This is a genomic window from Streptomyces javensis, assembly GCF_039525925.1.
Lineage (GTDB): Bacteria > Actinomycetota > Actinomycetes > Streptomycetales > Streptomycetaceae > Streptomyces > Streptomyces asiaticus.
Map to the genome: position 1 here is coordinate 113,644 of NZ_BAAAIF010000007.1, position 57,671 is coordinate 171,314.

Annotated in this window: 45 protein-coding genes (2 of these 45 only partly in view); 23 read left to right on the plus strand and 22 right to left on the minus strand. The window is 72.4% G+C overall.

The window, feature by feature from the left end; translation table 11 throughout:
* The 5 genes from ABD329_RS09550 to ABD329_RS09570 all read right to left on the minus strand — a co-directional run.
* A protein-coding gene (locus tag ABD329_RS09550; RefSeq protein ID WP_198276749.1) for a carbohydrate ABC transporter permease crosses the window boundary here: on the minus strand, positions 1-710 show its 5' portion. The gene continues 151 nt to the left of window position 1, outside the view; the window shows 710 of its 861 coding nt (coding positions 1-710); it begins with the start codon at positions 708-710; its stop codon lies off the left edge, out of view.
* Positions 700-1,653, minus strand: coding sequence for an ABC transporter permease subunit (locus ABD329_RS09555; protein WP_198276751.1), 954 nt, complete (start codon positions 1,651-1,653; stop codon positions 700-702). The genes ABD329_RS09550 and ABD329_RS09555 overlap by 11 nt, the downstream gene beginning before the upstream one ends.
* Positions 1,654-1,854: 201 nt before the next feature.
* A complete protein-coding gene (locus ABD329_RS09560; protein ID WP_198280589.1) occupies positions 1,855-3,168 on the minus strand; it encodes an ABC transporter substrate-binding protein in 1,314 nt (437 codons plus the stop codon).
* Between the two features lie 38 nt (positions 3,169-3,206).
* On the minus strand, positions 3,207-4,337 hold the full coding sequence (locus ABD329_RS09565; RefSeq protein ID WP_198280588.1) for a mandelate racemase/muconate lactonizing enzyme family protein: 1,131 nt from the start codon (positions 4,335-4,337) through the stop codon (positions 3,207-3,209).
* A 64-nt stretch (positions 4,338-4,401) separates the two neighbouring features.
* Positions 4,402-5,388 carry a hydroxyacid dehydrogenase gene (locus tag ABD329_RS09570; protein WP_198280587.1) on the minus strand — a complete coding sequence of 329 codons (987 nt, stop codon included), beginning with the start codon at positions 5,386-5,388 and terminating at the stop codon, positions 4,402-4,404.
* Between the two features lie 116 nt (positions 5,389-5,504).
* On the opposite strand from ABD329_RS09570, the gene ABD329_RS09575 reads away from it, so the two are divergent.
* The 6 genes from ABD329_RS09575 (at position 5,505) to ABD329_RS09600 (ending at position 10,062) form a co-directional block, all read left to right on the plus strand.
* Positions 5,505-6,425, plus strand: a complete 921-nt coding sequence (locus ABD329_RS09575) for a LysR substrate-binding domain-containing protein (protein WP_246618954.1) — start codon at positions 5,505-5,507, stop codon at positions 6,423-6,425.
* A 130-nt stretch (positions 6,426-6,555) separates the two neighbouring features.
* Positions 6,556-7,374, plus strand: a complete 819-nt coding sequence (locus ABD329_RS09580; protein ID WP_198280585.1) for a DUF4142 domain-containing protein — start codon at positions 6,556-6,558, stop codon at positions 7,372-7,374.
* A gap of 500 nt (positions 7,375-7,874) precedes the next feature.
* Complete coding sequence (locus ABD329_RS09585) at positions 7,875-8,297, plus strand: hypothetical protein (RefSeq protein WP_198280584.1); 423 nt, start codon at positions 7,875-7,877, stop codon at positions 8,295-8,297.
* The gene (locus tag ABD329_RS09590) at positions 8,294-9,130 is read left to right on the plus strand and encodes a transcriptional regulator (protein WP_344316224.1); all 837 of its coding nucleotides are present in this window, start codon (positions 8,294-8,296) and stop codon (positions 9,128-9,130) included. The genes ABD329_RS09585 and ABD329_RS09590 overlap by 4 nt, the downstream gene beginning before the upstream one ends.
* A 37-nt stretch (positions 9,131-9,167) precedes the next feature.
* Positions 9,168-9,602 carry a roadblock/LC7 domain-containing protein gene (locus ABD329_RS09595; protein ID WP_344316225.1) on the plus strand — a complete coding sequence of 145 codons (435 nt, stop codon included), beginning with the start codon at positions 9,168-9,170 and terminating at the stop codon, positions 9,600-9,602.
* Positions 9,603-9,687: 85 nt separating this feature from the next.
* Positions 9,688-10,062, plus strand: a complete 375-nt coding sequence (locus ABD329_RS09600) for a hypothetical protein (RefSeq protein ID WP_198277609.1) — start codon at positions 9,688-9,690, stop codon at positions 10,060-10,062.
* A 67-nt stretch (positions 10,063-10,129) separates the two neighbouring features.
* Here ABD329_RS09600 and ABD329_RS09605 read toward each other — a convergent pair whose 3' ends face one another.
* The 3 genes from ABD329_RS09605 to ABD329_RS09615 all read right to left on the minus strand — a co-directional run bounded on the left by ABD329_RS09605 (position 10,130) and on the right by ABD329_RS09615 (position 14,208).
* Positions 10,130-11,458 carry an enolase C-terminal domain-like protein gene (locus tag ABD329_RS09605; RefSeq protein WP_198277608.1) on the minus strand — a complete coding sequence of 443 codons (1,329 nt, stop codon included), beginning with the start codon at positions 11,456-11,458 and terminating at the stop codon, positions 10,130-10,132.
* A gap of 53 nt (positions 11,459-11,511) precedes the next feature.
* Entirely contained in the window at positions 11,512-12,849 is a 1,338-nt protein-coding gene (locus ABD329_RS09610; RefSeq protein WP_198277607.1) for a gluconate:H+ symporter, read from the minus strand.
* A gap of 180 nt (positions 12,850-13,029) precedes the next feature.
* Positions 13,030-14,208, minus strand: coding sequence for an L-talarate/galactarate dehydratase (locus ABD329_RS09615; protein WP_198277606.1), 1,179 nt, complete (start codon positions 14,206-14,208; stop codon positions 13,030-13,032).
* A 151-nt stretch (positions 14,209-14,359) separates the two neighbouring features.
* Between ABD329_RS09615 and ABD329_RS09620 the strand changes: the two genes are divergently transcribed.
* From ABD329_RS09620 to ABD329_RS09635, 4 genes are all read left to right on the plus strand, one after another.
* Positions 14,360-15,262, plus strand: a complete 903-nt coding sequence (locus tag ABD329_RS09620) for a LysR substrate-binding domain-containing protein (RefSeq protein ID WP_198277605.1) — start codon at positions 14,360-14,362, stop codon at positions 15,260-15,262.
* Between the two features lie 5 nt (positions 15,263-15,267).
* Positions 15,268-16,554, plus strand: coding sequence for an MFS transporter (locus tag ABD329_RS09625; protein WP_198277604.1), 1,287 nt, complete (start codon positions 15,268-15,270; stop codon positions 16,552-16,554).
* 320 nt (positions 16,555-16,874) lie between these two features.
* Complete coding sequence (locus ABD329_RS09630; protein ID WP_306420123.1) at positions 16,875-17,078, plus strand: hypothetical protein; 204 nt, start codon at positions 16,875-16,877, stop codon at positions 17,076-17,078.
* 83 nt (positions 17,079-17,161) lie between these two features.
* Complete coding sequence (locus ABD329_RS09635) at positions 17,162-18,418, plus strand: cytochrome P450 (RefSeq protein ID WP_198277603.1); 1,257 nt, start codon at positions 17,162-17,164, stop codon at positions 18,416-18,418.
* Here ABD329_RS09635 and ABD329_RS09640 read toward each other — a convergent pair.
* Entirely contained in the window at positions 18,415-19,041 is a 627-nt protein-coding gene (locus ABD329_RS09640) for an ATP-binding protein (protein ID WP_309142739.1), read from the minus strand. The genes ABD329_RS09635 and ABD329_RS09640 overlap by 4 nt on opposite strands.
* Positions 19,042-19,233: 192 nt before the next feature.
* Here ABD329_RS09640 and ABD329_RS09645 point away from each other — a divergent pair, with 192 nt between their 5' ends.
* From ABD329_RS09645 to ABD329_RS09660, 4 genes are all read left to right on the plus strand, one after another.
* Entirely contained in the window at positions 19,234-20,001 is a 768-nt protein-coding gene (locus ABD329_RS09645; RefSeq protein WP_198277602.1) for an IclR family transcriptional regulator, read from the plus strand.
* A 46-nt stretch (positions 20,002-20,047) separates the two neighbouring features.
* Positions 20,048-21,553, plus strand: coding sequence for a glycerol kinase GlpK (gene glpK / locus ABD329_RS09650; RefSeq protein WP_198277601.1), 1,506 nt, complete (start codon positions 20,048-20,050; stop codon positions 21,551-21,553).
* 160 nt (positions 21,554-21,713) lie between these two features.
* Positions 21,714-22,115, plus strand: a complete 402-nt coding sequence (locus tag ABD329_RS09655; protein ID WP_037964666.1) for an SseB family protein — start codon at positions 21,714-21,716, stop codon at positions 22,113-22,115.
* Positions 22,116-22,288: 173 nt separating this feature from the next.
* Entirely contained in the window at positions 22,289-23,125 is an 837-nt protein-coding gene (locus ABD329_RS09660; protein ID WP_198277600.1) for an undecaprenyl-diphosphate phosphatase, read from the plus strand.
* Here the strand turns inward: ABD329_RS09660 and ABD329_RS09665 are convergent.
* Positions 23,115-24,242 (minus strand): alkene reductase, encoded by a 1,128-nt coding sequence (locus ABD329_RS09665; RefSeq protein ID WP_198277599.1) that lies wholly within the window; start codon positions 24,240-24,242, stop codon positions 23,115-23,117. The two genes, ABD329_RS09660 and ABD329_RS09665, sit on opposite strands and share 11 nt — an antisense overlap.
* Positions 24,243-24,329: 87 nt before the next feature.
* Here ABD329_RS09665 and ABD329_RS09670 point away from each other — a divergent pair, with 87 nt between their 5' ends.
* Together ABD329_RS09670 and ABD329_RS09675 are read left to right on the plus strand one after the other, a co-directional pair.
* On the plus strand, positions 24,330-25,277 hold the full coding sequence (locus ABD329_RS09670; RefSeq protein WP_198277598.1) for a sigma-70 family RNA polymerase sigma factor: 948 nt from the start codon (positions 24,330-24,332) through the stop codon (positions 25,275-25,277).
* Positions 25,270-25,608, plus strand: a complete 339-nt coding sequence (locus ABD329_RS09675; RefSeq protein ID WP_198277597.1) for a hypothetical protein — start codon at positions 25,270-25,272, stop codon at positions 25,606-25,608. The genes ABD329_RS09670 and ABD329_RS09675 overlap by 8 nt, the downstream gene beginning before the upstream one ends.
* Before the next feature lie 4 nt (positions 25,609-25,612).
* On the opposite strand, the gene ABD329_RS09680 is transcribed toward ABD329_RS09675, so the two are convergent.
* A complete protein-coding gene (locus ABD329_RS09680) occupies positions 25,613-26,473 on the minus strand; it encodes an oxidoreductase (RefSeq protein ID WP_198277610.1) in 861 nt (286 codons plus the stop codon).
* A gap of 5 nt (positions 26,474-26,478) precedes the next feature.
* Positions 26,479-27,354, minus strand: coding sequence for a helix-turn-helix transcriptional regulator (locus ABD329_RS09685; protein ID WP_198277596.1), 876 nt, complete (start codon positions 27,352-27,354; stop codon positions 26,479-26,481).
* 86 nt (positions 27,355-27,440) lie between these two features.
* On the opposite strand from ABD329_RS09685, the gene ABD329_RS09690 reads away from it, so the two are divergent.
* Positions 27,441-28,643, plus strand: a complete 1,203-nt coding sequence (locus ABD329_RS09690; protein WP_344316226.1) for a cytochrome P450 — start codon at positions 27,441-27,443, stop codon at positions 28,641-28,643.
* A 21-nt stretch (positions 28,644-28,664) separates the two neighbouring features.
* Here the strand turns inward: ABD329_RS09690 and menC are convergent, their stop codons facing one another.
* Positions 28,665-29,774 (minus strand): o-succinylbenzoate synthase, encoded by a 1,110-nt coding sequence (menC, locus tag ABD329_RS09695; RefSeq protein ID WP_198279439.1) that lies wholly within the window; start codon positions 29,772-29,774, stop codon positions 28,665-28,667.
* Complete coding sequence (locus ABD329_RS09700) at positions 29,771-30,634, minus strand: chorismate synthase (protein WP_246618772.1); 864 nt, start codon at positions 30,632-30,634, stop codon at positions 29,771-29,773. The genes menC and ABD329_RS09700 overlap by 4 nt, the downstream gene beginning before the upstream one ends.
* 124 nt (positions 30,635-30,758) lie before the next feature.
* Between ABD329_RS09700 and ABD329_RS09705 the strand changes: the two genes are divergently transcribed.
* A complete protein-coding gene (locus ABD329_RS09705; protein WP_198279440.1) occupies positions 30,759-32,402 on the plus strand; it encodes a PucR family transcriptional regulator in 1,644 nt (547 codons plus the stop codon).
* Between the two features lie 167 nt (positions 32,403-32,569).
* Here the strand turns inward: ABD329_RS09705 and dapE are convergent, their stop codons facing one another.
* The 6 genes from dapE to ABD329_RS09735 all read right to left on the minus strand — a co-directional run bounded on the left by dapE (position 32,570) and on the right by ABD329_RS09735 (position 39,273).
* Entirely contained in the window at positions 32,570-33,628 is a 1,059-nt protein-coding gene (gene dapE / locus ABD329_RS09710) for a succinyl-diaminopimelate desuccinylase (RefSeq protein WP_198279441.1), read from the minus strand.
* Positions 33,625-35,109, minus strand: a complete 1,485-nt coding sequence (locus ABD329_RS09715) for an amino acid permease (RefSeq protein ID WP_425574306.1) — start codon at positions 35,107-35,109, stop codon at positions 33,625-33,627. Before ABD329_RS09715 ends, dapE begins: the two co-directional genes overlap by 4 nt.
* 130 nt (positions 35,110-35,239) lie before the next feature.
* On the minus strand, positions 35,240-36,556 hold the full coding sequence (locus ABD329_RS09720; protein WP_198279443.1) for an MFS transporter: 1,317 nt from the start codon (positions 36,554-36,556) through the stop codon (positions 35,240-35,242).
* A 2-nt stretch (positions 36,557-36,558) separates the two neighbouring features.
* Positions 36,559-37,926 carry an NAD(P)/FAD-dependent oxidoreductase gene (locus tag ABD329_RS09725; RefSeq protein WP_309142828.1) on the minus strand — a complete coding sequence of 456 codons (1,368 nt, stop codon included), beginning with the start codon at positions 37,924-37,926 and terminating at the stop codon, positions 36,559-36,561.
* A gap of 110 nt (positions 37,927-38,036) precedes the next feature.
* Complete coding sequence (locus ABD329_RS09730; protein WP_198281211.1) at positions 38,037-38,627, minus strand: helix-turn-helix domain-containing protein; 591 nt, start codon at positions 38,625-38,627, stop codon at positions 38,037-38,039.
* Between the two features lie 64 nt (positions 38,628-38,691).
* Positions 38,692-39,273: a TetR/AcrR family transcriptional regulator gene (locus ABD329_RS09735; protein WP_198281210.1), complete on the minus strand. Its 582-nt coding sequence runs from the start codon at positions 39,271-39,273 to the stop codon at positions 38,692-38,694.
* 149 nt (positions 39,274-39,422) lie between these two features.
* On the opposite strand from ABD329_RS09735, the gene ABD329_RS09740 reads away from it, so the two are divergent.
* Positions 39,423-40,163 carry an SDR family oxidoreductase gene (locus tag ABD329_RS09740; protein WP_198281209.1) on the plus strand — a complete coding sequence of 247 codons (741 nt, stop codon included), beginning with the start codon at positions 39,423-39,425 and terminating at the stop codon, positions 40,161-40,163.
* Between the two features lie 16 nt (positions 40,164-40,179).
* Here the strand turns inward: ABD329_RS09740 and ABD329_RS09745 are convergent, their stop codons facing one another.
* Both ABD329_RS09745 and ABD329_RS09750 read right to left on the minus strand, forming a co-directional pair.
* Complete coding sequence (locus ABD329_RS09745; RefSeq protein WP_198281208.1) at positions 40,180-40,494, minus strand: hypothetical protein; 315 nt, start codon at positions 40,492-40,494, stop codon at positions 40,180-40,182.
* Positions 40,491-40,904 (minus strand): helix-hairpin-helix domain-containing protein, encoded by a 414-nt coding sequence (locus ABD329_RS09750; RefSeq protein WP_198281207.1) that lies wholly within the window; start codon positions 40,902-40,904, stop codon positions 40,491-40,493. Before ABD329_RS09750 ends, ABD329_RS09745 begins: the two co-directional genes overlap by 4 nt.
* A 314-nt stretch (positions 40,905-41,218) precedes the next feature.
* Between ABD329_RS09750 and ABD329_RS09755 the strand changes: the two genes are divergently transcribed.
* The 4 genes from ABD329_RS09755 to ABD329_RS09770 all read left to right on the plus strand — a co-directional run.
* Positions 41,219-42,028, plus strand: a complete 810-nt coding sequence (locus ABD329_RS09755; protein ID WP_198281206.1) for a hypothetical protein — start codon at positions 41,219-41,221, stop codon at positions 42,026-42,028.
* Positions 42,029-42,042: 14 nt separating this feature from the next.
* A complete protein-coding gene (locus tag ABD329_RS09760; protein ID WP_344316227.1) occupies positions 42,043-43,296 on the plus strand; it encodes a copper amine oxidase in 1,254 nt (417 codons plus the stop codon).
* Positions 43,297-43,345: 49 nt separating this feature from the next.
* Positions 43,346-44,707: a serine hydrolase domain-containing protein gene (locus ABD329_RS09765; RefSeq protein WP_344316228.1), complete on the plus strand. Its 1,362-nt coding sequence runs from the start codon at positions 43,346-43,348 to the stop codon at positions 44,705-44,707.
* 137 nt (positions 44,708-44,844) lie between these two features.
* Positions 44,845-57,671, plus strand: the 5' portion of a protein-coding gene (locus ABD329_RS09770; protein WP_344316229.1) for a non-ribosomal peptide synthetase. 5,815 nt of this gene lie beyond the right edge of the window; the window shows 12,827 of its 18,642 coding nt (coding positions 1-12,827); it begins with the start codon at positions 44,845-44,847; the stop codon falls past the right edge of the window.

Below are 57,671 nucleotides of genomic sequence, written 5' to 3' on the forward strand. Positions count from 1 at the left end.
CCGACGGCCGCGGTCCTGGTGGAGTCGCTGTTGGAGATCACCAGCGGCCAGAGCAGGTTGTTCCACTGGCTGATGAACTTGAACACCGCCAGGGTGGCGATGGCCGGGACGGCGAGCGGGACGATCACCCGGATGAACGTCTGCCAGCGGTTCGCCCCGTCGAGCCGGGCGGCCTCCTCGTAGTCGCGGGGCACGCCCAGGAAGAACTGGCGGAGCAGGAACACCCCGAGCGCGGTGAAGGCGTGCGGCAGGATCATCCCCGGCCAGGTGTCCACCCCGTGCAACTTCGCCACCAGGATGAACTGCGGGATCAGCGTGACCTGCGTGGGGATCATCAAAGTGGTCAGATAGACGCCGAACAGCACGCTGCGGCCCCGGAAGCGCAGCCGGGCGAAGGCGTACGCGGCCAGCGCCGCCGTGACCGTCTCCAGCAGCGCCGTACCCCCGGCGAAGAAGACGGTGTTCAGCAGATAGCGGCCCAGCGGAACGAGGTCGAAGGCGCGGCCGATGTTCTCCGGATGCCAGCTGCCGGGCCAGAAAGACGGCCGCGCCGCCATCGACTCGGCGTCGGACTGGAAGGCCACCAGCACCATCATCACGATGGGGGTGAGGGTGACCGCGGTGACCAGGAAACAGGTGAACACCAGCAGCCGCCGGGCCGCCACGGGCGAGCGGCGGAGGGCCGCGAGCGCGGGCACGTCAGATGTCATAGTGCACCAGCCTCCGCTGGAGCAGGAACTGCGCGGCGGTGATGACGACGATGAAGGCGAACAGCACCATCGATTGCGCGGCCGCGTAGCCCTGCTCGTAGTTCTGGAATCCGGTCCGGTAGATGTACATCACGAGCGTGGTGGTGGTGGATCCCGGCCCGCCGTCCGTCATCACCAGCGCCTGGTCGAAGACCTGGAAGGAGCCGATGATCGAGGTGACCACGGTGAAGAACACCGAGGGCGACAGCAGGGGGAGCGTCACCGCGCGGAAGGTCCGCCAGGGCGAGGCGCCGTCCACCCTGGCCGCCTCGTAGAGCTGCTGTGGAATGGCCTGTAGCCCGGCGAGGAAGATCACCATGCCGAAGCCGAAGCTCTTCCAGACGCTCATCAGGATCAGGGCGGGCATGGCCCAGTCGTCCGAGATCAGCCAGGCCGGGCCGTCGATCCCGAAGGCGCCGAGCACGGCGTTGATCAGCCCGTCGTGCGGGATGTAGAGCCAGACCCAGACGAAGGCCACCGCCACGGTGATCGTCGCGTAGGGCAGCAGGAGCAGCGACCGGAACACCGCCATGCGCCGCAGCCCCTGGTTGAGCAGCAGCGCCAGGCCCAGGCTGACCAGCAGCGTGAGCGGCACACTGACGAAGGTGAAGTACGCGGTGTTGCCGAGCGCCGACCAGAAGGTGGTGTCCGGGCCGAGCCGGGCGAAGTTGTCCAGCCCGATGAAGTGGGGCGGGCTGAACAGGTTCCAGTCCAGCAGCGAGATCACCCCGGCCGCGACCACGGGACCGGCGGTGAAGACCAGGAATCCGGCCAGGCTCGGCAGCAGGAACAGCCAGGCGGCCAGCGTCTCCGAGCCGTTCCGCCAGAACCGGGGGCGGCGCAGCGGGCCACGCGGGGGGCGCCGTGGGGCCGCGGTCGCCGCGGCGGGGGTTTCGACAGCCATCGTGATCCTCCAAGGGCCTGTCTGGGGTTGTGATCTGGATCAGGGAGCGGGGCGTGGTGCGTGCGATCGCAAGGCGCCGGAAGGCCCTCGTAGCGGAGCTACCAGGGCGTTTCGGCAACGCGGCGAGAGGGGGTACCTCCCAGCGGTAGCTGGGGGAGCGTGCCACGCCCCGCGAGCCCAGATCACAACCCCAGACAGGCCCTAGGTGGCCTGGCGGACGGCGTCCCGGTGCTGGCGCATCAGGGCGTTCAGCCGTGGCATCACACCGTCGATCGCGTCGCGGACGCTCACCTGGCCGAGGAAGGCCCGGGGCAGGTCCTGGCCCAGCAGCAGCCGGACGCGGTTCCAGTTGGTGGTGACGTTGAAGGGGTGGCCGCCGGCGACCTCGCCCTTCAGGATCCGCTGGACGATGCCGAGGTTGGCGGGCGGCGGTTCGAAGGCGCTCGCGGCGGAGAGCCGCGCGGGGTTGTTGCGCCCGGCCCGTGCGTAGATGTCGAGCGCGCCCGTGCTGGTGAGGGTCTTCAGCAGCCGCCACGCCAGGTCGAGGTCGTCGTTCTTGACGCCGGAGGGTATGGCGAAGCTGGAGCCCGACACCCGTGGTGTGGATCCGGCCGGTCCCGCGGGGAAGGGCACGATGTCCCATGTGAAGGGGGCCTTGCGGACATTGAGCACCTGCCACGGGCCGTTCTGCATGAAGGCCACATTGCCCTGGAGGAAGTTGGCCAGGGATGCGCCGGAGGCGTTCTGGGCGACCAGGTTGTCGATCGGCGGGGTGACCCGGTCCTTGACGAACAGATCGACCACGTAGTGGATCGCCTGAAGGGCCTCGGGGGCGTCCAGGGGGCTGGTGGCACGGTCCCCGTCGATGACATCGCCACCGGCGCAGTAGATCCAGGACACCAGGTCGTCGATGGTCGGGGCGCAGGTGAAGCCGTACTGGTCCTTCGGCTTGCTCAGCTCGATGGCCAGATCCCGGAAGGTTTCCCAGCTCATGGGCTCGGTCGGGGACGGCGGATCGACGCCGTTCCGCTCCAGCAGCGTCCGGTTGTAGTAGAGCACGGTCGGTGCCACGTCGAAGCCGATGGCGTAGGTGTGTCCGGCGAACGACGAGATGGACCGGATGGCGGGGTAGAAGTCGTCGAGGTCGAAGTCGGGGTCCGCGGCGATGAGATCGTCCAGCGGCCGGTGTGCGCCGCGGGAGGCGTAGGTGGGGATCAGCCAGCCGTTCAGGGCGGTGACCATACCGGCCGTTCCGCTGACGAGCTGGAGGTCGAGCTTGGTGGGATAGCCGTCGGAGGGGGTGAGGGTCGAGGCCGATCTGATGTGCATGCGCCGCTCGACATAGCGTCCGAAGTCGGCCCAGACCCGGTTCTCCTCCGGGCTGCTGGACCACATGGACCAAGTGGCCGTGCCCGGCGGCGGACCGGAGGAGCAGCCGCTGAGGGCTCCCGTGGTGGCGAGCCCGCCGAGGGCCGCCCCCTTGAGCAGAGCACGCCGGGAAAAGCTGGAAGACATCGTCGTCTCCTCGCTGCTGGGTCTGGGTGCGCGGTTGTTCAGGACGCGGACAGGTCCACGGACTCGGCGCGGATGCGTTCCTCGTCGACCTCGACGCCGAGACCGGGACCGGAGGGGACGGTGGCGGTGGCCGCGACGATGTCCAGGTTCTCCACGTAGAGGTCGGCCAGCAGCTCCGGTCCGTTCAGCTCGGCGGGCAGGGCCAGCTCCAGTTGGCTGAAGAGGTGCAGCGCGGCCGCGAAGCCGATACCGCAGTCGGTCAGCCCGCTGGCCAGCACCTCGAGGCCGCCCGCCAGCGCGACCTGGGCGGTCTTCAGGGCGTTGCGCAGCCCGCCGGATTTGCAGATCTTGACGACCACCAGATCGGCGGCGTCCAGGCGGAGTGTGCGGGCCAGGTCCTGGGCGGTGAAGCTGCCCTCGTCGATGGCCACCGGCAGGCCGATCAGGTCCCGGACCCGGCGCAGGGCGAGGGTGTCGGTGCCCGGCACGGGCTGTTCCACGCACGTCAGATGCGGCACCTCGCGCACCGCGTCCATCAGGCGGATGAGGGCGGTCGGCCGGTAGGACTGATTGGCGTCCAGCCAGAGGGGTTTGCCCGCGGCGACCTCCGCGACCGCGGTGATGGCCGCGGTGTCCGCCACGGGATCGCCGCCGATCTTCACCTTGTAGGCGGCGTAGTCCGAGGACTGCTGGGCGTGCTCGCGGACGGCGGCGGGCTCGCCGACCCCGATGGCCGAGCAGAGCGGCACCGTGCCCCGGAGCTTGCCGCCCAGCAGGGCGTGGACCGGCAGCCCGGCCAGTTTGCCGGCCGCATCGTGCAGGGCGATGTCCACGGCGGCGCGGGCGAACGGAAAGCCGTTGGACACCGAGGGGCTCAGTCGGCGGCTGGCCCGGGTGTGGAACAACTCGACGTCGAACGGGGTGAGTTCGAGCAGGATAGGGGCCAGATGGCGCTTGATGACCACGGCGATCGTCTCGGCGGTCTCATAGCTCCAGCTGGGCAGGGCGCGCTGTTCACCCCAGCCGACCACCCCGTCCTCGGTGGTCAGCTTGACGAAGATGACCGACCCCGCCTGATCGGGGGTGCCGACGGCACCGCTGCCCAGCACGAACCGCCGGGCGAACGGCACGGCCACGGGGAAGACCTCGACCGCCGTGATACGCGACATGGTGAAGTGACTCCTGATATGAGGTCGGTGGCGGACACGGCCGGACGCGGGGCGCGGGGGCCGGTCAGGCGGCGATGGGCCAGGAGGCGGGGTCCACGAAGCTCGGACCGCGGACGCCCTTGTCCAGCCAGTCGGCCACATCCGCCAGCACATATCCGGCCAGCGCCAGATGCCCGTCCACGGTGTCCCCGGCGATATGCGGGGAGAGCAGCAGATTCGGGCAGCTCAGCACGGACTCGCCGAGCTGCGGCGGCTCGGGGTCGAAGACGTCCAGCGCGGCGAACAGCCGCCCCGCCAGTACCTGTTCGAGCAGCGCGGTCTGGTCGACGGCCGGTCCCCGGGCGGAGTTGACCACCACGGCGTGGTCGGGGATCCGCTCGATGAGCCGGGCGCTCACCAGGCCACGGGTGTCGGGGAGGTCGGGCACATGGACGGAGACGAACGGGCAGCCGAGCGCCTCCTCCAGCGTGGCGGTCCGCACCCCCAGCGCGGCGGCCGCCTCCCGGTCCAGATACGGGTCGTAGACCACCACATCGCAGCGGAACGGTTCGAGCAGGGTGATCAGGGCCCGGGCCGTGGAGCTCGCGCCGAGGACGCCCACCCGGCGGCCGGTGAGTTCACCGCCGCGGAAGCCGCTCTGCTTCCAGCCTCCGGCGCGTACCGCGGTGTCGAACAGCGGCAGCCTGCGGGCCAGGGTGAGCATCGCCGCCAGGCAGTACTCCCCCACGGACCAGGCGATCCGCCCGGCGGCCGAGAAGACCGCGACGCCCTGGTCGAGCACCTCGCGGTCGATGAGCTTCTTCACCGTCCCGGCGGCGTGCGCCACCACCCGGGGGCCATCGCCACCGGACCAGATCGCCCGGCCCAGCCGGGGTGTGCCCCAGCTGGTCAGCAGCACATCGCTGCCGGCGGCGAGCCGGGCCACCACGTCGGCGGTCAGCGGCTCATCGGCCCAGCTCACCTCGTAACGTTTCTCCATCAGCCGCCGGGCATCGGCGCTGATCACATCGGCGGCACGCTGGGGGGTCATGGCGACGGCGAGTCTGGACAACCTGGCTCCTCGGACGGGATCGGCGCGGATCTGCCCTGTGGCGGTCGTCATGACCGTAGGGCCGCGCCGCCATGCCCGTCCAAGCCCACTTTCGCATCGCCCAATACCGTGAGGGCATGAACCTCTCCCTGCAACAGCTCCGCGGCTTCGTGGCGGTGGCGGAGGAGCGGCACTTCGGCCGCGCCGCCGCCCGCCTCAATATGACCCAGCCCCCGCTGACCCGTCAGATCCAGGCGCTGGAACGGGCCCTGGACGTGGTCCTGTTCGAGCGCACCGGACGAGGCGCCCGGATCACCGCGGCGGGACGGGTCTTCCTCGACCACTGCCACCGGGTGCTGGCCCTGCTGGACGCCGCGCCGACCGCCACCCGCCGCGCCGCCGAGGGCCGCACCGGCACCCTGCGGCTGGCCTTCACCGCGATCGGCGCGTACGCCATCCTGGCCGACGTACTGGACCTGGTGAAGCGGCATCTCCCCGATGTCACCGTCGAGTTGACCGAACTGGTCAGCCCCGATCAGTTCGCCGCGCTCTCGGAGCTGCGCATCGACCTGGGCCTGGTGCGGCCGCCCATCCCCGAGGGGTACGCCTCGCTCCTGGTCCACTCCGAGGACCTCGTCCTCGCGGTCCCCTCCGGCCATCCGCTGGCCCATGACGACGGTGACACCCCGGTCGCCCTGACCGACGTGGCCGACGACTACATCGGCTACAGCCCCGAGGGCTCCCGGTATCTGCACGACATCTGCGCCGCGATGATCGGCGTGGACCGGTACGCCGTCAGCCAGTTGACCTCCCAGGTCCCCACCATGCTCGCCCTGGTCCACGCGGGCCTGGGCTGCGCGCTGATCCCCCGCTCGATCATGACCATGGGCGTCCACGGCGTGCGCTACCGCGAACTGGCCCCGGCCGACGCCCACTCCGTCACCCTCCACGCCTGCTGGAGCCCGGACAGCCCCAACCCGGCCCTCCAGCGGCTGGTGGACGTCCTCGGCCAGGAGCGCCCGGGAGGCGGCTGTGAGATAGGCCATAGCGGGCGGTAAGTAACGGTCCAAAGATATATAAACAGCCGCCAGGCCATTGAGCGGAGGGCCTTCGTGATCCGTATTCGCCGGTGCAAGCACGGGCGGACACTGCTCCGCACAACGACCGGCGTCCCCGCCAGGAGGCTCTATGCGATCCCGGTACTTCGTGACAGGTACCTCCCTCCTCATAGGTTCCGTGGTGGTCACCCTCGGTGTGATCATGTCGCCCGTCCTGACGGGTGTGCAGCAGACGAACCAGACGAACCTGGCGAAGACGAGCTCGACCCAGTACGGACCGCTCACCGGCGCCGACCGGGACTTCGTGGTCAAGGTCCGGCTCGCCGGACTGTGGGAGTACCCCGTCGGTGAACTGGCCCTCAAGAAGGGCACCACGGCGGCGGTGAAGACGGCCGGTGAGCATCTGATCGTGGGGCATGCGCAACTGGACGACTCCGCGCGCGACATCGCCCCCAAACTCGGCATCACCCTGCCCAACAAGCCCACACCCCAGCAGCAGGGGTTCCTGGACACCCTGACGGCCGCCACGGGCAAGAACTTCGACAGCCAGATGGCCCAGATCCTGCGCATCACCCACGGCCAGATCTTCAGCTCCATCGCCAAGATCCGGGCGACCAGCAAGAACACCCTGGTGCGTCAGCTCGCCACCCAGGCCAACAACACAGTGCTCGACCACATCACGCAGATGGAGAACACCGGGATGGTCGACTACGAGCGGCTCCCCGCCCAGATCACCTCGACCCCGACCCAGGGCCCGAACTTCACCAAGCCGGTGATGCCCAAGCCCGGTGAGCCCATGGTCGTCCTGAAGAAGCCGGCCTCGCTCGAGGGCAAGGGTGAACCGCCCACGGCGTCCCCGCCCGCACCGGTCGACGACGCGCCGGGCTCCTCGGCCTCCCCGACCACTCCGGGCGCCACCTCCTCCCCCTCCGCGCCCACCGTTCCGTAACACACCGTCAGGAGAGCGCAGACAAGCCGGGTGAAACGCGGGCGGTTTCCGCCACATCGGTACCGTCAAATCACGCCACTCTGTGCGCCGCGGGGGTGCGAAACGGCTCCGGAAGAGCCTCTTGAACCCCCTCGGCGGGCACCGCGCCGCGCCCCGGCTCCACGCGTATGCGTACTCGACCATCGCACGACCGTCTACTGACCCATCCACCACGCCTGCAATAGGACGGTGGAATATGCGCCCGCCCATCTGTGGCCCGGTGGGCCCCGCACCCGCTAGGAATCGTTCAGAGGGCCGATGACCGGCCCGGCGACGCCTCCGACAGGGGCCGCCGGGGCCTAAGGGGCCCATGGGGCGGCGGACCCTACTACGCACCGCCCGCCATTTCCGAGCATTACTCGATTTAACCCCCAAGAGCTGAACCCTGCGTAACCTCGCCGTCACTGGCGAAGCGCCATCAGTGGGCGCCCGCCATGGGTGACGCAGGGAGGGGAGGCCGCATGCCCGGAATCGACGAGTGCTTACTGGAAGCGATGACCGTGAACGGCGCGCGCGGAGCCGCCGTGATCGAGTGGACCAGCGGACTCGCGCTCGGCATGGTCGGCGAGGTGCGCGACGAGGACCCCGAGGCCACCGCGGCGGAGACGGCGGAGCTGGCCCGGATGGCCGCCGAGCAGCGGGCGTTCGCCGCGCTGGGCCCCGGGAGCGGCAAGAGCGGCGCCGACCCGGACGAGGCGGACGGGGAGCCCGCCGTCGAGGACGTCATCGTCACCACCCGCACCTGCTACCACCTGCTGCGCTTCGTCGACACGGCCTTCGACAGCGGCGTCTTCTTCTATCTGTGGCTTGACCGCCGGGAGGGCAATCTGGCGCTCGCCCGGATCCGGCTGCGCGACATGTGCGGGCGGCTGGCGCTGATATGAGCCTGCCGCACCGGACCGGGGGCCGAGCCGGGCGCGCCCCCAGCCTCACCGGGCTCGCCGACGAGCGGGCCAGCGGCGCCCTGCTGTGCGACGCGGGCACGGTCTATCTCCGGGACGGCCAGGTGGTGCACGCCGAGAGCCCCGTGGCCCCCGGGATCGAGGTGCTGCTCACCACCGGTGGGCGGCTGACCGCCGACAGCTGGCGGGAGGCGGTGGGCCGGACCGGCGCGGTCGGGCGGTTCCTCGTCGACAGCGGTCGGCTGTCCGACGCGGAGCTGGAGATCTGCCATCTGGGCGCGCTGTTCGACGCGGCGTACTTCGCGCTGGGGCACGGCAGCGGGCCGCGCGGCTTCCAGCGGGGCGCGGCCCACTGGCTCGGGCCGGTGCGCCCGGTGGGCGCGGTGGCCGTCGAGCGCGAGACCCGGCGCCGCGGCAAGCTGCTGGACGCCCTGTGGCCGTATCCGCAAGTGGACACGGAGCCGGTGGTGCTGCGCCGTCCCGATGGCCGCGCCCCCGCCGTCACCCCCCGTCAGCGCGCGGTGCTGGCGCTGGCCGACGGGGTCCGCACCCCGGCCCGTATCGCCCGCGAGCTGGGCCGTCCCGCCTTCCACACGCTGATCGACATACGGCGGCTGGCGGCCGCGGGCCATGTCGCCACGCCGCGCCCCACACGTCCGGAACATCCGGGCCGCCCCGGCCCGCCCGCCGGTTCCGCCGGTTCCACCGCTTCCGCCCCGCCCGCCCCGGACCGCAGTCCCGGCGCGGTCGTCTTCACCGATCCCGATATCGACCTGCTGCGTCGGCTCCGCGATGCCTTGGAGGCAACCCTGTGATTCCCCCGACCGACCCGCCCGCCCCGTGCGCGGCGTCATGAGGCTCACCCTGCGGCAGCGCACGGAGCGGAAGTGGCTGCTGGCCGCCGAGCCCGAAGTGCTCGAGGAGCTGCGCCGGCTGCGGGCCCGGGTGACCCATGTGACCGGCGCCCTCGCCGCCACCAGCGACGGTGTGGTGCTGGCGCATGACACGGCCACCGTCGAACCCGAGGGCGTGGCGGCGCTGACCGCCGCGGCCCTCGGGGTGGCGCAGTCGCTGGCGGGTGCCACCGGGCGGGGTGCCTTCCGTGAGCTGCTGGTCCGCGGTGAGAACGGCTATGTGGCCACCTACGCCGCGGGTTCCACCGCCGTGCTGACCGTACTGGCCGCTGACCGTACCAACGTCGGCCGCCTCCATATGGAGGCCCGGCGCTCGGGCGCCCGACTCGCCGATCTGGTGGGCGTCGCCCTCAGCAGGGCCGAGCAGCCCTGACTTCAAGACCTCCCCCGCCCGGCGCGCACACCGCGCGCCGAGAACCGACCGCACATCACCGACATCGAAAGGAACAGCCACGATCATGGCGAACACCCAGACCGCGCTCAAAGAGGCGATGACGTCCATAGAGGGCTCCCTCGGCGCCGCGCTGGTCGACTACTCCAGCGGGATGGCCCTCGGCACCGTGGGCGGAGGAAAGGATCTCGACCTGACGGTGGCCGCGGCGGGCAACACCGATGTGGTGCGCGCCAAGGTGCGGACCATGGAGCAGCTCGGTCTCCAGGACGGCATCGAGGACATCCTCATCACCCTCGGCAGCCAGTACCACCTGATCCGGCTGCTGAGGGGCCGGGACAGCCAGGGCCTCTTCCTCTATCTGGCGCTGGACAAGAAGCGGGCCAACCTGGCGATGGCACGCCACCAGCTGCGCAAGATCGAGGCCGACCTGGAGGTCTGAGCGGTACGGACCCGATCCTCGGCCCGCTAATCCGGTGGGTCGGACCGACCCACCGGACGGCGGCACGCTAACGGACCAGGCAGGGCCGCTTGTTGTCGAAGGTCCAGCCCGGAATGAGATAACGCATGCCGACCGCGTCGTCCCGCGCCCCCAACGCCTTCTCCTGGTAGAGGGCGTGGGCGGCGAGGAGCCGGTCGCGGTCGAGCCGGATCCCCAGCCCGGGAGCGTCCGGGATGGCGATCTCACCGCCGGCGATCCGCGGCGGCTCGACGGTGAGCCGCTCCAGCCCCTCCTGCCAGATCCAGTGGGTGTCCAGGGCGTTGTACGTGCCCGGGGCGGCGGCTCCGCAGTGGGCCACCATCGCCAGGGAGATGTCGAAGTGGTTGTTGGAGTGGCAGCCCCAGGTCAGGCCCATCTCATGGCAGAGCTGGGCCACCCGTACCGACCCCTGCATGGTCCAGAAGTGGGGGTCGGCCAGCGGGATGGAGACGGACTGGAGCGCGAGTGCGTGGGTCATCTGCCGCCAGTCCGTGGCGATCATGTTGGTGGCCGTGGGCAGTCCGGTGGCGCGCCGGAACTCGGCCAGGATCTCCCGGCCGGAGTAGCCGTCCTCGGCGCCGCACGGGTCCTCGGCGTAGGCGAGGGTGCCGAGCAGCGGCCGGCACAGTTCGATCGCCTCGCGCAGCGACCAGGCACCGTTGGGGTCGAGGGTGATCCGGGCCTCGGGGAACCGCTCCTTGAGCGCCCGTACCGCCTTGACCTCCTCGTTTCCCTCCAGGACCCCGCCCTTGAGCTTGAAGTCGGCGAAGCCGTAGAGGTCGTAGGTGGCCTCGGCCTGACGGACGATCGCCTCGGGGGTCAGCGCCTCCTCATGGCGGATGCGGTACCACTCGGCGTCGGCGTCGGGTTCCCGGACGTACTCCAGATCGGTCCGGTCGGGGTCGCCGACGTAGAACAGGTACCCCAGGACCCGTACCGAGTCGCGCTGCTGTCCGTCGCCCAGGAGCGCCGCGACGGGTACCTCCAGATGCTGCCCCAGCAGGTCCAGCAGGGCCGATTCGACGGCGGTGACGGCGTGCACGGTGGTGCGCAGATCGAAGGTCTGGGCGCCCCGGCCCCCGGCGTCGCGGTCGCCGAACCGCTGCCCGATCTCGCGCAGCACCCGCTTGTAGTCGCCCACCCGCGCCCCGACGACGAGGGATTCGGCGTCCCTCAGCGTCTGGGTGATCTTCGCACCGCCGGGCACCTCGCCCAGTCCAGTACGGCCCTCGGAGTCCTCGAGGACCACCACGTTGCGGGTGAAGTAGGGGCCGTGGGCGCCGGAGAGGTTCAGCTCCATGCTGTCCCGGCCGGCGACCGGATAGACGGAGAACGAGGTGACGGTCGGCTGGCTCATCGTGGCGTCCTTGGGTCGGGGGCGGTCAGACCTTGAGTGTCGGACCTCGAGTGTCAGACATTGAGTGCTTCGAGGGCGGCCTCGACGGCCAGCACGCCGCCGAGGCCGAGGACCGCGAGCACGGTGGTGTAGGTGGTGCGCGCCTTGATGGCGTCGATGACGGAGAGGTTGAAGTACTCCTTGAACATCCAGAAGCCGGGGTCGTTCACATGGCTGAAGGCGATCGATCCGCAGGAGACGGCGAGGACCATCAGCTCGGGATGGACTCCGCTGTTCTCCAGGAGCGGCTGCACCACACCGGCGGCGGTGACCACGGCGACCGTGGCGGATCCGAGCGCCACCCGCAGGACGACGGCGATGAGCCAGGCGAGGATGATCGGCGAGATGGACCAGTCGTCGGTGAGGTCCTTGATGTAGTCGGATATCCCGCCCTCGACCAGGACCTGCTTGAACGCGCCACCGGCGCCGATGACCAGCAGGATCATCGCCATCGCCTGGGCGGCGGAGTTGCAGGAGGCGCTGACCTCGGACAGGCCGCGGCCGATCCGCGGGCCGAACGCCCACACCGCCAGCAGCAGGGTCAGCAGCAGGGCGATCGGCGCGGATCCGATGAAGGTGATGAAGTGCAGGACCGGGCCGTCGCCGGAGACGGCCATGTCGGTCACCGCGGCGCCCGCGATCAGTACCACCGGGACCAGGGCCACCGAAAGCGACCAGCCGAGGCCCGGCATCTCCTCCTCGGTGAAGGTGCGCTCGCTGACCAGGCCCTTGGGGATCTCGGGGTCCATCCGGCGGACGAACGGCAGGCGCGGCCACACCAGGGCGATCAGCGCACCGGCCGGAACGGCGATGAACAGCCCGTAGAACAGGGTCAGGCCGACGGAGGCGTGGAAGGTCGAGGCCACGGCGGTGGGCCCGGGGTGGGGCGGCAGGAAGCTGTGCATGGTGGACAGGGCGATGGACATCGGAAGGCCGACCCACAGCAGGTTCTTGCGGGTGACCCGGACGATGGTGAACGCCACCGGCACGATGATGACGAAGGCCACCTCGTAGAACATGGTCACGCCGATGAGCATGGCGGTGACCACCATCGCCACCTGGACCCAGCGCAGTCCGAAGGTGTCGATGAGGGTGTTGGCTATGCGCTGGGCCGCGCCGCAGTCGCCCATGACCCGGCCGACCATGGCGCCCAGACCGACGACGAGCATGGTGTCGCCGATCTGACCCCCGACGCCCTCGCCGAGGACATCGGGGATCTTCTCCATCTCGACCCCCTGCACCAGCGCGACGCCGACGGCCACGAGGAGCAGGGCGATGAAGCCGTTGAGCTTCAGCTTGGTCATGAGGAACAGCAGGATCGCCACGCTGATTCCGACGACGACTAGAGGCATGTCTTCAGTTCCCCTTTGAACTGCGGCCGGTTGAGCCGGAGACTCGAACGGCTGCCAGACGGGCCAAGGAGTCCACGTACATGCACTCCGTCTATATATGCAGATGGAGGCTAGAGGGGTGAACACCGCCGGTCAATGGGTATGGCCATGGATCCATGACCGGCATGGTGCGAAACGGGCCTATCGGGCGCCGAACTCCGCCTCGGCGCCCGTCCAGGCGCGGGCCTGCTCGCTGAGGGTGATGCCGAGACCGGGCCGTGCGGACACCCGCATCCGGCCGTCGCGGATCTCCAGCCGCTCGTTGAACAGCGGCTCCAGCCAGTCGAAGTGCTCCACCCACGGCTCCTGCGGATAGGCGGCCGCCAGATGGAGGTGGATCTCCATCGCGAAGTGCGGGGCGAGCTGGAGATGGTGCTGCTCGGCGAGGGTGGCCAGCTTGAGGAACTGGGTGATGCCACCGATGCGCGGTGCGTCGGGCTGAATGATGTCCGCCGCGTTGTGGCGTATCAGCTCCCAGTGTTCGGCCACGCTGGCCAGCATCTCCCCGGTGGCCACGGAGGTGTCCAGCGAGGCGGCGAGGGCCGCGTGGCCGGCCGCGTCATAGGCGTCCAGCGGCTCCTCGATCCAGACCAGGCCGAACTCCTCGAAGGCGCGACCCATGCGCTGTGCGGTGGGCCGGTCCCACTGCTGGTTGGCGTCCACCATGAGCGGTACGTCATCGCCCAGGTGCTCCCGTACGGCGGTCAGCCGGCGCAGGTCCTCCTTGCCGTCCGGCTGGCCCACCTTGATCTTGATACCGCCGATTCCACTGGCCAGGGAGGCCGTCGCGTTCTCCAGCAGCTGCTCGGTCGGCGTGTGCAGAAAGCCACCGGAGGTGTTGTAGCAGCGGACGCTGTCGCGGTGGGCGCCCAGCAGCTTGGCCAGCGGCAGCCCGGCCCGCTTGGCCTTGAGGTCCCACAGGGCGATGTCGAAGGCCGCGATCGCCTGGGTGGACAACCCGCTGCGTCCCACTGAGGCGCCGGCCCACACCAGTTTCGTCCAGATCTTGGCGATGTCGCTGGGGTCCTCGCCGAGCAGGGTGGGCGCGATCTCCTGGGCGTGGGCGAACTGGCCGGGCCCTCCCGCGCGCTTGGAGTAGCTGAAGCCGATGCCCTCGTGCCCCTCCTCGGTGGCGAGTTCGACGAAGAGGAAGGCCACTTCCGTCATCGGCTTCTGGCGCCCGGTGAGCACCTTGGCGTCGCTGATGGGAGTGGCCAGGGGAAGGACGACCGAGGACACTCGGATCCAGGAGACCCGGTCGAGGGTTGCCTCACCTGCCTGCTGCGCGGCGTGCGTTGCCGTATGCGATGTGGTCACCACGTGTTGTCCCTGTGTGTGGGGCCCGTATGCGGGGCGAGTGGATGTCGTCGGAACCGCCCCGGGCGGCCGACGAGCTCCTTTGCAAGCTAAGGTCGCCAGACGATCTACGTCTAACTTAAAATTGGCATGCGTTGATACCGGGAGAGCATCGTTGTTCACGCTCATGCAACTCACCAGCTTTGTGACGGTCGCCGAGGAGCTGCATTTCACCCGGGCCGCGGAGCGGCTGAAGATGACCCAGCCGCCGCTGAGCCGCCAGATCCAGCTGCTGGAGACCGAGTTGCGGGTCCAGTTGCTGGAGCGCACCAACCGTTCGGTGCGGCTCACCCCCGCGGGACGCGCCTTCCTCACCGAGGCCCGCCGCATCCTGCGCCAGTCCGAGCACGCCGCGCTCGCCGCCCAGCAGGTGGCCACGGGCGAGGCGGGGAGCATCGCCATCGGCTTCACGGCGGCCAGCGCCCACTCCGTACTGGGCACACTGCTGGAGATCGCCCGTGCGACCATGCCGGGCGCGGAGATCACCCTGCGCGAGATGGTCACCCGTGACCAGTTGGAGGCCGTCACCGAGCAGAGCCTGGACCTGGGCCTGGTGCGGCCCTCGGTCACCGGCCCCGATCTGCGCTCCCGGCCCGCGGCCCGGGAGCGGCTGCTGGCCGCCCTGCCGACCGGGCATCCGCTGGCGGCGGGCGAAGGGCCGCTGAAGGTGGCCGACTTCGACGGGCAGGAGCTGCTGATGTACTCGCCCATCGAGGCGCGCTACTTCAACGAGCTGCTCATCAGCATCTTCCGCGCCGCCCACGCCACCCCGGTCTTCTCCCAGTACCTGAGCCAGGTCCACACCATCCTGGCGCTGGTGAACGGCGGCTGGGGCGTGGCCCTGGTCCCGGAGACCGCCGCCCGGCCGCGCTACCCGAACATCGCCTTCAAATCGGTGGAGCTCACCACTCCGGAGCCGGTGGAACTCAACCTCGTGTGGCGCAAGAACAACGACAACCCGGCCCTGCACGCACTGCTCCGCCACTCGGCCGCCCTTCTCCCCGCCCAAGGAGCCTGACCGCCGTGACGCACAGAACCTCCGGTGGCCTGCTGCGGCGCCACCGTGACTTCCGGCTGCTGTGGTGCGGTGAGACCGCCGGGAAGTACGGAGCGGCCGTCACCGGAGTGGCGATGCCACTGATCGCGGTCACCACCTTGCACGCGGACACCTTCGAGGTCGGCCTGCTGACGGCCGCGAGCTGGGCCCCCTGGCTGGTCATCGGCCTTCCGGCGGGGGCCTGGGTGGACCGGTGGCGCCGACGGCCGGTCATGATGGCCGCCGCGGCGGTCTCGCTGATGCTGTTCGCGAGCGTCCCGGTGGCCGCCTGGTGCGGTCTGCTGAGCATCGGACTCCTGCTGACCGTCGCCCTGTTGACGGGTACGGCCGCGGTGTTCTTCCAGACCGCCTACAGCGCCTATCTCGCCGGCCTCCTGGACCCCGAGGACCAGCCCGAGGGCAACGCCAAACTGCACGGCAGCGCCTCCGCGGCGCAGATCGCCGGCCAGGGTTCCGCCGGTCTGATCGCACAGCTGGCGGGCGCGGTGAACGGGATGTTCGTCAACGCGGCGACGTTTCTGGTCTCCCTCGCCTGCCTGACCGGCATCGGCTTCCGCGAACCGCGCGTCCCGGTGGCCGAGCGCCCGCCCCGGACGCTGGCCCGCGAGGTGGCCGAGGGGCTGCGGCTGATCGCCCACGACCGGTGGCTGCGCACCCTGACGCTCTTCGCGGCCGCGTCCAACCTGGCGCTGATGGGATACCAGTCGATCCGGGTGGTCTTCCTGGTTGGGACCGTCGGCCTGTCCCCCGGGCTGGTCGGTGGGCTCATCGCGGCCGTCAGCCTCGGCGGCGTCGCCGGGGCGTTCTGCGCACGCCGGGTGGCCGCCCGGGTCGGCGACGCGCGGGCGACGCTCCTGTTCGAGCTGGGGCTGGCCGTGGGCGCGCTGCTCATGCCGATGACTGCCGAGGGACCGTGGGTCGTGCTGTTCGTGGCGGGCGGTTTCTGCGTCACCGCCGGTGTGGTGGCCGGCAATGTCATCAAGGCGAGCTTCCAGCAGCGCTATTGCCCGCCGGAGCTGCTCGGCCGGCTCACCGCCTCATCGGCGTTCGTCAGCTATGGAACGCTGCCCCTCGGAGCCCTCCTCGGCGGTGCGCTCGGCACCGCGCTGGGCCTCCGGGCCGCCATGTGGATCACCACGGCGGGGATCCCGCTCGCCGGGCTGATCCTGCTCTTCTCCCCCATCCGGCGCTCCCGCGACCTTCCGGCGTCCGCACCGGCCCGACCACGTCGGGAAGCACCGGCCACGTCATGAAACGGAGCTCTTCCCATGGCCACTCCTCGCGTACGACGCGTCGCGGGGCCCGGGACGCTGGCGGCCCGTGACGATCTCGCGGGCGCCCACTACGCCTCGGCGTTCGCCTTACCGGTGCCACGGGCCGGGCCCCTGACCGCCGAGCAGTGGGCCCGGGCCGTCTTCGAGGGCACTCCCGCTCCCCTGCGGCGGTTTCTGGTGCTGAGCTGGACGTTGGGGCTCGGCCTCCGGCTGGGCCCCAGGACCTCGCCGCGCCATGTCCTGGGGTGGACGGTCTCGGACGCGGCGGACCACTCGCTGACCCTGACCGCTCCCCGCTGGTGGCCGCGCACAACGTCGTGGCCGTCGAGGACACGAGGGTCCTGTGGGCGACCTTCGTACGGTTCGACCGGCCCGCCGGCCGCCCGCTGTGGGCCCTGGCCGCGCCGATCCACCACCGGACGGTTCCCCGGCTCCTCCGGCGGGCGGCGCTCGATGCGGCGTCGGCCGGGGAAACCACCCGTGGTGACGGCCGGTTGCCGTAGCCCCCGGTCGCGTCGCCCGCCCCACCGTGCGGAGCTACGCTCGAAAGGGAGGGACTCGGTTCGCCTTCGAAGGGAGCGTTTCCGTGTCCGTCACATCACGCGCGGCGGCTCCGGCGCCGCTGCCCCGACATCGCGAGTGCCCCTTCGATCCGCCCGCCGCCTACGCGGCGCTGCGGGAGGACGGCGGGGCCAGTCGGCTGGCGTTCCCGGACGGCAAGGTGGGCTGGCTGCTCACCCGCCACGAGGACGTGACGCGGCTGCTGGCGGACGACCGCTTCAGCTCGGACCGCCGCCGGACCTCCTCACCGGTTCACGCGTTCCCGGTCCGCCCGGACGACCGCCGGATGCTGGGCTCGTTCATCGGCATGGACCCACCCGAGCACACCCGCTACCGGCGGCTGCTGAGCAAGTGGTTCACCGCCCGGGGGCTGCGGGGGCTGCAACCGCGGATCGAGGAGATCGTCGAGGACCACCTGGCCGCGATGGAGCGCGCCGGTCCCCCGGCCGACCTGGTGACGTCGTTCGCCCAGCCGATCCCGTCGCTGGTGATCTGCGAGCTGCTGGGGGTGGAGTACGAGGACCGGGCCGATTTCCAGCGGTGGGCCACCGTGCTGCTCCGGCTCGGCCAGCGCGAGGAGGAGGTGTACGCGGCCCGGGACGCGCTGTGGGAGTACATGCGGGGGCTGATCGATGCCAAGCGGCGGCGGCCGGACGAGGCGCTGCTCTCGCGTCTCGTCAACGGCGAGCACGGCGCGCCCGGCGGCCCCGGCAGCGCCACGGCGGCCGGGCTGACCGACGAGGAGCTGACCGGTGTGGGGCTGCTGCTGCTCGTCGCGGGCCATGAGACGACGGCGAACATGCTGGCCCTGGGCACCTACGCGCTGCTGCGCCACCCCGATCAGTCACGCGGGGTGCGCGAGCGGCCCGAGGTGATCGACCACGCGGTCGAGGAGCTGCTGCGGTATCTGACCATCGTCCAGTTCGGGATCGTACGGGTCGCGCGGGAGGACCTCGAGATCGCCGGGGCGCGGGTACGGGCCGGGGAGACGGTGGTCGGGGCGCTGGCCTCGGCCAACCGGGACGCCGCGCGGTTCACCGTCCCGGACACCCTGGACATCGCCCGCGAGCCGGGCGATCAGATCGCCTTCGGCCACGGCATTCACCAGTGCCTGGGTCAGCATCTGGCGCGGATGGAGATGCGGACGGCCTACCCCGCCCTGCTGCGGCGCTTCCCCACGCTCCGCCTGGCGGTGCCGCCCGGCGAGGTGCCGCTCCGCCACGACATGCTGATCTACGGAGTCCACCGGCTCCCGGTCACCTGGGACCGGGCCGTCGGTTAGGCGGCCGGCAGGTCCGCCCACCAGGTGATGCCCTCATGGCAGGTGTGGCTGCCGTGGCGCGAGGACAGCGCGGTGACGATGCCGAGCCCGCGGCCGTGCTCATCGGGCTCGATCTCCTCGTCCGCCCGCTGATCGGCGGGGATCGGACCCCCATCGGTGACCTCGATGCGCAGGCCGGTCCCGCCCTCGCACTCGGTCCAGCTCAGCCGCAGCACGGCCGGGGGCAGGGCGTGCAGGATCGCGTTGGTGACCAGCTCCGAGATCACCATGAGCGCCTCGTCGAACCGGTCGGCCGGCAGCTCCCATTCGGACAGCAGCGCGTGCGCCCGCCGCCGTACGGTGGCGACGGCCTCGCAGATGTGCGGGACGGGCAGCACATGGTCGCCGGCGTCGTTCACCGCGGGCCGGTCCCGGGCCTCCTCGCGCATCGCCGCCGACGGCCGGTCCGGGATCTCGTCGCGGGCGGCCCCCGACGCCGTCAGGGAGTCCGGGTCCGGCGCCTGGGAGCCGATGAGACGGACGTCGGTGAGGTCGACGGTCCCCGCGGCCTGCCCGATCACGCCGTGCCCGGTGATACCGGGCCCGGTGATGCCGGGCGTCGGCAGGCTCAGTTGTTCCGCCACGTCTCCTCCTCTCCAAGACGGGTTGTGTGCCGGGCACCCTTCGGGTCACCTTTCGGCATACTGGTCTTCTTGTCCCGATACGGACGCTATGGGCACCAACCGCCGGGGTCAACGAATCCGGGTCGGCATTGCCGAACGTTTGGCGTCCTCGCCGACAGGCTGCGCCACTGGCCGAAGAGCTACGATCGCGACATGGCCGGCCCGGTGCAGTCCATCGAGCGGGCGGCGGCGATCCTGCGGCTGCTCGCCCAGGGGTCCGGTCGGCTCAGTCTGGGCGAGGTGGCGGCCTCGCTCGGCCTCGCGAAAGGCACCGCGCACGGCATCCTGCGCACCCTCCAGAGCGTCGACTTCGTCGAACAGGACAAGGCGACGGGGAAGTACCAGCTCGGCGCGGCGCTGCTGCACCTTGGGACCAGCTATCTCGACATCAACGAGCTGCGGTCCCGCTCCACCAACTGGACCGACGCCCTGGCCGCGCGCAGCGGTGAGGCGGTCCGCCTCGGAGTGCCCCTGGAGGGCAAGGTCCTCATCGTCCACCACGTCTTCCGGCCCGATGACACCTTCCAGACCCTGGACGTGGGCTCGCTGCTGCCCCTGCACGCCAGCGCGCTGGGCAAGATCCTGCTGGCGTACGGGGCGACTCCCGTGGAGCCACTCATGGAAACCGAACTGGAGAGCTACACCCGGCACACGCTCGACTCCCCCCAGCGGCTGAGCCGGGCGCTGGCCGAGATCCGCGACACCGGGTGGGCGTTCGCGGCACAGGAAATGATGATGGGCGAGGCGGACATCGCGGCGCCGATCCGCGGACAGGGCGGCCTGGTGGTGGGCGCGGTCGGCATATCCGGCGCCGTGGACCGCCTCTGCGACAGCAAGGGACGGCCGCATGGCTCGCTGGTCGGACTGACGCGCGACGCCGCCCGGGCGATCTCCCGCGATCTCGGCGCGGCCCGCTGGTGATGATGCCCCATGCCCTGCTCCAACCCGCCCGAAGGCAGGCCAGGCCATGGTTGAACGCTATGTGATGTCCATCGACCAGGGCACCACGTCCACCCGGTGCATCCTCTTCGACCACCAGGGACGGCTGGTCTCGGTCGGCCAGCGGGAACATGAGCAGTACTTCGCCAGGCCCGGCTGGGCCGAGCACGACCCCACCGAGATCTGGTCCCATCTGCGGCGTGTCGTCGTCCCCCGGGCCCTGGAGGGCGCGGGGATCCGCCCCGAGCAGATCGCGGCGATCGGCATCGCCAATCAGCGCGAGACCACGGTGGTCTGGGACCGCCGCACCGGCGTTCCGGTCGGCCACGCCATCACCTGGCAGGACACCCGTACCAGCGGCTATGTCGAGGAGCTGCGGCGGACCACCGGTGACGACTTCTTCCTGGAACGCTGCGGTCTTCCGCCCACGACCTACTTCTCCGCGCCCCGGCTGCGCTGGCTGTTCGACCATGTCGACGGCTTGCGCGAGCGCGCGGCCCGCGGCGAAGTGCTGTTCGGCACGATGGAGAGCTGGCTGATCTGGAACCTCACCGGAGGGCCCGACGGCGGACTGCATCTGACCGACGCCACCAACGCCAGCCGCACCATGCTGATGAACATCCGCAGCCTGGCCTGGGACGATGAACTGCTGGCCTATTTCGATGTGCCCCGGGCGATGCTGCCGGAGATCCGCTCCTCCGCCGAGTGCTACGGCATGGCCCGCGCCCTGCTGCCGGACGTACCGATCTGCGCGGCCCTCGGCGATCAGCAGGCGGCGCTGTTCGGGCAGACGTGCTTCGCCCCCGGCGAGGCGAAGTGCACCTATGGCACCGGCAGCTTCCTCCTGGTCAACACCGGCACCGAGCTCGTACGGTCCCGGCACGGACTGCTGACCACGGTGGGCTACAAGGTCGGCGGCGAGCCGCCGGTCTACGCCCTGGAGGGCCCCATCGCCGTCACCGGCTCGCTGGTGCAGTGGTTCCGCGACCGGCTGGGTCTGATCCACAGCGCCCCGGAGATCGAGACCCTCGCCCGCGGCGTGGAGGACAACGGCGGCTGCTATATCGTCCCCGCCTTCTCCGGGCTGTTCGCCCCGCACTGGCGCAGCGACGCGCGCGGGGTGATCGTCGGGCTCACCTCGTACATCACCAAGGGGCATCTGGCCCGGGCCGTCCTGGAGGCCACCGGGTGGCAGACCCGGGAGGTGGTCGACGCCGTCAACGCCGACTCACCCCGGCCGCTGCGCCAGCTGAAGGTGGACGGCGGGATGACCTCGAACAATCTGCTGATGCAGTTCCTGGCCGACGTCCTGGACATGCCCGTGGTGCGCCCCATGGTCTCCGAGACCGTCTCCCTCGGCGCCGCCTACGCCGCCGGGCTCGCCTCCGGCTACTGGCCGGATCTGGAGGGGCTGCGCCGCAACTGGCACCGCGCGGCCCAGTGGATGCCCACGATGGACCCCGCGCGCCGGGAGGCGGAGTACGAGAGCTGGCGGCGGGCGGTCGAGAGGTCGCTGGGCTGGGCCAGGTCATAGCCCGGGGCATATTCCTCCAGGGCCCGCGCGGGAATCGAGGCGGAACGGGACGTGTGAGTTCCCCGAGGCGGGGTATTCGAGCCAGCCGCGGCTGTTCACTCGAGCCGCTCTGGGACCCAGAAACCCATGAAGACCCAAAACCCGATCCATGGACGGAATCATGACCAGCCCTTCCGATGAAAACGTCTCCGCCACCCAGCAGGCCCTAGGCGAGCTGGCGGCCGACCGGGCGGACGAGTCGGCGCTGAACACCCTTGCCAACAGTGAGGTCCTCCTCCCCTCCGCCGAGACCGGAGAGGAGACGGACCCGCAGGCCGTGACCCTGCCCGTGTTCCAGCAGGAGGACGGCGCGCAGCTGGTACCGGTCTTCACCACTCCGGCCCGGATGCACCAGGCCCTGCCCCAGATCGAGCGGTACCACCTGGTGCCGCTGGGCGCGCTGGCCCAGGGATGGCCCTCCGAAGAGCTCTCGCTGACCATCGACGCGGGCGCCCCGGAGGCGGTCACCCTCTCGGCCACCGGCGTGCGGAGCCTGCTCAGCGGCTCCGGCCCGGCCGCCTGACCCTCCCGCGGCGGCCCGTGCCCCTTACTCGTACGGGCACGGGCCGCGGCGATGCCCGATCCCGGCGGGCCGCCCGCCGAAGCGGGCCGCTCGCTGATTGGCCACCGTCCCCGCTCATCGTCTACCGTCCCGTGGACAACTGATCACGGGAAGAGACCGGCGGGACGGACCACGTGAGCGCGATCAACATCGGACAGGCCGCCATTCTCGGCATCGTGGAGGGGGTCACCGAATTCCTCCCGGTATCGTCCACCGGCCACCTCAAGATCACTGAGGGGCTGATGGACATCCCGGTGGACGACAAGTCCGTCGTGGCCTTCACCGCGGTGATCCAGGTCGGCGCCATCGCCGCCGTCCTGCTGTACTTCTTCCGCGACATCAGCCGCTTCGTCACCGCATGGGCGCGCGGGCTGGTCAACCGCGAGGAGCGGTACCACCACGACTACAAGTTCGCCTGGTGGGTCATCTACGCCACGATCCCCATCGTGATCGTGGGCCTGGCCGCCAAACCGCTGATCGAGGGCCCGCTCGCCTCCCTGTGGGTGGTGGCCGCCTCGCTGATCGTGGGCAGCGGGCTGATGTGGCTGGCCGACCGGATGGGCCGCCACAAGCGCGGGGAGGACGACACCAGCGTCAAGGACGCGATGCTGATCGGCTCCTCGCAGATCCTCGCGCTGCTCTTCCCCGGCTTCTCCCGCTCGGGCGCCACGATGGCCACCGGCCTCATGCTCGGTCTGGACCGGGTGGCCGCCACCCGGCTCTCGTTCTTCCTGGGCATTCCGTCGCTGACCGGCGCGGGGCTCTACGAGCTCAAGGACGCCATGGGCGGTGGCGTGGGCACGATGCCGCTCGCGGTGGGCACGGTGGTGTCCTTCGCCGTGGCCTACGCCTCCATCGCCTGGCTGCTGAAGTTCGTCGCCAAGCATTCGTTCAACGCCTTCGTGATCTACCGGATCGTGATCGGCGTGGCGCTGTTCGGGCTGCTCGGCGCGGGTGCCCTCAACGCCTGACGCCATCGCCCCAGCGGCTCGCCGGATAGTCGACATAGCCGCCCGCGCCGCCGGTGTAGTACGTGCCCGGGTCGCCCGCCGCCAGCTCGCGGTCCAGGGCGAACCGGGCCACGAGGTCGGGGTTTGCCACGAAGTGGGTGGCGTAGGAGACGGCGTCCGCGAGCCCGGGCCCGATCACCGCGTTGCCGGTCTCCCGGTCGAAGCCGTGGTTGGCGATCAGCGGGCCGTCGAAGAGGCGCCGGTAGCGGGCGAAGGCGTCGTGGTCCGGGGCGGCGCCCGGCGCGGCGGGGGCCGGTCCGCGCAGATGCAGATAGGCCACGGGGTGGTCGCCCAGCTCCGCCACCAGCGCGTCGTAGTCGGCGAGCGTCCGCTCGTCGGCGGTGAACCGCTCGGCGGTCCAGTACGGCGACAGCCGCACGCCCACCCGGCGGCCGTCCCAGGCCGCGGCCACCGTGTCCACGATCTCCATCAGCAGTCGCCGCCGCCCGGCCGGGTCGCCGCCGTAGGCGTCTCGGCGGAGGTTCAGCCGTGGATTGAGGAACTGCGGGATCAGGAACGAGCCCAGGGCGTGCACCTCGACGCCGTCGAAACCGGCGCGGCGGGCGTTCACCGCGGCCGCGCCGTACTCCGCGACCGTGTCCCGGATGTCGGTGATCGTCATCTCCCGCGGGGTGACCGTGGCCTTGGGCCCGCCGGGGGTGTGGGTCCGCTCCCGGGGGTCGACCGCCGACGGACCGGCCGGAAGTGCGCCCCCGAGGTGGTCGGGGTGCGAGGCGGCGCCGGTGTGCCACAGCTGGAGCACGATCCGCCCGCCGAGGGCGTGGACGACATCGGTGACCCGGCGCCACCCGCTGATCTGCTCCCCGCTGTAGACACCGGGGACGTTCGGGAAACCGATGGCCCGCTCGCTCACCCAGGTCCCCTCGGTGACGATCAGCCCGGCCCCGGCCCGCTGGCCGTAGTAGTCCGTGTGCATACCGTTCGGGACCAGCCCCTCGCCCGTGGCCCGGGCCCGGGTCATGGGCGCCATCACCACCCGGTTGGGCAGCCGGAGGTCCCCCAGCTCCGCGGGGCGCAGCAGCGGCTGGTCCAGGACGGTCGAACAGGTGGTGGTCATGGTGTCTCTCCTCGTCACCTCTGCCGCGTGGGATACGTCGTGGTTACGTCTGAGGAAGTGACGGAGCGCGGCGCGGAAAGGTGACCGATGGACGGGCGGAAAGCGGGGGACGGACAGCGGGAGCACCGGCAGGACGGCCTGGCGGAGCGGTTCGAGACCCACCGCGGCCAGTTGCGGGCGGTCGCCTACCGGATGCTCGGCTCGACCAGCGAGGCGGACGACGCGGTGCAGGAGACATGGCTGCGGCTCAGCCGCGCGGATGCCGAGGCGGTCGGGAACCTGACCGGCTGGCTGCGGACGGTCGTCTCCCGGATCTGCCTGGACATGCTGCGGTCCCGCACCGCGCGCCGGGAGGAGCCGGTCGGCCAGGAGCTGCCCGAGCCGGCCCGGGAGACCGGGGACGGCGGCGGTCCGGAGGACGAGGCGGTGCTGGCCGACTCGGTCGGCAGGGCGCTGCTCGTGGTGCTGGACACGCTGGGCCCGGCCGAGCGGGTCGCCTTTGTGCTGCACGATGTGTTCGCGGTGCCGTTCGACCGGATCGCGCCCATCGTGGAGCGCTCACCGGTCGCCGCGAAGAAGCTCGCCAGCCGCGCCCGCCAGAAGGTGCGGGGCATCGCGACGGTGCCCCGCGCCGAGCTGGACCGGCAGCGGCGCACCGTCGACGCCTTCCTCGCCGCCGCCCGCGGCGGGGACCTGGCGGCGCTGCTCGCGGTGCTGGATCCGGATGTGGTCCGGCGCGCCGACCGCGCCGCCCTGCCCGAGGGGGTGCCCACGGTGGCCCGCGGTGCGCGGGCGGTGGCGGAGGAGACCGCCGGTTTCGCGCCGAGGGCGCGGTTCGCGGAGCCCGCGCTGGTGAACGGGTCCGTGGGGGTCGTCGTGGCCCCGCGCGGCCGGCTGCTCCTCGCCCTGACCGTCACCGTCGAGGCCGGGAGGATCGCCGCGTACGAGGTGATCGCCGACCCCGCGCGGCTGAGCCGTCTGGAACTCGGCCTCCTCGACGACGTACGGCCTCACGTAGCCTCGGCCCATGGGTGATTTACTGCCGTATCTGATCGTGGCCGGTGTGCTCGCCGCGCTCATGGGCTTCCTCGGCTGGGTGGCGTCCCTCGCCCGGCGCCGTGGTGCCACCGGGGCGGCCCTGCGGGCGGCCCTGGCCTCCCACGACGAGGCTTTCCGGGTGACCGCGTACGACTCCCACCACGAGATCGTGGCGCAGGCGGAGCGCAAGGCGCCGATCCTCTCCCCCGACGGTCAGTGGACGCCGAGCCACACCCTGGCGGACGGCCGCCGGTCCTCCGGCCCGCGGGCTCCCCGGGCCCGGCGGGGGCTGCTGCGCCGGTGGGGCCGCCGGCGCGGGGGTCGCTGAGGCCCTAGGAGGACGCCGCGGCCGCGGGGTAGTCGGCGCCGAGGGTCACCTCGCGCCAGGTGTCGAAGGTGGCCCTGAGGGAGTCCAGCCGGGCCTGGGCGATGTCGTAGGCGGCCTTGCCCAGCAGCAGCCGCAGCGGGGGTTCCGCCGCCTCCACCGCGCCGATGATGGCCTCGCTCGCGCGGACCGGGTCGCCGGGCTGGTGGCCGTAGGTGGCGAGGGTGCCGGCCCGCCGTGCGCCCGCGGTCCCGGCGTAGTCGTCGATGGTGGTGGCGGACTGGCGCATGGAGGGGCCGGACCAGTTGGTGCGGAAGGCGGCGGGCTCGACGATCGTCACCTTGATGCCCAGTGGGGCCACCTCGGCGGCGAGCGACTCGGACAGGCCCTCCACGGCGAACTTGGTGGCGTGGTAGTAGCCGGTGGCGCCGAAGGCGGCCAGGCCGCCGAGGGAGGAGATGTTCACGATGTGGCCGGCGCGGCGGGCGCGCATGCCCGGCAGCACCGCCCGGGTGACGTCCACCAGGCCGAAGACATTGGTGTCGAACAGGGCCCTGACCTCCTCGTCCTCGCCCTCCTCGAGCGCGGCGAGATAGCCGTAGCCGGCGTTGTTGACGAGTACGTCGACGCGGCCGAAGGCGGTTTCCGCCTCCTTCACCGCCTCCGCCACCCGGTCCTTGTCGGTGACGTCGAGCGCCAGGGCCAGCGCGCGGTCCCCGTGGCCGGCGACGATGTCGGCCACCTGCCGGGGATCGCGGGCGGTGACCACCGCGCGGTGGCCGTGGCCGAGGACGGCGGTGGCCAGTGCCCGGCCCAGACCGGTGGAACAGCCGGTGATGAACCAGACGGGCGAGTCGTTGACGGTCATGACGGTCATGCGGAGGAGTCCTTCGTCGTGGTGCTCATGGGGTCGTGGGGCGCCTCCACCACGTCGGCGGTGAGGCTGCCCAGCAGGGCCAGCGCCTGCTCGGACGGGCTGTCCGGCTCGGCCTGGTAGACGATGAGCTGCTGACCGGGGGCGCTGTTCACGGTCAGTGCCTCGTACTCCAGCGTCAGCTCACCGACCAGGCGGTGCCGGAAGCGCTTGGTCTCGTGGGTCTTCTGGCGGATGTCATGGCGTGCCCACAGCCGCCGGAACGTCTCGCTCTTCAGCGACAGCTCACCGACGACGGCGATCAGTTCGGGGTCCTCGGCGTCGATTCCGGCCGCCGCGCGGAGCCCGGCGACGGTGTTGACCGCCACCCGGTCCCAGTCGGGGTAGAACTCCCGCGCGTCCGGGTCGAGGAAGACCAGCCGCACCAGATCCCGGCTGTGGGTGTGGCCGTCGAACAGGGCCCCGCCCAGGGTGTTGTGGGCCAGTACGGTCAGACAGCGCCCCAGGACCACGGCCGGGGTCCGCGGCCAGCCCTCCATCATCCGCAGCAGGGTCGGGCTCACCCGCTCCCGCCGCGCGGCCGGGCGGCGCCGGCGGGGGGCCGGACTGGCCAGCCGGTGCAGATGGGCGACCGCGTCCTCCTCCAGCACCAGCGCCCGGGCCAGCGCCTCGACCACCTGCGCCGAGGGATGCCGCTCCCGGCCCTGCTCCAGCCGTATGTAGTAGTCGGTGCTGACCCCGGCCAGCAGCGCCACCTCCTCCCGGCGCAGCCCCGCCACCCGGCGCCGGCCGGCGGGCGGGATGTCCACGTCCTCGGGCCGCACCCGTTCACGGCGGGCGCGCAGAAAGCGCCCCAGAGGGTTCTCGCTGTCCATGAAAGCGAGCGTAGACCGGGGAAAGCGCGGTCAGGGCCTCGTAAGGTGGCCGCGCTACTCCTACCCTGGTCCGGGGGGTGCCGCCCATGGACCACTACGGGGAGCGCAGGGTCGGCCGGGGGCCGGACGCGGACGGCTGCCCGGTGCGGCGGGGGCCGGACGGGGTCTGGCGGGTGTCCGGCTACGAGGAGGCCCGCGCCGTACTGCGCGCCACGGCCACCGTGCAGGCCGGGCTCGGCGTCGAGACGGTGGAGAAGCTGCCGTCCCGGTTCCGGCGGCCGGTGCTCTACCGGGACGGTCCGGAGCACCGCGAGGACCGGCGGCAGACCGCCCGGTTCTTCACCCCGCGCCGGGTCGACGAGCACTACCGCGAGGTCATGGTCAGGGTGGCGGAGGCACAGCTCGGCACCGTCCGGGAGACCGGCCGGGGCCACCTCGCCGATATGAGTTTCCATCTGGCCATCGAGGTGGCCGGTGCCGTGATCGGCCTGACGGAGAGCCGGCCCGGGATCCGGGGGCGGCTGGAGCGGTTCTTCCCCGAGAAGTTCGGCACCCCCGGGCTGACCAGCCTCCACGGGATCCGCTGGCTGGTGCGGCAGAACGCCAACTGGCTGCGGGTCTACTGGGGCGATGTCCGCCCGGCCGTACGGGCCCGGCGGCGACGGCGGCGCGACGACCTGATCTCCCATCTGCTGGACGAGGGGTGTTCGTCCGGCGAGATCCTGGGGGAATGCCTCACCTTCGCCGCCGCGGGCATGGTCACCACCCGGGAGTTCGTCAATATGGCCGCGTGGCATCTGTTCGGCGACACCGCCCTGCTGGCGCGGTACCGGGCCGCCGACGAGCCCGGCCGGATCGCGATCCTCCAGGAGATCCTCCGGCTCGAACCGGTCATCGGCCGGCTCCGCCGCCGTACCACGGCACCGCTCCGGCTGCCCGGCGGCGGCCAGGACCCGGGCGCCGAGGTGACGGTCCCGGCGGGGGAGTTGATCGACATCCTGCTGCACCGCGCCAACCTCGACGCCCGTACGGTGGGCGAGCGGCCGGAGCGGCTGTGTCCGGGCCGCCCGATGGCCGGGGGCGCGGGGGCTCCGGGGCTGTCCTTCGGGGACGGTGCGCACAAATGCCCCGGGGCCACCATCGCGCTCCTGGAGACGGATGTCTTCCTCAGCCGGCTGTTCGCCCTGCCCGGCATCCGTATGGCCGCCCCGCCCAAGGTCGGCTTCAAGGACGGCATCGACAGCTATGAGCTGCGCGGCTTGGCAGTGGTGTGCACCGGACGGACCTGACCGGCCGGTGACGGGCGCGGCTCAGCGCGGGTACAGCCGCCGCCGTGCCGTGGTGAAGCGGGCCAGGGCGTCCGGGAGCGGGTCGATGCCGATACCGGGCGCGGTGGGCACCGGGAGGTGACCGTCCCGGAGGACGAACGGCTCGGTGATGTCCTCGGCGAAGTACCGGCCGGAGGCCGAGGTGTCACCGGGCAGGGTGCAGCCGGGCAGGGCGGCGAGGGCCAGGTTGGGGGCGCGGCCGATACCGGTCTCCAGCATGCCCCCGCACCACACCGGGACGCCGTGGGCGGCGGCGAGGTCGTGGATGCGGCGGGCCTCCGGATAGCCGCCGACCCGGGCCGGTTTGATGTTGATGACCCGGCAGGCGTCCAGCGCGATCGCGGACGCGGCGTCGCGCGCGTTGTGGATGGACTCGTCCAGACAGACCGGGGTGGTCAGCCGCCGCTGGAGCCGGGCGTGGGCGTGGAGGTTGTTCTCCTCCAGCGGCTCCTCGATGAGCAGCAGCCCGAACTCGTCCAGTTTCCCGAGGTGTTCGGCGTCGGCGAGGGTGTAGGCGGTGTTGGCGTCGACCTGAAGCGGCAGCGCCTCGCCGAACCGTTCCCGTACCGCGCGCACCGGCGCCACGTCCCAGCCCGGCTCGATCTTCAGCTTGATGCGCACATAGCCCTCGGCGAGATACCGCTCGACGTCGTCGATCAGTTCCGGCAGGGAGTCCTTGATGCCGATGGACACCCCGGCGGGCACCCGCTCGTGGACCGAGCCGAGGAAGGTGGCGAGCGGCATGCCGTGGGCGCGGAGTTCGGCGTCGAGCAGCGCGGTCTCCAGCGCCGCCTTGGCCAGCTCATGGCCCTTGACGGCGGCCATGGCGGGGGCGAGGGCCGCGGTCGTGGGCGTGCGGAGGGCGGCCACCCGGGGCAGCAGGAAGTCGCGGATCACGATCTCCGCACCGGCGATGAACTCCGCGCAGTACAGCGGCTCCGGGTCGGCGGCGAACTCCGACCAGCCCTCCGCCCGGTCCGTGACGATATGCAGCAGAAAGGTGTCCTTGCTGGTCATCGTCCCGAAGGAGGTGCGGAAGGGGGTGATCAGCGGAAGGGAGACATGGAGCAGTTCGGCGCGTTCGAGCCTCATGGCCGCGGGTCCTCTCCGGGGGTGGTCGGGGTGGGGTTCCGGGTGAGCCGGTACCAGCCGTCGCGGGACATCGCGGTGGCCCGGAAGCCCTCGGCGTACGCCTCGGTGAAGACCTCGCGCACGGCGTGCCGCCAGCGCAAGCCCAGGGCCGGGTCGGCGGTGCGCAGCGCGACGACGTCCCCGGGCACCCTGCACCACAGCCGGTCCTCGTGGCGGGCGGCGAGCGGGCCGCCGTCGGGGGCGTGCCGGACGACCGGGGCGGCCGCCCGGGCGCCGGTGTCGTCGGCGGAGGCGGGGGCGGGTCGCGCGAGGAGGTCCCAGCGGGCGGTGAGCCGGTCGCTCTCGTCGCCGTCGTTCACCCCGTCGTTCATCGGCCCGTAGAGGTCGACCAGGTACTCGGCGCCGACGGCACCCAGTTTGACCAGGTTGAAGCGGGCGTTACGGGCGACCAGCGGGTCGAAGGTCCAGCGCATGGTGTGGGCCCCGCGCTCCAGCGCCCAGCCGCGCTGGGCCTGTTTGACGGCGTGGCCGACGCCCCGGTCGGAGGCGGTGGCGGCGGCCACGAGCGAGTACACCTCCCGGTCGGCCGGCGGGCCGAAGACCGCGACCGCGGCGCCGGAGAGCCGTTCGCCGCCAGGTTCGGCCGGGTACGCGGCGTGCACCGCGCCGCCCGCGTGGACGATGCTGTGCAGCACCTCGGCGGGATAGGGCGGGTTGCTGCGCGGCAGCCGCCACACGTCGGCGAAGAAGTCGGCCACCGCCTGGACACCGGCCACGTCGTGGACGGTGCGGACGGCGACCCCGGCGGCGTGGGCGGCGGCGGTGGCCAGCGCCTCGGCGTCCATCGTCACTGATGTCATGGGCTCGAGTCTCCCGGGGCGCGCACGCGCTCGGCTTGTCCGGACGCACAAGCGCGACCTAGGGTCCTGTTGCGATCAGCCAATCGCCTCGCGCGTCAGCCCCCTGGAAGGCCCGGTACCGCCCATGGACACCCGCACCCTCGGGGAGCTTCTGGACACCCTGGGCGAGCCCGCGCTGCGGCTGCTCGCCGCCCCGTCCGGGCTCACCTCGCCCGTCACCGAGGTGCTGCTGTACGACGCCCACGCCCCGTTCCCGGACCGGGCGCCCGGCGCCCTGCTGCTGGCGGTCGGGGTGCGGGCGGACGCGGCCGGGGCGCTGGTGGACGAGGCGGCGGCCGCGCGGATGGCGGGTCTCGTCGTACGCGGCGAGGGCGGACCCTCGTCCGGGCAGGGGCTCGGGCACGGTCAGGGGCAGGAACTCGCGTCGGGGCGCGGGCAGGGGCTCGCGGACGCCGTCGCCCGGGCGCGGGAGCGGGGGCTGGCCCTGCTCACCGTGGACGAGGACGCGGCCTGGCACCATGTCCATCTGCTGCTGGCCGGGGCGGTCGGAGCCCGGCCCTCCCCCGCGGGCGGCGCCGCGCTCGGCGATCTGTTCTCGCTCGCGGGCGCCGTGGCCACGGCCGTGGGCGGCGCCACGGTGATCGAGGACCCGCGCCAGCGCATCCTCGCCCACTCCACCATCCCCGGCCAGCCCGTGGACGAGCCCCGGCGCCAGGGCATCCTGGGCCGTCAGGTGCCGGGCAGCCCGGAGAACACCGAGCAGTACCGGGTGCTGTTCGCCTCCCAGGGACCGGTGCGCCTGCCCGCCCTCAGCGCCGAGGAACTGCCACGGCTGGCCGTCGCCGTACGGGCGGGCGGTGAGACCCTCGGCTCGCTGTGGGTCGTCGACGACGGAACCCTCGCACCGGACGCCGAGGAGGCGCTGGCCCAGGGCGCCTCCACGGCCGCCCTGCTCCTGCTGCGGGCGCGGGCGGCACAGGAGTTGTCCCGCCATATGACCGGCGATCTGCTGCGCCGCCTCCTGGACGGCACCGCCGAGCCCGCCACCGCCGCCGAGCGCCTGGGCCTGGCCCCCGGCACCCCGGTGCGGGTGGCCGCCTTCGCGCTGGAGGGCGCGGCGGGCGCGCCGGACGGGGAGCAGGCCGCGCTGCGGCTGCTGGACCTCGTACGGCTCCAGTGCGAGGCGCGGTACGGGCGGCATGCCTGTGTGCTGGTCGACGGGGTGGTGTACGCGCTGCTGCCGGTCGCCGACGGGCGGGCCGGGGAGCGGCAGCGGCGGCTGGCCGAGGACATCGTGCGCCGCGCGGGGCAGGCCCTGAGGGTGCCGGTGCGGGCCGGTCTCGGCGATGTGGTGCCGGAGGTGGCGGAGGTCCGCGGCTCGCGGGAGGACGCCGATCTGGTGCTGCGGGTGCTGGGCCCGGACGAGTCGGTGGCCGCCATGGCGGAGGTCCGGGCCCGCGCCGTACTGCTCCGGCTCACCGAACTCCTGGGCGAGCGGCGGGAGTTGACGGCAGGGGCCTGGCGGGACATCGTGGCGTACGACGCCGGGCACGGCACGGACTACGCCCGGACGCTGGTGTGCTGGCTGGACGCCGGATGCGATATGGCGCGGGCGGCGCGGCTGCTGGCCGTCCACCCCAACACCTGCCGCTACCGGCTGCGGCAGGCGCGGGCGCAGCTGGGCATCGACCTGGACGACCCGGACGAGCGGCTGGTGCTGTGGCTCCAGCTGCGCACGCTCGCCGGACTGCGGAGCGCGTGCGCCTGAGCGCTCCGCTGGAAGTGCCCCGAACCGCCGTCGATCGTCCGCGGCGCCATCGTGGCTGGTCGCGCCCGCGCGGCGGAGCCGCACATCGGCACGGCCCCGCGCCCCTCCGGGGCGCCTCTCGAACCGCGGCCGGCTTCCACCGACCTGGTCAGGGCCGTCCCGCGGATTCAGCCGAGCCAGCCCATGAGCCGTGCCTCGCACTCCCGCAACTGCTCCACCGGCACATACTCGCCCGCGGTGTGGGCCAGGGACGGGTCGCCGGGGCCGTAGTTGAGCGCCGGTGTGCCGAGCGCGGCGAAGCGGGCGACATCGGTCCAGCCCAGTTTGGGGCGGGGCGCCGCGCCGAGGTACGCCACGAGCGAGGCGGCCGCTTCCTGGTCCAGGCCGGGGAGGGCGCCCGGGATGTTCTCGGTGATCCCGACCTCGTACTCGGGGAAGAGATCGCGTACGTACGCCTCGGCCTCCCGTGGTGAACGGCTGGGCGCAAACCGCAGGTTGACCGTGATGACGCACAGGTCGGGCACCACATTGCCGGCCACGCCCGCGCGCACGGCCACGGCGCTCAGCCCCTCGCGGTACTCCAGCCCGTCGATGGTGATCCGCTCGCAGGTGTGCTCGTCCAGGCGCCGCAGAACGGTGGCGGCGCGGTGGGCGGCGTTGACCCCCTTCCAGGCGCGGGCGGTGTGCGCCCGCTCGCCGCGTACGGCGATGTCCGCCATCAGCACACCCTGGCAGCCCGCCTCGACACCGGCGTCCGAGGGTTCCATGAGGATCGCCAGATCGGCCCGGACCAGTTCGGGGCGTTCCGCGGCGATCCTGGCCAGGCCATTGCGGTCGCCGGCCACCTCCTCGCATTCGTAGAACACGTAGGTGATGTCGTGCGCGGGCGCGGGGAGCGCCGCCGCCAGCCGGAGGGCGACCGCGACACCGCCCTTCATGTCGCAGGCCCCGAGGCCGTAGAGCAGTCCCCCGTCCAGCCGGGAGGGGAGGTTGTCCGCGGCCGGGACGGTGTCCAGGTGCCCGGCGATGACCACCCTCCGGTCGCGGCCCAGCCGGGTGCGGGCCACGACGGAGTGGCCGATCCGCTCGACGGTCAGCCACGGCAGGGCGCGCAGCGCTCCCTCGACGGCGTCGGCGAGCGGGGCCTCATGGCCGCTTTCCGAGGGGATGTCGACCAGGGCGCGGGTGAGCGCGAGCACATCGGCGGTGGGATCGAGCGGAGTCATGGGGTGGTCTCCGGTTCGGGGGCGGGGCGGTTGAGGGTGTTGAGGGTGGAGTGCCGGATGCCGTACAGCCCGTAGACCGCGAGTCCGACCGCCATCCAGGCGCCGAAGGCGATCCAGGTGTCGGCCCCCAGCCCGTACATCACATACCCGCAGCAGGCCACGCCCAGCAGGGGTGTCACGGGCGCGAGCGGCACCCGGAAGCTGCGTGGCGCGTCCGGCTTGCGCCGGCGCAGGATCAGTACGGCCAGGTTGACCAGGGCGAAGGCGAAGAGGGTGCCGATGCTGGTGGCGTCGGCGAGGTCGCCGAGCGGGATGAGCGCGGCGAGGAGGGCGACGAAGGCGGAGACGATGAGGGTGCCCGCGCGCGGCACCCCGGTGCGCCGGTGGACCCTGGAGAACAGCCCCGGGACCAGCCCGTCGCGGGACATCGAGAACAGGATGCGGATCTGCCCGTACTGCACGGTGAGGACCACGCTGGTGGTGGCGACGACGGCGCCGATGGACAGCAGGATCGGCCACAGCGCGCCACCGCCGACGGAGCGCACGAGGACCTGGCTGAGCGTGGCCTCGGTGCCCTCGAACCGCTGCCAGGGCATCGCGCCGACCGCCGCCAGCGCCACCGCGCAGTACAGGGCGGTGACCAGGCCGAGCGAGAGGACGATGGCGCGCGGCAGATCGCGCTGCGGGTTCTTCGCCTCCTCCCCCGCCGTGGAGGCGGCGTCGAAGCCGATGTAGGAGAAGAAGAGCGAGGAGGCGCCCGCGGTCATCCCGGCCGTGCCGAGGGGGAAGAGCGGCCGGAAGTTCCCGGCGTGGAAGGCGGTGAAGGCCACCGCGCAGAAGATGACGAGCGCGGCCAGCTTCACCGCCACCATCACGGTGTTGACCACGGCGCTCTCCCGGGCGCCGCGCACCAGCACCACCATGGCGAGGACGACGATGGCGGCGGCGGGGACGTTCAGCACCCCGCCGTCGCCGGGCGGGGCGGCGAGCGCGTCGGGCAGGGTCCGGCCGATGGTCAGCTGAAGCAGCTCATTGACGTACTGGCCCCAGCCGACCGCGACCGCCGCCACGGAGACCCCGTATTCGAGGATCAGACACCAGCCGCACACCCAGGCCACCAGCTCGCCCAAGGTGGCGTAGGTGTAGCTGTACGAGGACCCGGCGCCCGGGATCATGCCCGCGAGCTCGGCGTAGGACAGGGCGGAGAACAGCGCGGTGACCCCGGCGAGGACGAAGGAGAGCACCACCGCCGGGCCCGCCTGCGGCACCGCCTCGCCGAGCACCACGAAGATCCCGGTGCCGAGCGTGGCGCCGACGCTGAGCAGGGTGAGCTGGGTCAGCCCCAGGGTGCGGCGGAGCGGGCCGCCACCGGCCTCGGCGACCAGCTCCGCCACCTCCCGGCGGCGGGTCAGTCTGCCGACCGGGCCGGTGGCCCGGCCCGGGGCCCGCCCGCCGTGCGGTTGTGTTCGCACACCGTTCACATTGCCTCCCTTGTCCGCGCCGCCGCGCTGTACGGCCCCTGATGATGCGGAAGGAAGCGGCCGGGGAGGTGCACGCATCGGCCAAAGACCCGCCCATGGCTTTGACCGTTCGGCCAACGCCCGGCCGCGGCTACGCCGTGCGCGAGCGGCCCAGCAGCGCCAGGGAGCAGACGAGGGACACGGCCACCAGCGCCATCTGGTAGATCACGACCGGCACGATCGATCCACCGGTCGAGTGCAGCAGCCACTCGCCGACCAGGGGTGCCGTACCGCCGATGAGCGCCGAGCACAGCTGGTAGGAGAGGGAGATACCGGTGTAGCGCACCGAGATCGGGAAGGCCGCGGCGAGCAGTCCGGCCAGGATCGCGTAGTTCATCGCGCCGGTGATGCCCAGCAGACAGATGCCGAGCCCCACGACGACCGGCTGGGTCGTCGAGACACAGGCGTACATCACCGGCACCAGAGCGAAGTTGAGGCCCAGCAGGCCCGCCACGGTGCGGCGCGGGCCGAAGCGGGCGGCCAGCACCACCCCGAAGGGCTGGGTGATGAACTGAAGGACGCTGTAGACGAGCAGCACGTTCAGCATGGTGGAGCGCTCCATGCCGAGGCTGTCGGTGGACCAGGACAGCACGAAGGTGGTGATGAAGTAGGTGGCGGCGATGCCGATGGAGCTGGCGAGCACACCGAGCGCGAGGGAGCCGGGGTGACCGGTGATCAGCTCCCGCAGGGGCACCTTCGCGACCCGCTTCTCGTCGCGCAGCCGGGCGAACTCCGGGGATTCCTCGACCTTGAGCCGCACCACCAGACCGATGACCACCATCACGGCGGAGAAGAGGAACGGCACACGCCAGCCCCAGGCGTCGAAGTCGTCGTCCGGCAGCTGGGTGAGCAGCGCGAACATCCCGGTGGCCAGGATCGATCCGGCCGGTGACCCCTGCTGGGCGAAGGCGCCGAAGGACAGCGCCTTCCCCTTGGGCGCGTGTTCGCTGGCGATGAGAACGGCGCCACCCCATTCGCCGCCCACCGCGATGCCCTGCACCATGCGCAGCAGCACCAGCGCGATCGGCGCGGCGACGCCGACCTCGTCGTAGCCGGGCAGCAGCCCGATCAGGGTGGTGGCGATGCCCATCATCAGCAACGTGGTGACCAGGGTCTTCTTCCGGCCGATCCGGTCGCCGAGGTGGCCGAAGACGATGCCGCCGATCGGCCGGGCGAGGAAGCCGAGCCACAGGCTGCCGAACGCCTCCAGCGCGCCGGTGGTGTCACCGCCGCCCCCGAAGAAGATCTTGCCGAGGACGAGCGCGGAGGCGGTGGAGTAGATGTAGAAGTCGTACCACTCGACGGTGGTGCCGATGAACGAGGCGAGACCGGCCTTGCGGGCGGTCCGCTCGCGGTCGGTGGCCGGGGCTCGGTCCGTGGCCGCGGCGGGGGCGGTGGGCTTGCTCATGGTCAGCGTCCAGATATGCGGTCGGCGAGACGGGCGATGGGGGATGTGGTGGTGCGGCCGGCGGACTCCGAGCGGTCGGCGGCGCGGTACGCGGCGTACATGCCGTGCACCCCGATCCACCGGAACGGTTCGGGCTCCCAGCGCCGGGTGCGGTGGCCGACCCAGGGCAGCGCGGTCAGCTCGGTGGAGCGGCCGAGCAGCAGATCGCTCAGGGTGCGTCCGGCGAGGTTGGTGGCGGCCACGCCGTGGCCGACGTATCCACCCGCGAAGCCGACGCCGGTGGCGGGGTCGTAGTCGATCGAGGCGCACCAGTCGCGGGGTACGGCCAGCACCCCCGACCAGGTGTGGTCGATGGCGGCCTCGGCGGTGTCCGGGAAGAGTCCGGTGAGGATCCGCCGCAGGGCGCGCACGGTGTCCGTGCTGGTCTGCCCCGCCCGGTCGGTGCGGGAGCCGAACTTGTAGGGCACTCCGCGGCCGCCGATGGCGATACGGCCGTCCGCGGTGCGCTGTCCGTAGGTGTACGCGTGGGTGGCGTCGCTGAGGAGTTCCTGCCCCTCCCAGCCGAGCCGCTTCCACAGCTCGTCGGGGAGCGGCTCGGTGACGATCATCGAGGAGTTCATCGGCAGCCAGGTGCGCCGCTCGCCCTCGATACCGCTGGTGAAGCCCTCGGTGGCACGGACGATCCGGCCCGCGCGGATGGTGCCGAACGGGGTACTGACCCGGCCGGGGGCGATGGCGGTGACCGGGGTGGACTCCAGGATCCGCACGCCCCGCGCCTCCACCGCTGCGGCCAGGCCGCGCACCAGCTTGGCCGGGTGGACCCGGGCGCAGTGCGGATTGTGGTAGCCGGCCAGCGCCCCGTCCAGGCGCAGCCGCTCGGCGAGCCGGGGGGCGCTCAGCCACTCCAGGTCCTGCCCGCCCCAGTGGCGCAGCTGGTCGTACGCGGCGCGCAGCCGGGGCAGTTGGGCGGCGCCATGGGCGACGGTGAGATAGCCGCTCTTGACGATGTCGGCCTCGATGCCCTCGGTACGGGCCACCGAGATCACCTCGTCCACGGTGTGGATCATCTCCCGCTGGAGGGCGATCACGGCCTCGCGCCCGCGCTTCCTCGCATAGGTCCCGGCCGATCCGGCGATCTTGCAGCTGAGCCAGCCGGCGTTCCGCCCCGAGGCGCCGAATCCGGCGAACTCCCGCTCCACGACGGTGATGTCGAGATCGGGGGCGGCCTGTTTGAGGTAGTACGCGGTCCACAGCCCGGTGAAGCCCCCGCCCACGACGCACACATCGGTGTCGAGGTCGCCGTCGAGCGGCGGACGCCGTTCGGGGAAGCCGGTCTGGCGGTACCAGAAGGACACATTTCCGTTCAGCACTGCGGCACTCAGCCAATCGTGGTCGAACGGCCGCTGGTCGGGCGGCCTGGGATGGCCCCGGTCTCGTCGCGGATCGAAGTGGCTCGAGGAGGCGGGCGGGGTGGGATGGGTCAGTAGCTGGGTGGGCTGATCACCCACAGCACCCGGGCGGCCGCCCCGGCCGACTCGCTCAGCCGGTGCGGTACGGCCGAGGAGTAGCGGATGCTGTCACCGGCCCCGAGGGTGAAGGAGCGCTCGCCGAGCTGGAGCCCGACCGTGCCCTCGAGGACGTACAGGAACTCCTCCGAGTCGCCGTGGCTGTAGAGGGTCTCTCCCGTGGAGCCATGGGCGTCGAACTCCCCCAGGAACACCTCGAGATGGTGCTGCGGCCCGGGGGTCAGCCGGAACTTGCGCCCGCCGAGCACCCCGAGGGCGAGCCGGGGCGCCTCCTCGGCGCGCAGCACGCTCGGGCCGCTGGTGAAGTCGTCGCCGAACAGATCGGCCACCTTCAGGCCGAGCGCGGCGGCGACCTGCTGGAGGGTGGCGATGCTGGGATTGGCCTGCCCGCGCTCTATCTGGCTGAGATAGCCCTCACTGATCCCGGCGGCCTCGGCGACGGTCCGCAGCGTCAGCCGGCGCGCCTTGCGCAGCGCGCGCAGCCGGTCGCCCACGGACTCGTCGGCGGTTTCCGCGGCCCGGTCCGTGGCGTGTTCGTTCTCCATGGCCGCACACGCTAAGAGTGCTGAGCGGGTGGCACAAGAGTCTGAACTGAAAACTCAGAAAACTTTACTGAGTGCCGGGTCCGGCACTCAGCCCGTCCAGGGTGAGGTCGAGGAGGCGGTCGGCCCGCTCCCGCTGTTCGGGCTTCCCCGAGGCGAGGGCGATGCCGGTGAGAGCGGCGAACATGTCGGTGGCGTCGATGTCCGACCGGATCACCCCGGCCGCGACGGCGGCGTCCATCAGCCGGGAGAGCGCGTCCTGGATCAGCTCGTGGCTCTGGGCGTACGGATTGACCCCCGACGCGACCACGCCGCGCAACGCGTCCGCCATGCCCAGCTTGGCGTTGGCGTAGTCCATGAAGCGGGCCAGCCACGCCCGCAGGGCCTCGCGCGGGGGCAGGGCCGCCAGCAGTTCGGGGGCGGCGTCGCAGAGCCGGGCCAGCTCATTGCGGTAGGCGGCCTCGATCAGCAGCTCGCGGGTGGGAAAGTTCCGGTAGAGGGTGCCGGTGCCCACGCCCGCCTCCTTGGCGATGCGCTCCAGGTGGGCGTCCAGCCCTTCCTCGGCGAACACCCGCACCGCGGCGGAGAGGATCTTCTCCCGGTTGCGCTGTGCGTCGGCCCGCAGCGGGCGCCCTGGATCCCTGGCCATCGGCGGCTCTCCTCATTCCCCGGTTGCTAAGTGGAGGCGCGCCCACTTAGTGTGGGATGAAGTGGCGGCGCCTCCACTTCTCACTGTAGGCCATCGCCGCCCCCTCCTTTCCCCTGCCCTCCCACAACGTTTCCCTGGAAGGAACCCCCATGACATCGGGTATCGAAGGCAAGGTCGTCGCCATTACGGGCGCGAGCAGCGGTATCGGCGAGGCGACCGCGCTGCTGCTGGCCGAGCGCGGCGCCAAGGTCGTCCTCGCGGCGCGGCGGTCGGACCGCATCGAGGCACTGGCGGCCCGGATCGCCGGGGCGGGCGGCGAGGCCGTCGCCGTCGTCACGGATGTGAAGCGGCGCGCGGATCTGGCCCGCCTGGTCACGACGGCACGCGAACGGTACGGAAAGCTGGACGTCCTGGTCAGCAACGCCGGTATCAGCCCGATCTCCGCCCTCGACGATCTGCGCGTCGAGGACTGGGAGGCGATGGTCGACGTCAACATCAAGGGTGTGCTGTACGGCATCGCGGAGGCCCTGCCCGTCTTCCGGGAGCAGGGCTCCGGACATTTCGTGCACACCCTCTCCACCGCCGGGCTGACCATCGTCCCGACGATGGCGGTCTACGCCGGCACCAAGAACGCCGTGCGCGCCATCTCCGAAGGGCTGCGCCAGGAGGCCGGTGAGACGCTGCGGGTGACCACCGTCTCGCCGGGGTTCATCCGGACGGAGCTCGCGGGTTCCATCACCGACCCGGACGCGAGGAGCGGGATCCAGGCCGGCATGGACAAGATCGCGATCTCCCCGGACGCCATCGCCCGCGCCATCGCGTTCGCCATCGAGCAGCCGGCCGATGTCGACGTCAATGAGATCGTGGTCCGTCCCACCGCGCAGAGCTGAGCCGTGGACCCGGGGGTCAACCGGCGGGCGCGCGGCCGGTGCCCAGGAGCGCGGCATGGACGGCCGCGGTGAGCACCACGGCCGCGAGTGCCCATGAGATCCAGCCCCCCGGGTCCGGCAGCCACTGCCGTCCGAGCGCGATCGGATAGATGGCCACCGCGTATCCGGCGGGTACGGTACGCGGCACGATCCCCTTTCGGGCGGCGCCGAGGAATAACAGCGGGGCCAGCAGTCCGGCCGAAAACACCACGCCCACCACCCACAGCGCCCGGTGCCGCGGACCGCCGTAGAGAGGGGGCCGTGCGGATGTTCCAGTGGAATATTCGTTCACGATCGCCTTTCGTTCGGCGCGGAGTGCAGACGATTGAGTGCGTGACGTGCGCTCACGGCACCGATACCGTCCAGATCACGGAGCTGACGGGCGGAAAAACCGGAGAGCAGTTCGAGATTATCGATACCGGCCCTGAGTAATGCATTGGCCAAACGATGTCCGATTCTGTCGTGTCCGAGGGCATCGAAGAGTTCGCCTCCCTCACAGGAACCGCAGTGCCGTCCGGGCGCGCTCGGCGTCATTTCCCGGGCGCCGCACCCACCGCACATATCGATCACCCGACCATCCCAGCGCGCCCTCGACCAGCTCATTTGCACGATGACTTCGCGAAGCGCACCGACGCTGTCGGCCGCTGAGGAGGAATGAGTGGCGCCACAGATGTCACATCGAATGGTGATCGAATGGCTCATGTGAGCATGATGGCAGAGAGCCTTCCCCCGAGCCTTCCCCGTCATCGCTTTGCGGCCGCTCGGCCGCCCATGGGACATGCGTTTCTCACAGCCGCTTGATGACAAATGCGACTGTTACGCCGCTCGGAGTGGTGAAAGCGTGAGCTAACAGTGGACAGCGAAGAGTCCGGGGGGAGTCCGCGCGAGCCGTAGTCAGCGGCTTGAATCCCGTCTGCACGACGGGGAACGCACCAGCGACAATCCGGTTTCCGGCCGAGTGCTGTCACCGCGAGCCCCACCGGGCTCATTTGACCGACAACGGAAACGGCTGGGTGATGACAGACAACGCGACGGACAAGGGTGCCGCCGATACCAGGGGGCGCCGTCACCGGAGATGGCGCGTATCCGCGGCGCTGGGTCTGACGGCGGTGCTGGCGGGCGGCGGGATCGCCGCCCTCCGGACGACCGGATCGCCCGCGTCCGATGCCTCGGAGCCCACGGCCGTCGTAGCCTCACACTCCGGCCGGCTGACCTCGGAGGAATCGCGCGAGGCGTCCCGTATCGCCATCGACGCCGCCAGCAGGCCCGGGACCGCGAAGGACCGTCAGAAGGCGGCGAAGCAGGGCGACGGGGAGCGGAACGCCGCCGGCGGCTCCGGCGCCGAGCCGCTGGACACCCGCCGTCCGCTCCGGGCCAAGTCGGCGTCTTCCGCGACCGACAGCCGGGCCGAGGTGCAGCTCTACGACTACGCCTCGGACACCCTCATCACCAGGGTGATCGATCTGCGCTCCAAGAAGGTCCTCGACACCGCCCGCCAGCACGGCGTCCAGCCGCCTCCCACCCTGGCCGAGGCCCGCGAAGCGGTGAAGGTCATCCTCGCCGACCGCCGGCTCGGCCCGGGGATGCGCGAGTCCTACGCCTCGCAGACCGGGAAGCGGCTGACCTCGCCCGCCCAACTGCGCCTCCAGAGCATGTCGTTCCTCGGCTCACGGGCCGAGGGGGTGGACGGTGCCCGGAAGGTGCCCCGGTGCGGTGAGCACCGGTGTGTGCAGCTGTTCGTGCGCATTCCGGGTGGCAAGTGGATCGACACCAGCCGGATCGTCATCGATCTGTCGGCCAGGCGCGCCGCCGTCATCGGCCTGTGAGAGGAGCGTAGTCAGTGTCCAGACTGTTTCGGCGTGCCCGTGTGTTTCCGCGTGCCCGTGTGTTTCGGCGCACCCATCCGCTGCGGCGTCCCCTGGTGCTGATCGCCGTGGTGGGACTGCTGGCTCTGTGGATACCGGGCCCGGCCTCCGCCGCACGCGCGGGGGCCGCGGCGGCCCCGTCCTGCCCCGCCGCGGATCGCATCGACACGACCCTGAAGAACGGTGCCCGGTGGCAGATGTGCTGGGACATCGACCGCAACACCGGTGCGGTGCTGAGCGATGTGATCTACACCCCGAACCGTGGCGCCCCCACCCGGGTCCTCAAGAGCGCCTCGCTGGCCGAGGTACATGTGCCCTACGACAGCGGTCAGCCGCGCTTCTACGATGTCTCGGCCATCGGCTTCGGCGATCTGGAGCAGGGCACGCTCACCCCGCTCAGCGCCAAGGACTGCCCCGACGGACGGCTGCGCGACTTCCGTGACACCCCGGTGCTGTGCGTCGAGGAGCAGCCGCGGCCGTTCGCCTACAAGAGCGCCGTGGAGAAGGGCGTACTGCACGGCACCGATCTGGTCGTCTTCTCGGTCTCCGAGATCGGCTGGTACGACTACATCACCGAGTGGCGCTTCTCGGACGACGGTTCCATCACCCCACGGTCCGGCGCCACCGGAAGCCTTTCGCCGTTCCAGTTCTCCGACGCGAGCAGCGGCTGGCCGACCGGGGTGGGCTCCACCCGGTTCAGCGAGAACCACTCGCACAACATCTTCTGGCGGCTGGACTTCGACGTCGACGGCCAGTCGAAGAACACCGTGGAGCAGTACGACTACCTGGGCAGCGGCACGGCCGCGCGCACCACCAAGCGCACGGTGTTCTCCCGTGAGACCGCAGCGGACCTCGCGCCCACCCGCTTCTGGCGGGTGGTGAACCCCGCCACCGAGAACTCCGACGGCCACGCCAAGTCCTGGGAGATCGACAACCACCAGAGCGATCAGTACCGGGGGCCGCACGAGACCGAGGAGTTCACCCACCACGACATGTACTTCACGCAGTACCGGGAGTGCGAGCGGCTGGCCTACGGCAACACCGCACCGGACTGCGCCACCTCGGTCGACAAGTACACCGGCGACGAGAAGCTCACCGACCCGGTGGCCTGGGTCAGTGTCGACTTCCACCATGTGCCCAGGGACGAGGACCAGGACCCCATGCCCACCCACTGGCAGGGCTTCAGGATCGTGCCCCGGGACGTCACGGCCACGAGCCAGCTGCCGTGACCCGGCCCCCGTCGCCCGCCCCGTCCCGTCCCCCGGCAAGGAGTGCACCGTGTTACGTACGACCCCGGACCCGTCCGTCGAGGAACGGTCGAAGATACGCCGCGTCCTCGAGGACCGACTGACCGCCCTGGCCCGCGCCCATCAGGTGCCCGGGGCCCAGCTCGCCGTGCACAGCGGCGGAACGACCCTCGCCGTGGAGACCGGCGTCCTGGACACGGAGACCGGCGAGCCGTGCACCGCCGACGCGGCCGTGCCCATCGGCTCCATCACCAAGGCGTACACCGCGACCGTGGTGCTGCTCCTGGTGGCGGACGGCGACGTGGAGCTGGACGACCGGCTCGGCGACCATGTGCCGGAGCTGCGGCGGGCCGGTCCGCCGTGCACGGTGCGCCAGGTGCTCAGTCACACCGCGGGGCTTCCGTCCGGGCCCGACTCCGACCAGGTGGCCTCGCTGACCGCCGCGCGCTATCTGCTGGACCACTGCACCCACCGCACCCTGGTGATGCCCCCGGGGACGGACTTCTCCTACTCCAACGCGGGCTTCGTGGCCGCGGGCCGGCTGATCGAGACGGTCACCGGGATGAGCTGGCAGGAGGCCATGCGGTCCGTTCTGCTCGATCCGCTGGGCACCGTGCCGTCCTTCATCGGCACGGCCGGCGCCCCGCACCGGCCCACGGCGCGCGGCCACTCGGCCAACAAGGCCACCGGCAGAACGCGGCCGGTGCGGCAGAACCTCGCTCCCGCCGAGGCCGCGGCCAGCGCTCTGCGCGCCAGTGCCCTCGATCTGGTGGCGCTGGGCCGGGCCCATCTCGGTGACGGGGCCACGGCATCGCTGCCCCGCGAGCTCGCGGAGGAGATGCGCCGCCCGGTGCCCGGTGCCGACCCCGGTGTGCTGGCCGACGGCTGGGGCCTGGGCTGGGGGCTCTTCCGGCACGGCGACACCCTGTGGTTCGGGCACGACGGCAACGCCCAGGGCACCTCCTGCTTCCTGCGGGCCGATCCCGCCACCGGCGCGGTGGTCGGCTTCACCGCCAACGCGGGCACCGGCACCGAGCTGTGGCACGAACTGACCGATGTCCTCGCCGAGATCACCGGTGTCCGGGTGCCCCCCACACCCACCCCACGGCGCCGGGCCACCCCCATGGCCGCGACCTCGCAGTGCACCGGGATCTACCTCAACGGCGACATCGAGTACCAGGTGACCATCGGCGACGGCGGCGGTCTCGCCCTGTCCGTGGACGGCGACCTCCCCGCGCCGCTGGTCTGCCACGAGGACCTCACCTGCGATCTGGTGGACCCCTCCTCCGGACGCCGGCTCCCCGGCGGACGCTTCGTCCGCGATCCGCGGACCGGCGCCGTGGACCGGATCCAGCTCTCGGGCCGGATGGCCCGTAAGAGCGCCCTGGTCTGAGGTCCGCACCGCCCCGCACACGGCCGTTCTCCCCACGTCTCCCCCGGCCGGGCGCGGGCGCACCGGCTCGGCGCCGGCCGGCCCGAGCCGCCCCCCATATCCGCCCGATCAACCGCTCTGAAGGGCCACAACCCACCATGACGGACCACTACGAGACCTCATCGGTGTCCGCGACCCAACCCGTCCCGGGCCTCCCTCCGGAGGCGTGGAACGACACGGACCGCGCCGTCTCCCGCGCGCCGCTCGGCGAGCTCTTCGCCGTCTGGGCGGAGCGCACCCCCAAGGCGCCGGCCCTGGTGGCGGACGGGCGCGAGTGGTCCTTCGGGGAGGTCGAGCGCTGGGCGAACCGGCTGGCCCACCATCTCATCGGGCAGGGCGTGGGGCCGGAGCGCGTGGTGGCGCTGGTGCTGCCCCGCTCGGCGGAACTGGTGGTGGCCGAGCTGGCGGTGGCGAAGGCGGGTGGTGCGTACCTCCCGATCGACCCCGCGCACCCCGAGGAGCGCCGGGCCATGATGCTGGCCGACGCCCGGCCGGTGGCGGTGCTGGACGACCCGGCGCGGATCCGGGAGCTGGGGGCCGGGGCGGGCCCGGATCACGCGCCCGGCCGCGGGGAGCTGCTCGGCCCGCTGTGCCCCGAGCATCCCGCGTATGTCATCTACACCTCCGGCTCCACGGGCGTGCCCAAGGGCGTGCTGGTGCCGCACGCCGGTCTGGGGAACTTCTCGGCCGCTACGGCGGCCCACTACCGGGTCCGGCCCGGCGACCGGGTGCTCCAGTTCTCCTCGCCGAGCTTCGACGCCTCCGTGCTGGAGCTGTGCTCGTCCCTGCTGGCCGGGGCGGCGCTGGTGGTGCCCCCCGAGGGGCCGCTGCTGGGCGCCGAGCTGGCGTCGGTCCTGCGGGAGAGGCGGGTGACCCACGCCCTGATCCCCCCGGCGGCGCTCGCCACCGTGCCCCCGGAGGAGCTCCACGACGGGCTGCCCGACTTCCGCACGCTGATCGTCGGCGCCGAGGCGTGCCCCGCCGATCTGGTGGACCTCTGGGCACCCGGACGGCGGATGGTCAACTCCTACGGCCCGACCGAGGCCACGGTCGTGGCCTCCTGGACGGACGCCCTGGCGGCGGGGACCGGAGCCCCGCCGATCGGCCGTCCGCTGCCCAACACCCGGGTGTTCGTGCTGGACGAGGCGGCGCGGCAGGTGCCGGTCGGGGTCACCGGAGAGCTGTGCGTCAGCGGCGCGGGCCTGGCCCGCGGCTATCTCGACCGGCCGGGGCTGACCGCCGAGCGGTTCACCGCCTGCCCGTTCGGCCCGCCCGGCTCCCGGATGTACCGCACCGGTGACCTGGTCCGCTGGAGCGCCGACGGCGAACTGGAATTCCTCGGCCGGGCCGACCACCAGGTGAAGATACGCGGCTTCCGCATCGAACTGGGCGAGGTGGAGGCCGCGTTGGCCCGCCATCCCCGGGTGGGATCCGCCGTGGTCACCGTACGGGAGGACGAGCCCGGGCAGAAGCGGCTGGTCGCCTATGTGGTGCCGCCGAGCGGCGGGACCCCGCCGAAGGCCGCGGAGGTGCGCGCCGCGGTGGCCCGGGTGCTGCCGGCCCATATGGTGCCGTCCGCCTATGTCGTACTGGACGCGTTCCCCCTCACCCCGCACCGCAAGATCGACCGGCGGGCGCTGCCCGCCCCGCGCTCCGCGCCGGACGGCGACTCGCGCCACATCGCCCCGCGCACCCCCGTCGAGGAGGCCCTGGCCCGCATCTGGTCCGAGGTGCTGCCGGTGGAGACCGTGGGCGTGGAGGACGACTTCCTGGGCCTGGGCGGCGACTCCATCCTCGGGGTGCGGCTGCTGACCCGGGTCCGCGCCGAGCTGGGCGTGGAGCTCTCGCTGCGCGATCTGCTCGACGCCAGGACGGTGGCACGGCTGGCCGGCAGGCTGTCCGCCACGGCGGCCGAGGCGCCCGAGGCGCCGATCCCGCCCGCGCCGCGCGACCGTCCGCTGCCGCTGTCCTCCGCCCAGCGGCGGCTGTGGTTCCTGGACGATCTGACCTCGGGCGGAACCGAGTACAACACCGGGGCCGGGCTGCGGCTCGACGGCCCGCTGGACGCGGCCGCGCTGCGCCGGGCGCTGGACCGGCTCGCCGCCCGCCACGACGCCCTGCGCACCACCTTCGCCACCGTGGACGGGCACGGGGTGCAGCAGGTGGCCGCGCACGGGACCGTACCGCTCGACCGGCTCGACCTCGGCGGGCATCCGGCGCGGCGGCGCGCCGAGGAGCTCGACGCCACGCTGACCGCCGAGCTGAACCGCCCCTATGACCTGAGGCAGGGTCCGCTGACCAGGGCGCTGCTGATCCGGCTCGCCGACGGGGAGCACATCCTGCTGCTGGCGCAGCATCACATCGTGACCGACGGCTGGTCGGTCGGGCTGCTGGTGCGCGAACTGGCCGCGCTCTACGCCGCCGAGGTGTCCGGCACCGACGCGGCCCTCCCCGAACCCGTCCTCCAGTACCCGGACTTCGCGGTGTGGGAGCGGAGCCGTCCCGCCACCGCCGGTGCGGACGCCGATCTGGAGTACTGGCGGGGCCGGCTGGCCGGGATGCAGACGCTGGAGCTGCCCACCGACCGCCCGCGCCCGCCGGTGCGCACCACGGCGGGCGCGGTGCACCGCCGTGAGCTGCCCGCCGAGCTGGTGGCGGGTCTTGCGCGGCTCGGCAGGGAGCGGGACACCACGCAGTTCACGCTGCTCGCGGCCGCCGTCGCGGTGCTGTTCTCCCGCTACTCGGGCCAGCGGGACATCGCCTTCGGCACCGTGACCGCCGGGCGCCACCGCAAGGAGCTGGAGTCGGTCGCCGGGTTCTTCGTCAACACGCTTGTGCTGCGCGCCGATGTGGACGGTGACAGCACGGTCGAGCGGTTCCTGGACGCGATGCGCGAGACGGTGCTGGACGCGTTCAGCCATGACCGGCTGCCGTTCGAGCGCGTCGTCGAGGAGCTGGCGCCGCGCCGCGACCCCAGCCGCAATCCGCTGGTGCAGGCGCTGGTCGTCCAGCAGAGCGCCTTGGTGCCCGGCCGGGAGGCGGGCGGTGTGCGGATCACCGAGCACTCCCTGCCGCGCCCGGCCGCGCGGTTCGATCTGGTGCTGGAGTTCCTGCCCCGCGACGACGGCTCGCTGGGGCTGACCGTGGAGTTCAACTCCGATCTGTTCGACGCCGCCACGATCGAGCGGATGGCCGGGCATCTGCACCGGCTGCTGACCGCCATGGTGGCCGACCCGGGCGCCACCCTGGTCGAGCTGCGGATGCTGGCCGACGCCGAGTGGCATGCGATGCTCGACGCCTGGAACGGCCCTGTGCGGCCCGCGGTCGAGGCCACCCTGCCCGGCCTCTTCGCCGCCCAGGTGGCGCGGCGGCCCACCGCCACCGCCGTGACCTGCGGGGACTTAAGCCTCTCCTACGACGAGGTGAACCGGCGCGCCAACCGGCTGGCGCGGCTGCTCATCGACCAGGGGGCCGGTCCCGAGCGGCTGGTGGCCCTCGCCCTGCCCCGCTCGGCCGAGCTCGTCGTCGTCCTGCTGGCGGTGCTCAAGGCGGGCGCCGGATATCTGCCGGTGGACCCCGGATACCCGGCCGAGCGCATCGCGTTCATGCTGGAGGACGCCGCGCCCTCGACCGTCCTCACCACCACCGGGTCGGCCGGCTGCCTGCCCGCGGACGCCGCACCGCTGCTGCTGGACGACCCGGAGGTGCGCGCCCGGCTGGACGGGCTCGCGGACGGCGACATCACCGACGCCGATCGGCTCCGGCCGCTGGTCCCGGCCCATCCCGCCTATGTCATCCACACCTCCGGCTCCACCGGCCGGCCCAAGGGCGTGGTGGTCACCCACAGCGGCGTGGCGGGGCTCGCGGCCTGGGCCGAGGCGGAGCTGGGGCGGGAGCGGCTGACCGATGTGGTCGCCTCGACCTCGCTCAACTTCGATGTGTCGGTCTTCGAGATCCTCTGCCCACTGCTGGCCGGCGGCAGCGTCGAGGTGGTGCGTGATCTGCTCGCCCTCACCGATCCCGAGGAGCGGCCGCGGGCGACGGGGCTGCTCAGCGGGGTGCCCTCGGTGTTCTCCCGGCTGCTGGGCGAGGATCGCCCGGCGGACTGGGCCCGGACCGTCGTACTGGCGGGCGAGGCGCTGCCCGCCCAGACCGTACGGGACGTCCGGGAGGCCATGCCGTCCTGCCGGATCGCCAATCTGTACGGGCCGACCGAGGCCACGGTGTACGCCACCGGCTGGTTCTGCGACGGCCAGGCGCCCGCGCAGGCCCCGCCGATCGGCCGCCCGGTCGCGACCACCCGCGCGTACGTCCTGGACCCGACGCTGCGGCTGGTGCCGCCCGGGGTGACCGGTGAGCTGTATCTGGGCGGGCACGGCCTGGCCCGGGGCTATCTGCGGCGGCCCGGGCTGACCGCCCAGCGCTTTCTCGCGGACCCCTTGGGGCCGCCCGGCAGCCGGATGTACCGCACCGGTGACCTGGTCCGCTGGAACGGCGAGGGCCAGCTGGAGTACGTGGGCAGAGCCGATGACCAGGTGAAGATCCGCGGCTTCCGCATCGAGCTGGGCGAGGTGGAGACGGCACTGCTGCGCCACCCCGACATCGCCGAGGCGGCGGCCGTCGCCCGGGAGACGGACGGCCACCAGCGGCTGATCGCCTATGTGGTGGCCACCGCGGGCGCCGAACCCGACCCGGCGGGGCTGCGGCGGTTCCTGCGGCGCTCGCTGCCCGACTACATGGTGCCCGCCTCCGTCGTCGTCCTGGAGCGGATGCCGCTCAACCCCAACGGCAAGCTGGACCGCGGCCGGCTCCCCGAGCCGGACTGGGCCGAGGCGGCGGCACCGGGCTATGTGGCGCCCCGGACCGCCACCGAGCGGACCCTGGCGGCGGTCTGGGCCCGGATCCTGCGGGTGGACCGCGTGGGGATGGAGGACAACTTCTTCTCCCTCGGCGGCGATTCGATCCTCAGCATCCAGCTGGTCTCCCAGGCACGCCGGGCCGGTCTCGCCGTCACCTCGCGCGATGTCTACCGCCATCAGACGATCGCCGCGCTGGCCCTGCACCTGGACACCATCACGGCCCCGGCCGGGCCCGCCGGCTCCGGCGGGGACGCGACGGCCACCGGGGAGCTGCCGCTGACCCCCATTCAGCACTGGCTGTTCACCACCGACCCGGAGCGGGCCGGCCACTTCAACCAGACCATCTCGCTGGTGCTGCCCGAGGACGTGGACGAGGACGCGCTGCGGCACGCCCTGGACGCGCTGGTGGACCACCATGACGCCCTGCGCTCCCGCTTCGAGCGGCGGGACGGCGGCTGGCACCAGCGGATCGAGGACGCGGCGGCCGTCCGCGTTCCGCTCCAGACCACCGGCACCGACCACCTGGGCCGCTTCGACCTGGCCGAGGGGCCGCTGATGCGGGCGGTGCTCGACCGGGACGCCGGGCCGCGCCCGGTCCTCCACCTCACCGTCCACCACGCGGTGGTGGACGGGGTGTCCTGGCGCGTCCTCCTGGAGGATCTCGACAGCGCATACCGGCGGGCGGCCCGGGACGAGGGCCCCGGGCTTCCCGCGAAGTCCTCGCCGCTGCGCGGCTGGGCGCTGCGGCTCAGCACCCATGCCGGGGAGGGCGGGTTCGCCGACGAGGAGGCGTACTGGACCGGGCAGGCCGGGGCCCGTGACCCCTCGCTGCCCACGGACCTGAACGGGGCGGACGAGGCGGCGAACACCTATGCCTCGGCCCGGTCGGTCACCGTCCGGCTCGGCCCGGAGGAGACCGCCGCACTCCTCCAGACGCTCCCCGAGGTCTACCGCACCCAGGTCAACGATGTGCTGCTGAGCGCGCTGGCCCGGGTGCTGTGCCGCTGGACCGGGCGTACCCGGGTGCCGGTGGACGTGGAGGGCCACGGCCGCGAGGAGCTCTTCGCGGATCTGGATCTGTCCCGTACGGTCGGCTGGTTCACCACTCGCTTCCCGGTGGCGCTCGACCTTCCGGACGGCGGCTGGGGCGAGGTCCTCAAGTCCGTCAAGGAGCAGATGCGGGCCGTACCGCGGCGTGGGCTGGGCTACGGGGTGCGGCGTCATCTGCTCGACGGCGCGGGCCTCCCCGACGGCCCCACGGCCGGGATCAGCTTCAACTACCTCGGCCGGTTCGAGGCGCCGGGTGGCGACGGGCTCTTCCGCGGTCTGCACCGGGAGCTGGCCCTGGACGCCGACCCCACCTCGCCGCGTCCGCATCCGCTGGAGGTGGTGGGCCGGGTCTGGGGGGACGAGCTGGAGTTCACCTGGTTCTACTCCGCACGGCTGCACCGGGAGGAGACGGTCGCCCGGCTCGCCGGGGAGTTCCGCGCGGCGCTGTGCGAGATCGCCCGGCACGGCAGCGCGCCCGGCGCGGGCGGCCGCACCCCGTCCGACTTCCCGCTCGCCGCCCTCGACCAGGCCGCCGTGGACCGGCTGGCCGGGAACGGCGGCTCGGTGGAGGACATCTACCCGCTCACCCCCACCCAGGCGGGCATGCTGTTCCACGCCCTGGCGCAGGGCGACCGGCGGGCCTACTTCCAGCAGCTCACCTTCGTCCTCGACGGGGTGCCGGAACCGGCGGCGCTGGCCGCGGCCTGGCAACAGGTCGCCGACCGCACCCAGGGCTTACGCGCCCGCGCGGTGTGGGAGGGGGTGCCGGAGCCGGTCCAGGTGGTGGAGCGCGGGGTCCGGATGCCGGTGGCCCTGCTCGACTGGCGCCATCTGTCCGGCCCGCAGGAGCGCCGGGAGGAGTTGCGGAGGTTCCTGGCCGAGGACCGCGAGCGCGGCCTCGACCTGGCCGCCGCCCCGCTGACGCGGCTGGCGCTGGCCCGGCTGTCGGCGACCGAGGTCCAGGTGGTGTGGACGTTCCACCATCTGATCCTGGACGGCTGGAGCCTGTTCCAAGTGCTCTCCGATGTCTTCCACTGCCACGCACGGGCGCGTGACGGGGCGTCCGGCGCGGCCATGGCCGCCGGGCTGCCCGGCCGCCGCCCGTTCGGCGACTACGTGGCCTGGCTGCGGGAGCGCGACGGGGCCCTGGCCGAGGAGCACTGGCGGGCCCGGCTCGGCGATCTTACCGAGCCCACCCCGCTGCCGTACGACCGCGAGCCCACCGAGACCCATCACGCCGAGTCCACCGAGGACCTGCGCGTCACCCTGCCCGCCGCCACCACCCAGCGGCTCCGGGCCCTGGCCCGGGACGAGGGGCTGACCCTGAACACCGTGGTGCAGGGCGCCTGGGCGCTGCTGCTGGCCCGCCAGTCCGGCCGCGAGGACGTGGTCTTCGGGACCACGGTGTCCGGACGGCCGCCGGAGCTGCCGGGTGTGGAGGCGATGAACGGGCTGTTCATCACCACCGTGCCGACCCGCCTCACGGTGCCGGCCGGGTCCACCCTGCTGTCCTGGCTGAACGCGGTGCAGTCGGGGCAGACCGAGGACCGGCGGTTCGACTTCGTGCCACTCACCCGGCTGCGGTCCTGGACCGGTCTGCCCGAGCGGGTGAACCTCTTCGACTCCATCGTGGTCTTCGAGAACTATCCGATCGGCGGGGACCTCGCCGCCGCCCACGGCCTCGCCCTGCGCGAGCTGAACGGCGTCGAGACCACCAACTACCCGCTGTCCCTGGTGGTCTACCCCGGCGAGGAGCTGGCGCTGCGGCTCGGCTACGACCCGGCGCTGTTCGACGAGGCCACCGCCCGGCGGATGGCGGAGTATCTGACGGTGCTGCTGACGGCCATGGCCGACACTCCGGACCGGGCGCCCGCGCACCTGCCGATGCTGACCGCCGCCCGCCGCCACCAGGTGCTCCGGGAGTGGAACGACACCGCGGTCCCGTCGGCCGAGTCCACGGTGGCCGGGCTGTTCGCCGAGCGGGTGCGGTGTGCGCCGGACGCGACGGCCCTGGACGGCGAGGCGGGCCCGGTGAGCTACCGGGAACTGGACACCCGCGCCAACCGGCTGGCCCACCGGCTCATCGGCCACGGCGTCGGCCCGGAGCGCCCGGTGGCCGTGCTGATGGACCGGTCGGTGGAGCTGGTGGTGGCGCTGCTGGCGGTCGTCAGGGCGGGCGGGGTGTACGTACCGCTGGACACCCGCGCCCCCGGGGACCGGCTGCGGAGCGTGCTGGCGGAGGCGGGCGCGGAGGTGCTGCTGACCGACCGCGCGTGGCAGCGCACGGCGGCGGACGTCTCCGACGCCGCGCGGACGCTGCTCGTGGAGTCCGGGTCCGGGTCCGGGTCCGACGGCGACCATGGACCGTCGGGGCCGCCGAACGTGGCGCTCTCCCCCGACAACGCCCTGTATCTGATGTTCACTTCGGGCTCCACCGGGCGGCCCAAGGGCGTCGCGGTGCGCCACCGCGATGTGACCGCCCTCGTCGCGGACCGCGCCTTCGCGGACCACGACCGGGTGCTGGTGCACTCGCCCCAGGCGTTCGACGCCTCGACGTACGAACTGTGGGTGCCGCTGCTGCGCGGCGGCCGGGCCGTGCTGGCGCCCGCCGGGGACGTGGACGCGGACACCGTGCGCCGGGCGATCGCCGAGTACGGGGTGAGCTGCCTGTGGCTGACCGCCGGGCTGTTCCGGCTGCTGGCGCAGGAGGCGCCGGAGTGTCTGCGCGGCGCCCGGGAGGTGTGGACCGGCGGTGAGGCGGTGCCCCGGGGCGCGGTGCGCCGGGTGCTCGCGGCCTGCCCCGAGCTGACGGTGATGGACGGCTACGGGCCCACCGAGACCACGACCTTCGCCACCCGGCGCCCCTTCCGCGCCGGGGAGGAACTGCCGCGCTCACTCCCCATCGGACGGCCCCTGGACAACACCCGGACGTATGTCCTGGACGGCACCCTCCAGCCGCAACCGCCGGGCATTCCGGGGGAGTTGTACATCGCGGGCGCCGGGGTGGCGCGCGGCTACCACGGCCGCCCCGGCGCCACCGCCGAGCGGTACCTCGCCGACCCGTTCGGGCCCCCCGGCTCCCGGATGTACCGCACCGGGGACATCGTGGCCTGGACCGACGACGGTGAACTGCGCTTCGTGGGCCGCGCCGACGACCAGCTGAAGGTCCGGGGCTTCCGCATCGAGCCGGGCGAGATCGAGGCCGCGCTGACCCGCCACGAGGCCGTGGCGGAGGCGGTCGTCACCCTCGCCCGCGTGGCCGACCGCACCCTGCTGACCGGCTACGCGGTGCCGGTGGGCGGGGCCGAGGTGCCGGGCGCCGGGGAGCTGCGGTCCTTCCTGGGCGGGCTGCTGCCCGACTACATGGTGCCCTCGGCGTTCGTCACCCTCGACGCGCTGCCGCTCACCCGCAACGGCAAGGTGGACCGCCGCCGGCTGCCCGCGCCCGACCCGGCGGCGGCCGGGACGGCGGGGTATGTGGCGCCCCGTACCGACACCGAGCGGGCCCTCGCGGAGATCTGGGGCACCCTGCTGGGCCGGGAGCGGATCGGCGCCGAGGACAACTTCTTCCATCTGGGCGGGGATTCGATCCTCAGCATCCAGGTGGCCTCCCGAGCCCGGCAGGCGGGGCTGGCCTTCACCCCCCGCGAGCTCTTCCGGCATCCCACCGTCGCCTCGCTCGCCGCCGTCACCACGCCCACCGGCACGCCCGCCGCCGACACCGGGCCGGTGACCGGTGAGGTGCCGCTCACCCCGATCCAGCACTGGTTCTTCGGGATGCGGACCGACCGGCCCGGCCACTTCAACCAGTCCGTGGTCGTGGAGCTCCAGCGGGAGCCGGATCTCCGCGCGCTGCGCGCGGCGCTCGACGCGCTGCTGGTCCACCATGACGCGCTGCGCACGCGGTTCGAGCCCGGCGCCGACGGAGGCCCGGTGCAGTACTGCCCGCGGCCGGACCTGACGGCCCCGGCGCCCCTGCGGGAGCACGACCTGGCGGGGCTCGACGCGGACGAGTGCCGGGCTGCCGAGGACGCGGCGATGGCGGAGGCGCAGGCCGGGTTCGACCTGGCGCGGGGCCCGCTGCTGGCCGCGCGGCTGTTCCACCGCGGCGAGGGGCAGCGGCCGACGCTCTTCCTGACCGCCCACCACCTCGTGGTGGACGGTGTCTCCTGGCGGGTGCTGCTGGAGGATCTGAACACCGCGTACCAGCGGCTGCTCACGGGCGGGCGGGCCGATCTCGGCCCGCGCACCACGTCCGTACGGGACTGGTCCCGGAAGCTCACCGAGCACACCGCCGCCGGTGGTTTCGACGCCGAACTCCCCCACTGGCGGGCGGTGACCGCGGAGTGCGCCGCGGGGCTGCCCGTGGACGGCGAGGGGGACAACACGGTGGCGTCCATGGCGTCGGTCACCGTCCGTCTTGACCGGGAGCGCACCGAGGCGCTGCTGCGGCAGGTCCCCGAGGTCTACCGCACCCGCGTGGACGATGTGCTGCTCGCGGCGCTGGGCCGGGTGCTCGGCGGCTGGACCGGGCGGCGCCGGATCGCCGTGGACCTGGAGGGCCACGGCCGGGAGGAACATCTGCTGGAGGGGGTGGACCTGTCCCGTACCGTCGGCTGGTTCACCAGCCTCTATCCGGTCGCCCTGGACATCCCGGGCGGGGGCTGGGGCGAGACGCTGAAGTCCGTCAAGGAGCAGCTGCGGGCGGTGCCCGCACACGGCATCGGCTACGGCGCGCTGCGCCATCTCTCCCCCGGCTCCGGACTCGGGGGCGCGGCGGAGCCCGGCATCAGCTTCAACTACCTCGGGCAGTTCGACTGGTCGGCGGCGGATGACGACACCGGTCTCGTCCGTACCGTACGGGACGGTCTTGGCGGTGACGCCGCGCCCGACACGGCCCGGGCGCATCTGCTGGACGTCGTGGGCCGGGTGGAGCACCGGCGCCTGGAGATCACCTGGTACTACGGCTCGGGCACCCACACCGAGGAGACGGTGGCCGGGCTGGCGCGGGGGATGCTCCGCGCGCTGGAGGAGATCATCGGCCACTGCGCCGACCCCTTGGCGGGCGGCCGCACCCCGTCGGACTTCCCGCTGGCCCGGCTCGACCAGGCCGCGGTGGACCGGATCGCCGCCGACGGCCGGTCGGTGGAGGACATCTATCCGCTGACCCCGACCCAGGCCGGGATGCTGTTCCACGGGCTGATGGATCCGGCGTCGGACGCGTATGTCAACCAGGTCCAGCTGACGCTGACCGGGGCGAGCGATCCACGGGCGCTGGCCACCGCGTGGCGGCAGACGGTGGACGCCAACCCCATCCTGCGCACCCATCTGGTGTGGGCGGACACCCCGGAGCCGCTCCAGGTCGTGACGCACCGGGCGGCGCTGCGGATCGCCCACCACGACTGGACCCGGCGGCCCGAGGAGTGGCGCGAGGCCGAGCTGGACCGGATGCTCGCCGAGGACCGGGCGGAGGGGATCGACCTGGCCACGGCGCCGCTGATGCGGCTGGCACTGATCCGGCTGTCCGCCGACGAGGTGCGGATCGTCTGGACCTTCCACCATGTGCTGCTCGACGGCTGGAGCGCGGCGCAGGTCTTCGACGAGGTCTGCGAGCGGTACGCTGCGCTGACCTCGGAACGGGCGCCGGTGGTGCCCGCCCGCCGGCCGTTCCGCGAGTACCTGGGCTGGCTCGGCGAGCGGGACACGGCGGAGGCCGAGCGGTACTGGCGTACGGCCCTCGCCGGGTTCACCTCGCCCACCGAACTGCCGCGCGACCGGCCGGCGTCGGAGGCGCACCGCAGCGCCTCCTCGGGCTCGCACCGGGTCACGCTGGGCGCCGAGGAGTCCGCCCGGCTCCGGACCACCGCGCAGCGGGGCGGGCTGACCATGAACACGGTGGTGCAGGGCGCCTGGGCGCTGCTGCTCTCCCGGTACAGCGGGGCCGACGACCTGTGCTTCGGCACCACCGTCTCGGGGCGGCCGGCCGCGCTGCCGGGGGTCGAGTCCATGGTCGGGGTGTTCATCAACACCATCCCCACCCGGGTCCGGGTGACCGGGGAGAGCGGACTGCTGGACTGGCTGCGGGAGTTGCAGTCGGCGCAGTCGGAGGCCCGGCTCTTCGAGTTCGTGTCGCTGGCACAGCTGGGGAGCTGGAGCGAGGTGCCCGGCGGGGTGAGCCTCTTCGACTCGATCGTGGTCTTCGAGAACTATCCGTTCGACAGCGAGGCCATCGCCGCCCATGGCCTGGGCATCCGGCAGGAGCGCGATGTGGAGCCCACCAACTTCGCGCTCAGCGTGGTGGTGGCGCCCGAGGAGCGGCTGTCGATCTGTCTGGACTACGACCCCGACGCGTTCGACGCCCTGACGATCGAGCGGCTGGGCGGCTGTCTGCGGAATCTGCTGGTGGAGATGGCGACCGATCCGGAGCGGCGGCTGGATGAACTGCCGCTGGTCGGCGAGGCCGAGACGCGCGGGATCCTCGACCGCTTCAGCGGCCCGGTCCCGGCCGCGCCGGACGCGGTGCTGCCCGCGCTGTTCGAGGCGCGGGCGGCCGGTACGCCGGACGCGGTGGCGGTGCTGGGCGACGGCGGACCGCTGACCTACCGGGAGCTGAACCAGCGCGCCAACCGGCTGGCCCGGCTGCTGATCGCCTCGGGCGCCGGGCCGGAACACTTCGTGGCCCTGGCCCTGCCGCGCACACCGGAGCTGGTGGTCGCGGTGCTGGCGGTGCTCAAGAGCGGGGCGGCCTATCTCCCGGTCGACCCGGCGTATCCGGCGGAGCGGATCGCCTTCATGCTCGGCGACATCGCCCCGGACACGGTGGTGACCACCGGGGAGGTGGCTGACCGGATCCCCGCCGGGGCGGGCGGCGGCCGGATCCTGCTGGACGACGCGGAGTCCCGGCGGCGGCTGGCGCGATTGCCCGCCCAGGACATCGGCGACACCGAGCGGCGCGGCCCGCTGCTGCCGGGCCATCCGGCGTACGCCATCCACACCTCGGGGTCCACCGGTACGCC

Excerpts from the sequence above, each read along its gene's own strand:
- ABD329_RS09555 (WP_198276751.1), bottom strand. The coding sequence starts at position 1,653 with ATGGCTGTCGAAACCCCCGCCGCGGCGACCGCGGCCCCACGGCGCCCC.
- ABD329_RS09560 (WP_198280589.1), bottom strand. The coding sequence starts at position 3,168 with ATGTCTTCCAGCTTTTCCCGGCGTGCTCTGCTCAAGGGGGCGGCCCTC.
- ABD329_RS09565 (WP_198280588.1), bottom strand. The coding sequence starts at position 4,337 with ATGTCGCGTATCACGGCGGTCGAGGTCTTCCCCGTGGCCGTGCCGTTC.
- ABD329_RS09575 (WP_246618954.1), top strand. The coding sequence starts at position 5,505 with ATGAACCTCTCCCTGCAACAGCTCCGCGGCTTCGTGGCGGTGGCGGAG.
- ABD329_RS09580 (WP_198280585.1), top strand. The coding sequence starts at position 6,556 with ATGCGATCCCGGTACTTCGTGACAGGTACCTCCCTCCTCATAGGTTCC.
- ABD329_RS09585 (WP_198280584.1), top strand. The coding sequence starts at position 7,875 with ATGCCCGGAATCGACGAGTGCTTACTGGAAGCGATGACCGTGAACGGC.
- ABD329_RS09590 (WP_344316224.1), top strand. The coding sequence starts at position 8,294 with ATGAGCCTGCCGCACCGGACCGGGGGCCGAGCCGGGCGCGCCCCCAGC.
- ABD329_RS09595 (WP_344316225.1), top strand. The coding sequence starts at position 9,168 with ATGAGGCTCACCCTGCGGCAGCGCACGGAGCGGAAGTGGCTGCTGGCC.
- ABD329_RS09600 (WP_198277609.1), top strand. The coding sequence starts at position 9,688 with ATGGCGAACACCCAGACCGCGCTCAAAGAGGCGATGACGTCCATAGAG.
- ABD329_RS09605 (WP_198277608.1), bottom strand. The coding sequence starts at position 11,458 with ATGAGCCAGCCGACCGTCACCTCGTTCTCCGTCTATCCGGTCGCCGGC.
- ABD329_RS09610 (WP_198277607.1), bottom strand. The coding sequence starts at position 12,849 with ATGCCTCTAGTCGTCGTCGGAATCAGCGTGGCGATCCTGCTGTTCCTC.
- ABD329_RS09645 (WP_198277602.1), top strand. The coding sequence starts at position 19,234 with ATGGCCGGCCCGGTGCAGTCCATCGAGCGGGCGGCGGCGATCCTGCGG.
- glpK (WP_198277601.1), top strand. The coding sequence starts at position 20,048 with ATGGTTGAACGCTATGTGATGTCCATCGACCAGGGCACCACGTCCACC.
- ABD329_RS09655 (WP_037964666.1), top strand. The coding sequence starts at position 21,714 with ATGACCAGCCCTTCCGATGAAAACGTCTCCGCCACCCAGCAGGCCCTA.
- ABD329_RS09665 (WP_198277599.1), bottom strand. The coding sequence starts at position 24,242 with ATGACCACCACCTGTTCGACCGTCCTGGACCAGCCGCTGCTGCGCCCC.
- ABD329_RS09670 (WP_198277598.1), top strand. The coding sequence starts at position 24,330 with ATGGACGGGCGGAAAGCGGGGGACGGACAGCGGGAGCACCGGCAGGAC.
- ABD329_RS09675 (WP_198277597.1), top strand. The coding sequence starts at position 25,270 with ATGGGTGATTTACTGCCGTATCTGATCGTGGCCGGTGTGCTCGCCGCG.
- ABD329_RS09680 (WP_198277610.1), bottom strand. The coding sequence starts at position 26,473 with ATGACCGTCAACGACTCGCCCGTCTGGTTCATCACCGGCTGTTCCACC.
- ABD329_RS09685 (WP_198277596.1), bottom strand. The coding sequence starts at position 27,354 with ATGGACAGCGAGAACCCTCTGGGGCGCTTTCTGCGCGCCCGCCGTGAA.
- ABD329_RS09690 (WP_344316226.1), top strand. The coding sequence starts at position 27,441 with ATGGACCACTACGGGGAGCGCAGGGTCGGCCGGGGGCCGGACGCGGAC.
- menC (WP_198279439.1), bottom strand. The coding sequence starts at position 29,774 with ATGAGGCTCGAACGCGCCGAACTGCTCCATGTCTCCCTTCCGCTGATC.
- ABD329_RS09700 (WP_246618772.1), bottom strand. The coding sequence starts at position 30,634 with ATGACATCAGTGACGATGGACGCCGAGGCGCTGGCCACCGCCGCCGCC.
- ABD329_RS09705 (WP_198279440.1), top strand. The coding sequence starts at position 30,759 with ATGGACACCCGCACCCTCGGGGAGCTTCTGGACACCCTGGGCGAGCCC.
- dapE (WP_198279441.1), bottom strand. The coding sequence starts at position 33,628 with ATGACTCCGCTCGATCCCACCGCCGATGTGCTCGCGCTCACCCGCGCC.
- ABD329_RS09720 (WP_198279443.1), bottom strand. The coding sequence starts at position 36,556 with ATGAGCAAGCCCACCGCCCCCGCCGCGGCCACGGACCGAGCCCCGGCC.
- ABD329_RS09730 (WP_198281211.1), bottom strand. The coding sequence starts at position 38,627 with ATGGAGAACGAACACGCCACGGACCGGGCCGCGGAAACCGCCGACGAG.
- ABD329_RS09735 (WP_198281210.1), bottom strand. The coding sequence starts at position 39,273 with ATGGCCAGGGATCCAGGGCGCCCGCTGCGGGCCGACGCACAGCGCAAC.
- ABD329_RS09740 (WP_198281209.1), top strand. The coding sequence starts at position 39,423 with ATGACATCGGGTATCGAAGGCAAGGTCGTCGCCATTACGGGCGCGAGC.
- ABD329_RS09750 (WP_198281207.1), bottom strand. The coding sequence starts at position 40,904 with ATGAGCCATTCGATCACCATTCGATGTGACATCTGTGGCGCCACTCAT.
- ABD329_RS09755 (WP_198281206.1), top strand. The coding sequence starts at position 41,219 with ATGACAGACAACGCGACGGACAAGGGTGCCGCCGATACCAGGGGGCGC.